Below are 57,024 nucleotides of genomic sequence, written 5' to 3'. Positions count from 1 at the left end.
CTTGGCGATCCAGTCGTAGAGGCCGCCCCAGTAGTCGCTGCCGAAGAGCACCACCGGGAACTTCGTGACCTTCTTCGTCTGCACCAGGGTCAGCGCCTCGAACAGCTCGTCGAGCGTGCCGAAGCCGCCGGGCAGGCAGATGAAGGCCTGCGAATACTTGATGAACATCGTCTTGCGGGCGAAGAAGTAGCGGAAGTTGACACCGAGGTCGACCCACGGGTTCAGGCCCTGCTCGAACGGCAGCTCGATGCCGAGCCCGACGGAGAAGCCGCCGGCCTCGGCCGCGCCGCGGTTGACCGCCTCCATCGCGCCCGGGCCGCCGCCGGTCATCACCGCGAAGCCGGCGTTGGCCAGCGCCCCGCCGATCTTGCGGCCCAGCTCGTACTCCGGGTTGTCGCGCTTGGTGCGGGCCGAGCCGAACACCGTGACCGCGCGCGGAACCTCGGCGAGCGCGCCGAAGCCCTCGACGAACTCGGCCTGGATCCGCAGCACGCGCCACGGGTCGGTGTGCACCCAGTCGGTGGGCCCCCGCGAGTCGAGCAGCCGCTGGTCGGTCGTGCTGCCCTGGTCACGGCGGTCGCCGCGCAGCACGACCGGGCCCTTCTGGCGCTCGACCGGACGCTCGGGGTACTGGCCGTCGGGGAATTCAGACTGTTCACTCACTACGCCATGCTACGGCCTCGCCGCCAGGGAAAAGCCGAGCGGCGCCGTGGAGGTGAAGCCGATGGCGGGCTCGTTACCGGGCCATGAACTCGGGTTGTCGGCGCAGCGGCTTCCCCGACCGCCGAAGGATTCATACGGACGGGTGCATTCCCGGGCGCCCGCGCCGTCGGGTCCGTTCACGACCGGTCGGTCCAGAGTGGACAGATCGGGGCCGACATCGCCGGACAGCGCGGGTTTCAGACGCCGAGAGGCGCACCAGTGGGGGCTGCGCGGCACGGCCGCCGACGCGAAGGCAGGCAGGTCGCCGATTTGTTAAGAGAGTTTCCTATTTGGCAGAGAACGCTCTCCGGGCGGCCGAAGGCGGCCATACATCCGTTTTCGCGGCTGCCGCGCCGATGACCTACCGTGGGGAGATGACCAGCGCCCCCGCCGAACCGCTCGGAGCGCGGATCCGGCGGCTGCGCACCGGCCGCGGCTGGACCCAGCGCGAGCTGGCCGAGCCGGGCTACGACCGGGGCTTCCTGGCGAAGGTCGAGACCGGCAGCCGTCCGCCGTCGGAGGAGATGCTGACCTACCTGGCGCAGCGGCTCGGGCTGACCGTCGACGAGCTGCGGTTCGGCCGGCCGCCCGGCGTCGCCGCCGAGCTGCGCGCGGCGCTGGACGAGGGGTACCGCGACCTGGAGCAGGGCCGGATCACCGCCGCGCAGGAGCGGTTCGCCGCCGTGGGCAAACAGGCGGCGGGCTACCACCTCGACGACGTCGAGTGCTACGCGCGGTTCTGCCACGCCGAGGTGCGGTGGCAGCTCTTCGACGTCGCGGGGGCGCAGCGGGCGCTGGAGCACGCGGACGAACTGGCCGGCGCGGCCCCGCCGTGGCTGCGGGCGATGATCGTGCACCGGTGGTCGGGCTGCCGGTTCCAGAGCGGCGACGCGGGCACGGCGATCGCCCGGCTCGAGGCCGAGCTGGCGACCCGGCCGGCGGACCCGGACGCCGAATTGTGCCTGCTCACGGCGTTGATCCACCCGCTGATGGAGATGGGCGGCCTGCACCGGGCCCGCCGCGCGGCCGAGGACGGACGCCGGCTGGCGCGGGCGGCGGCGCGGCCGGACTTCGTCGCGCGGTTCCACCGGCAGGCGTCGCAGGTGTGGCAGGCGACCGGCCGCGCGGACCGGGCGGACGAGGACCTCACCGAGGCGTGCCGGCTGTTCGCGTCGGTCGGGTTCGACCGCGACGCGGCCCGCTGCCGCTGGGCGCGCGGCTACCTCCTGCGGCACCTGGGCCGCCTCGACGAGGCCAGCGCGGAACTCACGACGGCCCGCGACCAGCTGGCGGCGATCGGCGCGGACGAAGGCTTCGCCGGGGCGACGCTCGAGCTGGCCGAAGTCCGCCTCCGGCAGGGCGCACCGGAGGAAGCGGCGTCGCTCGTTTCCGAGGTCCGGGAGCTGCTGTCCCGTGACGTCGAGTCACTGGGCGAGGCGACGAGCCTGCTGGGCCAGATCGCCGCAGCCCAGGGCGACCCGGAGACGGCGACCCGGCTGCTGCGCGAGGCCTTCGAGATCCAGACCGGGGCGTCCCTGCACGGCGCGGCGGTTTCGACGGCCCTGCGGCTCGGCGACACGCTCCGACAACGTGGTCATCTCGACGAAGCCGTCGAGGCCTACCGCCGCGGCCTGGACTCGGTCGCCGGCGCCGACACGTAACGGACGACACGCGTACCTGGCCGGACGACACGCGTACCCAGACGGACGACACGAGCGGGAGGGGTCGCGTCCTCGTGTCGTCCGGCGGAGTACGCGTGTCGTCCGTGCGGGTACGCGTGTCGTCCATTGCGGACCAGCGGGCTCGACGGTCCGGGCCAAAGGCACTTTCCTACTAAAGTCTGTGAATTGGTTCAGACCAGTGGTGTAAAGGCTCTCGGCCTGCGGTTTTGCGTGAGTTCCCGTGATCGTGACTGGACCGCACTGCTCCGTTCGGCCCATTGACCCGTCCGCGAGCGGAACCTTTACTCGGACGCGTCCGGCGCAATAACACCAGTTATTCCTCCGGGCACATTCCTCCCGGTCCCCGGAAAGGTTCCCCATGAGATCCCCACGCGGGCTGGCGGCGATCGCCGGCCTGGCCCTGACGTTCGCGGTGCCGGCGATCCCGGCCGCCGCCGCTCCCGCACCCCCCGCCGCCACCCCGCCCGAGGCGCTCGCCGCCCGCGCCGCCGACCAGGCCGCCCTCACCGGCGCCGATCGGCTCGCGAAGGGCGCCGGGGAGGCCTTCGTCCGCACCGGGGTCACCCCGGGTGGCGGCGGGCTCTACTTCGCCTCCTACCAGCGCACCTACCACGGCCTGCCGGTCATCGGCGGCGACGCGGTGGTCGTCGCCGACGGCGCCGGGCGGGTGCGCGGCACCGAAGCCGCGCACACCGCCCCGATCGCCGTCGGCACGCAGGCCGCCCTGAAGGCCGAGCAAGCGACGAAGATCGCCACCACGACGGTGTCCACAGTAGACATGGCCGAGACGCCGAAGCTGGTCGTGCTGGCCGGGGACGCCCCGAAGCTCGCCTACGAGGTCGTCGTCAGCGGCCGGGACCACGGCAAGCCCACCCACCTGCACGTCTTCGTCGACAGCACCACGGGAAAGATCCTCGACACGCGCGACGACGTCCACGAAGCCGGCACCGGGAACTCCTTCTACGCCGGCACCGTCTCGATCGACACGTCCGGCTCCGGCAGTTCCTACTCGATGACCGACCCGGGCCGCCGCGGGATCGCCTGCGGCCGCGAGGGCGGCTCGATCTTCACGAAGAGCAGCAACACCTGGGGCAACGGCTCGGGCACGGACCTCGAGACCGGCTGCGTCGACGTGCTCTACAGCGTCCAGACCGAGTGGAAGATGCTCGCCGACTGGCTCGGCCGCAACGGCATCGACGGGGCCGGCGGCGGGTTCCGCGCGAGCGTCGGCCTCAACGACGTCAACGCCTACTGGGACGGCTCCTCGACGCACTTCGGGCACTCGCAGGACAACCGCCGCCAGGCGACGCCGATGGACGTCGTCGGCCACGAGTTCGGCCACGCGATCTTCCAGACCACGCCCGGCGGCGCCGGCTCGGGCAACGAGAACGGCGGGCTCAACGAGTCCACCGGCGACATCTTCGGCGCGCTGACCGAGTACTACGCGAACAACCCGGTGGACCGGCCGGACTTCACCGTCGGCGAGGGCGTCAACCTCGTCGGCCAGGGCCCGATCCGCTACATGGACAACCCGTCGAAGGTCGGCGACCCGAACTGCTACTCGGCCTCGATCCCGAGCACCGAGGTGCACGCCGCCGCGGGCCCGCAGAACCACTGGTTCTACCTGCTCTCCCAGGGCAGCGGCGCCAGCCCGACGTGCAACAGCTCGACGGTGACCGGCATCGGCATCCAGAAGGCCGGCAAGATCTTCTACAACGGCCTGCTGAAGAAGACCTCGTCGTGGAACCACAAGGCCGCCCGCAAGGCCACCCTGGAAGCCGCGGTCGCCCTGTTCCCGGGCAGCTGCACGGAGTTCGCCGCCACCAAGGCCGCGTGGGACGCGGTGAGCGTCCCCGCGGTCAGCGGTGAGCCGACCTGCAGCGGCCAGCCGCCCGCGGGCAACGACTACTCGCTGACGCTGTCGCCGACGTCGGCGTCCGTCCAACCCGGACAGACGGCGACCACCACGGTGACCACCCGGGTCACCTCGGGCAGCGCCCAGACCGTGCAGCTGCTGGCCACCGGCCTGCCCGAGGGCGCGAAGGCGGCCTTCAGCCCGGCGAGCGTCCAATCCGGCGGCACGTCGACATTGACCATCACGACGTCGGCGACCACGCCGCAGGGCACCAGCCAGGTGACGGTCACCGGCGACGGCACCGACGCCGACCACACCGCGCAGTTCTCGCTCACCGTCGGCACCGGCACCCCGCCGACCGGCTGCGACGGGCTCGCCGAGTGGGACTCCGCCAAGGCGTACGTGCCCAACGACGTCGTGGGCCACAACGGTCACAAGTGGACGTCGCTGTGGTACTCGACCGGGGCCGAGCCCGGCGCGCCCGGCTCGTGGGCCGTCTGGAGCGACGCCGGGGCCTGCTGATCACGGCCGCGCGGTGGTGGGCGGCACCGCCGCGCGGCTTACCCTGGACTCCCCCGGCGGAAAGGCACCTGTGTGAGCGAGAGCGTCGGCGAACGCCTGCGTGAGCTGCGCACCGAACGCGGGCTCACGCAGCGCGAACTCGCCGGGCCGCAGTACTCCGCGGCGTACGTGTCGTCGGTCGAGACCGGCGCGCGGACGCCGTCGGGGGACGCGCTGCGGTTCTTCGCCCGGCAACTCGGCATCGACCCGGACGAACTGCTCGGCGGCCGGTCCCCGCGGGAGCTGATCGAGCTCGACCTCGAGCTGATCGAGACGGCGGACCGGTTCCTGGCCGGTGACGCCCGCCGCGCGACCCCGCGGATGCAGCGGATCCGGCGCCGCGCCGAGCGGCTGGACCGGCCGCGGCAGGCGGGGATCGCGCTGCTGTGGCTGGCCGGGTACTCGACCGGCGACGTCCGCACCAAGTACGTCGCGGACGCCGAGACGGCCTTGTCGGGTGAGCCGCCGCCGGTGCGGGCGATGGTCGTGCCGCTGCGCGCGGCGGTGCTGACCGCCTGGGGCGAGGTGCAGTATTCGGTGCACCTGCTGGAAACCTGCCACGCCGAGCTGCTGCGCGACGGCTACCCGCAGCCGTCGATGCTGCTGACGCTGCGGGCCTGCCTGGCCGAGCGGCACCTGCGCCAGGGCGACCTGGAGCGGGCGGCCGAGTACGCCGGCTCGGCGTTGCGGCTCACCCGGGGCGGCCCGGCGGTGCTCGCGGAGCTGACCCGCAGTCACGTCGAGGTGTGCCGCAGCCACCTGGCGGCGGACCGGTTCGCCGACGCGGCCGCGTCGGTCGCGGCGGCCTACGACCTGATGCAGGAGCGGGCGTTGCACCCGGCGATGGCGTACTGCCTGCTGGCCAGGGCCCGGGTCCGCGGCCGCTCGGGTGACGTCGAGGGCGCGCTGGCCGACCTCGGGGCGGCGCGGGAGACGGCCTGGCCGGACGACGTCCCGGCGATCACCGTCGAGCTCGCCGCGGAGTACCTCGCGGCGGGCCGGCTGGAGACGGCGGCCGCGTTGCTCGACCAGGTGCGCCCGGCGGTCGTGGCGGGCACGGCGCTGGCCGCGGAGCTGCGGCTGCAGCTCGGGTCGTTGGCCAGGGCCCGCGGCGACGCGCGGCGCGCGGCCGAGGACCTGCGGGCCGCCGTCGAGATCGCCACCGGCCTGGGCGCGCGGGGCGTGCTGGTGCGCGCGTTGCGGCCGTTGAGCGAGCTGCTCGGCGAGACCGGGAAGCAGGCGGAGGCGGCGGACGTGCTGCGCAACGGGCTCATCGCGCTGGGCGCGGAAGCCGACTGAAGCGATTCACCAGCGGTGGCAACGAAATCCCGGTGATCGAGATCGTCCGGCGTTCGGATGGTGTCGCGGACAATCCCTACGAAAGTCGTTCCGGGACGGAACGCGGCGAGAATCCCCTGCTGCGGCGGGGTTTGTACGAATTGATTCGATAATCCGGAACGCCGCATTGGTCCGTTCGGCGCATTGACGCCCGGATCCGCTGATCCTTTACTCGGATGCGTCCGGACGCATACCTGCTGTTGGGCCGCCGGACACGTCTCCCCTCTTCCCCTTACCGGACCTCGATTCTGCCTTCGTGGAAGGAAGACCTCGATGACCCATCGTGGGTTCAGCACGGGCTTGGCGGCTGCCGCCGGGCTCGCCATGACGCTCGCGTTACCGGTGACCCCGGCGACCGCAGCGCCTCAAGCCCAGCCCGCCGCTCCCGAAGCGGTGGCCGCCCGCGCCGCCGACCAGGCGGCCGCCAGTGGCCTTGACGCCTTGCGCCGCGGCGCGGGCGAGTCGTTCCAGCGCGTCGGCCTGACCGCCGGTGGCGGTGGCCTCTTCTACGGCGCCTACCAGCGCACCTACCAGGGCCTGCGGGTCGTGGGCGGGGACGCGGTGGTCGTCGCGGACGGCGCCGGACGCGTCCGCGGCACCAGTGCGGCCGAGACCGCGGCCATCACCGTCGGGACCCAGGCGGCCCTCGACGCGGCGAAGGCCGCCGCCACCGCGCGCGCTCAACTGCCCACTGTGGACAGTGTGAGCACACCGGAGAAGGTGGTGCTGGCCGGGACGAGCCCGAAGCTGGCCTACGAGGTCGTCGTCGCCGGGCGCACCGCCACGGCACCGAGCAACCTGCACGTGTTCGTCGACGCGGCGACCGGTGCGGTGCTCGACAAGCGGGACGACGTCAAGACGTTCGCCTCCGGGGCGAAGAGCCAGGCCCAGCCCGCCACCGTGAACGTCGCGGGTACCGGCAACAGCTACTACGTCGGCAACGTCTCGATCGACACGACGCAGTCCGGCAGCACGTACACGATGCGTGACCCGGGCCGCACCGGCATCAGCTGCGGCCGCGAAGGCGGTTCCGTCTACAGTGGACCGGACAACAACTGGGGCAACGGCACCGGCACGGACCTCGAGACCGGCTGCGTCGACGTGCTCTACAGCGTCCAGACCGAGTGGAAGATGCTCGCCGACTGGCTCGGCCGCAACGGCATCAACGGCAGCGGCACCGGCTACCCGGCGTCCGTCGGCTTGGCCGACGTCAACGCCTATTGGAACGGCTCGTCGACGCACTTCGGCCACTCGCAGGACAACCAGCGCCAGGCCACCTCGATGGACGTCGTCGGCCACGAGTTCGGCCACGGCATCTTCCAGTTCACCCCGGGCGGCGCCGGTTCCGGCAACGAAAACGGCGGCATGAACGAGTCGACCGGTGACATCTTCGGCGCACTGACCGAGGCGTACGCGAACAACGCCAAGGACACCCCGGACTACGAGGTCGGCGAGGGCGTCAACCTGGTCGGCCAGGGCCCGATCCGGTACATGTACCAGCCGTCGAAGGTCGGCGATCCGAACTGCTACTCGTCGTCGATCCCGAGCACCGAGGTGCACGCGGCCGCCGGCCCGCAGAACCACTGGTTCTACCTGCTGGCCGAGGGCTCGAACCCGGGTGGCGGCAAGCCGGCCAGCCCGACGTGCAACAGCTCGAGCGTCACCGGCATCGGCATCCAGAAGGCCGGCAAGATCTTCTACAACGGCCTGCTGAAGAAGACCTCGTCGTGGAACCACAAGGCCGCCCGCAAGGCGACCCTCGAAGCCGCGATCGCGCTCTTCCCCGGCAGCTGCACCGAGTACAACGCCACCAAGGCCGCGTGGGACGCCATCTCCGTCACCACCGTCAGCGGTGAGCCGGCGTCGTGCAGCGGCGGCGGGCCGGACTTCTCGGTCGCGCTGAACCCGGCTTCGGGGTCCGTGCAGACGGGCGCCTCGGCGACGACCACGATCAGCACCGCGATCACCTCGGGCGCGGCCCAGTCGATCACGCTGTCCGCCTCGGGCCTGCCCGCCGGCGCGACCGCGACGTTCAGCCCGGCCACCATCTCCTCCGGCGGCAGCTCGACGCTGACCATCGCGACGACGTCGTCGACCCCGACCGGCAGCTTCCCGATCACCATCACCGCCGACGGGGCCGGCACCGACCACACCGCGACCTACACCCTGACCGTCGGGACCACGTCCTCGTGCGCCCCGGTGACCAACTCGACCCGGCTGGACATCCCGGACTACCCGGGTGCCGCGGTCAGCAGCACCAGCACCGTCAGCGGCTGTGCGCGCAACGCGTCGAGCACCACCAAGGTCGAGGTGCACATCACCCACACCTACAGCGGTGACCTGGTCCTCGACCTGATCGCCCCGGACGGCACGAGCTACCGCATGAAGAACTCCAGCAGCAGCTCGACGCCGAACATCAACACCACCTACACCGTCAACGCCGCTTCGGAAGCCGCGAACGGCGCCTGGAAGCTGCAGATCAAGGACGTCGGCCCGGCCGACACCGGTTACCTGTCCTCGTGGACGTTGACCGTGTAGCACCCCCGACCCCGTGAAGGCCGCACCAGCCAGGTGCGGCCTTCACGGTCGTTGTCCCCAACCCCCACCGAAGGAATTCACCGCCATGAAGTGGAAGACACGACTCGGCGCCGGGGTCACCGCCCTGGCCGCCGTGCTGAGCGTCGTATCCGCGCCGACGGCCACCGCCGCGCCCGCCACGGCGCTCGCCGCACCGGACATCTCGCTGGCCAACATCAAGGGCCACCTCAACCAGCTGCAGACCATCGCCGACAACAACGGCGGCACCCGCTCGGCGCGCGGCGGCGGCTACGCGGCCTCGGTGTCCTATGTGGAAAACCTGCTGAAGAACGCCGGGTACACCACGACCCGGCAGACCTGCACCAGCTGCCTCGGGCAGTCGCAGAACCTCATCGCCGAGTGGCCGCAGGGCGACGCGAGCCAGGTCATCATGCTCGGCGCGCACCTCGACTCCGTCAGCGCCGGCCCCGGCATCAACGACAACGGCTCGGGCAGCGCGTCGATCCTCGAGGTCGCGCTGACGCTCGCCCGGACCAACCCGGCAATGGCCAAGCGCGTCCGGTTCGGCTGGTGGGCCGACGAGGAGTCCGGCCTGGTCGGCTCCAAGTACTACGTCAACAACCTGCCGAGCAGCGAGCGCACGAAGATCAAGACCTACCTCAACTTCGACATGATCGGCTCGAAGAACTGGGGCTACTTCGTCTACGACGACGTCGCGTCGGTCAAGGCGATCTTCGACGAGTACTTCGCCTCGATCGGCATCCAGACCGAGGGCGACAGCGAAGGCGACGGCCGATCCGACCACGCGTCCTTCAAGAGCGCGGGCATCCCGGTCGGCGGCCTGGCCACCGGCGCCGGCGACATCAAGAGCTCGGCGCAGGCGCAGAAGTGGGGCGGCACCGCGGGTTCGCCGTTCGACAACTGCTACCACCGCGCCTGCGACACGACGGCGAACATCCCGGACCCGCCGCTGGAGAAGAACTCCGACGCCATCGGGTACGCGCTGTGGAAGCTTGCCGTCGCCCCGACCCAGGGCAACGACTTCTCCGTGTCGCTGAACCCGGCGTCCGGCACTGTCCAACCCGGACAGTCGCTGCAGGTCGCCGTCAGCACCGCGACGACGTCCGGCTCGGCGCAGTCGATCTCGCTGTCCGCCTCCGGCCTGCCCGCGGGAGCGACGGCGTCCTTCAGCCCGGCGACGATCTCCTCGGGCGGCAGCTCGACACTGACCATCACGACGTCGTCGAGCACCCCGACCGGCACCTTCCCGATCACGGTGACCGCCGACGGCGCGAACGCCGACCACACGGCGGCGTTCTCGCTCGGCGTCGGCAGCTCGTCGTGCGCGCCGGTGACCACCTCGACGCGCCTCGACATCCCGGACTACCCGGGTGCCGCGGTGAACAGCACCGCGAACGTGGCGGGCTGCGCGCGCAACGCGTCCGGCACCACCAAGGTCGAGGTGCACATCACCCACACCTACCGCGGTGACCTGGTCCTCGACCTCGTCGCCCCGGACGGCACGGCGTACCGGATGAAGAACTCGAGCAGCGACTCCACGCCGAACCTCGACACCACCTACACCGTGAACGCCTCTTCCGAGGCCGCGAACGGCGCCTGGCAGCTCCGCATCAAGGACGTCGGCCCGGCCGACACCGGTTACCTGTCCTCTTGGACGCTGACCGTCTGACCGGCCGCTCGGAGGCGTCCCTCGCGGGGGCGCCTCCGAGTTGTCTAGACCACCCATTCGTAGGTAGTCAGCGCTTTCCCCCGGTCCCTATCGTGGACGGACACGCCGCGTACGCCCCTCAACGACGATGGGAGCCGGTATGTCCGGTCGCAGAACCCGCTTGTTCGGAACCCTTCTGGCTGCGGTGCTGGCCGTCCCGCTGCTCGTGCCGGCCCCCGCGCAGGGGGCGGTGCAGGCCGGCACGTGCGCGGTGAAATCGAGGCCCGCGGGCAAGGTCCTCCAGGGGTACTGGGAAAACTGGGACGGCGCCGCGAACGGCGTCCACCCCGGAATGGGCTGGGTCCCGATCACCGACAGCCGGATGGCGCAGCACGGGTACAACGTCGTCAACGCCGCCTTCCCGGTGATCCGCTCCGACGGAACCGTGCTGTGGGAGAACGGGATGGACGCCGGGGTGAAGGTGTCGACGCCCGCCGAGATGTGCGCGGCGAAGGCCGCCGGCGCGACGATCCTGCTGTCCATCGGCGGTGCCGCCGCCGGGATCGACCTCTCGTCGTCGGCGGTGGCCGACCGGTTCGTCGCCACCGTCGTGCCGATCCTCAAGCAGTACAACTTCGACGGGATCGACATCGACATCGAGACCGGGCTGACGAACAGCGGGAACATCAAGACGCTCTCGGCGTCGCAGAGCAACCTGATCCGGATCATCGACGGCGTGCTCGCGCAGATGCCGTCGAACTTCGGGCTCACGATGGCGCCGGAGACCGCATACGTGACCGGCGGCAGCGTTGCCTACGGCTCGATTTGGGGCGCGTACCTGCCGATCATCAAGAAGTACGCGGACAACGGCCGGCTGTGGTGGCTGAACATGCAGTACTACAACGGGTCCATGTACGGCTGCTCCGGCGATTCCTACCAGGCCGGGACCGTGCAGGGCTTCACCGTGCAGACGCAGTGCCTGAACCAGGGCCTGGTCGTGCAGGGCACGACGATCCGCGTCCCCTACGACAAGCAGGTCCCCGGCCTGCCCGCCCAGCCGGGCGCGGGTGGCGGGTACATGTCGCCGAGCCTGGTTTCCCAGGCGTGGCGGTCGGTTCCGGGTCTCAAGGGCCTGATGGACTGGTCGATCAACTGGGACGGCTCGAAGGGCTGGACGTTCGGCACCAACGTCAAGTCCCTGCAGGGCCGCTAGGAATCGCCGGCCGGGATCGGGTCGTCGTACTCGCCCGGCGGGCCGGCGTATTCGCGGCCGCCGGCGTCCGGGAACGGCCAGGGGTTCGGGACGCAGCCGTGCAGCCCGAGCGTCTGCTGCTCCATCACCGGCGCCGGCCGGCCCGGGCCGGGGCACAGCTCGTGGCCCTGGCCGAGCCGGTGGCCGGTTTCGTGGGTGACCATGTACTGGCGGTAGGCCTCGAGCGGGGCGCCGTAGTTCGGGACGGCGTTGGCCCAGCGGGCGACGTTGAGCACGACGTTGCTGCCGTTGCGGCAGGAGGTGTAGCTGTCCGGTGTGCCGCCGCACAGCTTGTCGCGGCTGGCCGGCGTCGCGAGGTAGAGGGTGAAGTCGGCCATGTCGGCCGGTCCGACCTGCTGCAGCCGCCACTGGCCGCCGGCGGTCCAGCCGCGCGGGTCGCCGAGGATGGTGCGGATGTCCTTGGCGAACTCGGCGGGCCCGACGCCGTCGATGTCGGTCTCGATGGCGATCCGGTAGCGCATCAGCCGGCCGGACTTCCCGGCGACCTCGTCGGAGCCGGGGGTGAACATCCACTGCCCGGAACCGGTCCGCGGGAAGGTGATGGCGGCCTCGTCGACGGGCGCGCTCTGCGTCACGGGCTCCCGCTCGGCCGGCGGCGGCGGAACCGAGGTGGCCTCCCCGATGGCGGTGCGGATCGGCCCGGCCGCCGGCGCGGCCACGGGCTGCCCTTCCCCGCAGGCGGCCGCGCCCCAGCCCACCGCCAGGGCGAGCACGGCCACCGCCGCGGCTCGTCTCGCGGATTTCGGCATGGATCCTCCCGGGGTGCGCGGTTTCAGAAGGACATACGGGCCGCGGCCGGGAAAAGTTGCGGTGACCTGCGGTGGCGGAGCGTCACCGCAGCTCAGGACCCACCCGTGTGACGACCGCCACAGCGCCCCAATGTGGCCTTGGGTGCGCCCAACGCACCGAAGGCCACATTGGGTGCGTCCAACGCACCGAAGGCCACATTGGGTGCGTCCAACGCACCGAAGGCCACATTGGGGCGCTCGGGACTCAGGCCAGGAACTTGCGGAGCACCTCGGTGACCTGGCGGATCTCCGCCGTCCGGACGTTCTCCTGCTTCGTGTGCGCCAGCGTCGGGTTGCCCGGGCCGAAGTTCACCGCCGGCATGCCGCGCGCCGCGAAGCGGGCCACGTCCGTCCAGCCCAGCTTGGCCGCCGCGCGGCCGCCCGCCGCCGTCACCAGTTCCGCCGCCGCCGGGGCCGACAGGCCCGGCAGCGCTCCCGGGGAAAGGTCCACAACGGACAGTTCGAAACCGTCGAAAACCTCGCGCAGGTGCCGCTCGGCCGCCGCCGGGTCGCGGTCCGGGGCGAAGCGGTGGTTCACCGTCAGCACCGCCGCGTCCGGGACGACGTTGCCCGCCACACCGCCGCTGATCGACGTCGCCTGGAGACCCTCGCGGTAGGTCAGCCCGTCGATGTCGACGATCCGCGGCGTGTACTCCGCCAGCCGGCGCAGCGGCTCGGCGAGCGCGTGGATCGCGTTCTCGCCCATCCACGCCCGCGCGGTGTGCGCCCGCTTCCCCGAGAGCCGCAGCTCGACGCGCATGGTGCCCTGGCAGCCGGCCTCGATCACGCCGTTCGACGGCTCGCCGACGATCGCCAGGTCGCCGGCCAGCCACTCCGGCAGCTCGCGCTCGATCCGGCCGAGGCCGTTCTTGACCGCTTCGACCTCTTCGTTGTCGTAGAAGACGAAGGTGATGTCGTGCTTGGGCGAAGGCAGCGTCGCCGCCAAGTGCAGGAAGACCGCGTCGCCACCTTTCATGTCGACCGTGCCGAGGCCGTGCAGGATCTCTTCGTCACCGGTGCCTTCGCGCCGGGAAGGCAGGTTGCCGTTCTCCGGCACGGTGTCCAGGTGCCCGGCGAGCACGACCCGCGACCCGCGGCCGAGGTCGGTCCGCGCCAGGACGGCGTCGCCGTTGCGGACGACCTCGAGGTGCGGCGCCTGCGCCTGCAGCGCCTCCTGCACCGCGGTGGCGATCTCGGCCTCGGCGCCGGACACGCTGAAGATGTCCACCAGCGCTGTGGTCAGGTCCACCGGGTCGGCGTGCAGGTCGAGGCTCATGGCCCGCACGCTACCGTGGGGGTGTGCGCAGGTTCGGAGTCGCCGTGGGCGGCGCGTTGCTGGTCCTGGTCCTGTCCGGCTGCGGGAACGAAGCCGGCCCGGCCCCCAGGCCGCAGGCCGGCGAGCCCGGGCCGGACGCGCTCCCGACCAAGCTGGACGCGCTGACCGCCGACCAGTGCTACGCGAGCCCGCGCACCCAGCTGCCGAAGGGCTGTGAGAAGTACGTCACGGAGGTCGCCAACGTGCCGGGCGCGGCCCGCAAGCGCGCCGGCGACCGCGATCCGCAGCTGGTCGCCGAGGCCGCCAAGCTGGAGCAGGCCGTCGGGTCGTTCCGGGGCGCGGGCTGCACCACGGTCCCGGCCCCGGGCGGTGACTGCTCGCAGGCGCTCGTCGACATCGCCGGCGCCCTCGCGGGCCTGAAGAAGCAGGTAGACGCCCGGCCCACGAGTGGTTGATCCGCGTCACTCCACTACGGTGAGGGCCGTGAGCGAGCAGAGCCCGAACCCCGAAACGACCGGCGCCAGCGGCGTCGGGCTGGCCACCGTCACCACCGACGGGACGGTCCTCGACACCTGGTACCCGCACCCGAAGCTGACCGAAGGCGGCACTCCCGGCACGGAGCGGCTGAGTTCGGACGAGGCGAAGGAGCTGCTCGGCGAGGCCGCCGCGGCGCTGCTCGGCCCGGACACCGACCGCGGGGTCGAGGTCGTCGCCGTGCGCACCACGATCGGCAGGCTCGCCGACGCGCCCGCGGACACCCACGACATGTACCTGCGGCTGCACCTGCTCTCGCACCGGCTGGTCCGCCCGCACGGCCAGAACCTCGACGGCATGTTCGGCCTGCTGGCCAACGTCGTGTGGACCAATCACGGCCCGTGCCCGGTCGAAGGCTTCGAGACGACCCGGCTGCGGCTGCGGGCGCGCGGCCCGGTGACCGTCTACAGCGTCGACAAGTTCCCGCGGATGGTCGACTACGTCCTGCCGTCCGGGGTCCGGATCGGCGACGCCGACCGCGTCCGCCTCGGCGCGCACCTGGCGTCCGGCACGACCGTGATGCACGAGGGCTTCGTCAACTTCAACGCCGGCACGCTCGGCGCGTCGATGGTCGAGGGCCGGATCTCGGCCGGCGTGGTCGTCGGCGACGGCTCGGACGTCGGCGGCGGCGCGTCGATCATGGGCACGCTCTCGGGCGGCGGCAAGGAGACGATCTCCCTGGGCGAGCGCTGCCTGATCGGCGCGAACGGCGGCGTGGGCATCTCGCTCGGCGACGACTCGGTCGTCGAGGCGGGGCTCTACGTCACGGCGGGCACGAAGGTGGTCGTCGAGGGCAAGGTCGTCAAGGCCCGCGAGCTCAACGGCATTTCGGGCGCGGTCTTCCGGCGCAACTCGGCGACGGGCGCGGTCGAGGTCGTGCCGCGGACCGGCGCCGGCGTCGAGCTGAACGCGGCGCTGCACGCGAACGACTAAAAACGATCGTTCACCTACTATTCACTGGGTGACCACCGAATCGTTGCCTCGAACCCCGGCCGAGCTGGGTCTGCCGGAGCTCCCGATCGCGGCGCTCCCGGCCGATCCGGCGGTCCACCACGTCCGCGCCAAGCTCGACCGGGAGATCCGCGCCCTGCTCGCGCACGAACCCGGCACGCGCTCGGGCGCGGACCCGGAAGACCTGCACCAGATGCGCGTCGCCCTGCGGCGGATGCGCAGCGTGCTGAAGCTGTCCGGCGAGCTGGTCGGCGACGGCGCCGAACCGGTGCGCGCGGAGCTGGGCTGGCTCGGCCAGTCCCTCGGTGAGGTGCGCGACTACGACGTGCTGATCGGGCACCTGCGCGAGGTCATCGCCGGCTTCGAGGTCCGGGACCAGGCGGCGGGCCGCCGCCTGGTCTCGAAGTTCGTCGCCGAGCGAGCCACGGCGAAGCGGCGCCTGACGCGGGCGCTGTCGAGTGCCCGGTACTCGACGCTGCTGCGCGAGGTGAGCCTGCTGACCCGGGCGGAGTCCACCTCGGCCGTCACCCGGCCACACGACCTGGTCAGCGGGCTGGCGAAGCCGCACCGCAAGCTCGCCAAGGCCGTCCGCGCCCTGCCCGCCGACCCGCCGGACGACGACCTGCACGCGCTGCGCATCCACGGGAAGAAGCTGCGGTACGCGGCCGAGCTGGCCCAGACGTCGGCGAAGAAGAAGCAGACGGCGAAGATCAAGCAGCTGCTCAAGGCGACGAAGGACTTCCAGACCGTGCTCGGTGAGCACCAGGACGCGGTGATCGCGGCCGAGCGGATGCGCACGATCCTGGAGTCGGTGGACGGCCCGATGGGGTTCGTCGCCGGCCGGATCGCCGAGCGCGAGCTGAGCCGCCGCGCCGAGGCCCGCGCGGTCTGGCGGAAGTCGTGGAAAGCAGTGGACTCGGCCGCCAAGGCCCTCCACGCCTGAGCAGCCGCGCCCCGGTCAGGAGATCGACCGGACGTACCCGTCCGGCCGGATGAGCACCCGCCGCCCGCCCTCGGCCTCGTACGCCGCGTACGCGTGGCCGCCCTCGTCGACCAGGTCCGTTCCGGTCGCCACGCTCCCCGCGGGCAGGATCCGGTACCCCGACGTCTCGCCCGCCCCGAACACCAGCTCCGTCGCGTGCGGGCCGCGGAACAGCTCGAACAGCCGCACCCGCTTGCCGTTCGCGTCGACCAGCGGGGCGTCCGGTGCCCGGTCGCCCGGCCGCAGCGCGCCCGTTCCGGCCGGTGACAGCGGGCCGCCGCGGTAGGTGATGTTCAGCTGGTTCGTCTCCTCGCCGCGGTGGTGGGCGTCGTCGTCCCCGTCGACGTACTTCTGCAGGATCCCGGCCGTCACCCCGAGCACCCGGGCGGCGACCGTCCGCCGCTCGATTTCGTAGCTGTCCAGCAGCTCCGGCGCCCCGTCCGCGAGCTTCCAGCCCAGGTTGTAGCCGTCCTGGACGCCCGTGTTCAGGCCCTGGCCGCCCGTCGGCGGGTGGACGTGCGCCGCGTCGCCGGCCAGGAACACCCGGCCGTCGCGGAAGCGGGCCGCCAGGCGGACGTTCGGCCGCCACACCGTCGACCAGGCCAGGTCGGTCAGCTTGACCGTGCCCCCGCTCAGCGCGTCGAGCCGGGACTGGACCGCGGGCAACGCCGTCTCGACGTCGGTCTCGCCCTCGCCGAGCGCCGCGCCGAACTGGAAGTGCGGCGTGCCCGGCAGCGGGCTGAACGACATGCCGCTCATCGGCTCGTCCGGGGTGGCGAACCAGTGGCCGTAGTTCCGGTCGAGGCCGTCGGCCCGGACGTCGCCGAGCAGCATCCGGATCGACTCGTCGGTCGTGCCCTCGAACGCGATCCCCAGCGCCTTGCGCACGAAGCTCTTGCCGCCGTCCGCGCCGGCCAGGTACTCCGCGCGGACGGTCTCCCCCGTGCTCAGCGTCGCCGTGACGCCGTCGGCGTCCTGCTCGAAGCCGGTCAGCGCGGTGTTCAGCTCGACGCGCACGCCGAACTCGGCCAGCCGGTCGCGCAGGATCCCCTCGGTCTGCGACTGGCCCAGGAACCAGCCGGTCGGGTACGGCCTCGACGGCGTCGGCTCGACCAGGTCGAACATCATCCGCTCGCCGACCACCTCGCCGCCGAGGTGGATCTTCATCGGCACCGGGGCCATGCCCGCGGCCAGCACCGCGTCGAGCACGCCCAGGTCCTCGAACACTTCCAGCGTGCGCGGCTGCAACCCGTCCCCGCGCGAGCCCACGAAGTAGGTCTCGGCCTTGTCGATGACCCGCACGGCGACGTCCCGGCGCGCCAGCTCGATGGCCAGCGTCAGCCCGGTCGGTCCCGCTCCCGCGATCAGCACCCGTGTGTCCATGTCGTCCTCCCAGTGAATTTAAGTTCAGTGAATCGGGATTCAGAATGACGCTGCTAGCGTCCGGTGTCAAGGGAGGTGGCGATGACGGCGACGAGCCGCAAGGAAAAAGCCGCGGAGACCGAGGTCGCGCTCAAGGCCGCGGCCAAGCGCGTCTTCGCCCGGAAGGGCTACCTGAACACGAAGATCACCGACATCACCGCCGAAGCGGGCCGGGCCGCGGGGTCGTTCTACAACCACTTCGCGGGCAAGGAAGAGCTCCTCGAAGCGCTCATGGCCGACATCGCGGCGTCCGGCGACGAGAGCGCCGACAGCGAAGAGCACCTGAACGACTTCAGCGACCCCGCGGCCGTGCGCTGGCACGTCAAGCAGTACTGGGACTTCTACCGGGACAACGCCGCGACCATGCTGGCCCTGCGCCAGGCGGCGATGGTCAGCGAGTCGTTCGCGCGCACGCTGGCGCGGTTCGGCGCGTCCCAGGCGGCCGACCTCGACGACCACCTCGCGCACATCACCCGGGCCGGCCTGCGGCTGCCGGCGGACCCCGGCCACAGCGGCGCGCTGATGTACCACCTCGTCGACTCGTTCGCGGCGACGTGGCTGCACGGCTCGGCCCCGGACGGGACCCCGCCGACCGACGAAGAAGCCGTCGAGCTGCTCACGCGGTTCATCTACCGCGGGCTCACCGGCCGCGACTACTGAGTCAGGCGCTCCACCGCGGCGTCGACGCGCTCATCGGTCGCGGTCAGCGCGACGCGGACGTGCTTGCCGCCCTTCGGGCCGTAGAACGTCCCCGGCGCGACCAGGATCCCGCGGCCGGCCAGCCACCGGACCGTCGCGGCGGCGTCCTCGTCGCGGGTGGCCCAGAGGTAGAGCCCCGCTTCGGAATGGTCGATGCGGAAGCCGTTGTCCAGCAACGCCTTGCGCAGGACGAGGCGGCGGCGGGCGTAGCGCTCGCGTTGCGTGCGCAGGGCCTCGTCGTCGGTCAGGGCGGCGACCATCGCCTCCTGGACCGGGCGCGGCACGATCATGCCCGCGTGCTTGCGCACTTCGAGCAGCTGCTTGATCAGGCGGGGGTCACCGGTCAGGAACCCGGCGCGGTAGCTGGCCAGGTTCGCCGACTTCGACAGCGAGTGCACCGCGATCAGCCCGTCGGCCCGGCCGTCGCAGACGTCCGGGTGCAGGATCGACAGCGGGTCGGACTCCCAGCCGAGCGCCAGGTAGCACTCGTCGGAGACCACGACGACGTCCCGCTCGCGCGCCCATTCGACGACCTTGCGCAGGTGCTCGACCGGCAGCACCTGGCCGGTCGGGTTGGACGGCGAGTTCAGCCAGATCATCGCCGGTTTCTGCGGGCCGAGCGCGGTCAGGCCGTCGGACCGCAGGATCGACGCGCCGGCCAGCAGCACCCCGACCTCGTACGTCGGATAAGCCAGCTCCGGGATGACGACGACGTCGCCGGGGCCGAAGCCGAGCAGCCGCGGCAGCCAGGCCACGGCCTCTTTGGACCCGATCGTCGGCAGCACGGCGTCCGGCTCGATGCCGTCGACGCCGTGACGCCGCGAAAGCGCCCCGCGCGCGGCTTCCCGCAGGGCGGGGATGCCATGCGTGGTCGGGTACCCGGGGATCTCCGAGACCGACGCAAGGGCCTCGCGGATGCCGTCCGGGACCGGGTCGACCGGCGTGCCGATGGAGAGGTCGACCACCCCGCCGGGATGCGCCTGGGCCGTGGCCTTGACCTCGGCGAGCGAATCCCAGGGGAAGTCGGGCAGCGCGATCCGGTTCATTCGCCCTGCGGAGGCAACGCCTTGATGAAGGCCGGGTCGTGCGCGGTCTTGCCCACCTTGGACGCCCCGCCGGGCGAGCCCAGCTCGTCGAAGAAGTCGACGTTCGCCTTGGTGTAGTCCGACCAGTTGTCCGGGACGTCGTCCTCGTAGTAGATCGCCTCGACGGGGCAGACCGGCTCGCAGGCGCCGCAGTCGACGCACTCGTCCGGGTGGATGTACAGCATCCGCTCGCCCTCGTAGATGCAGTCCACGGGGCACTCGTCGATACACGCCTTGTCGAGCACGTCGACGCAGGGCTCGGCGATCACGTAGGTCACTGCGCACTCCCGCATATCTCTGCAAAGACAGTCTCTGCAAACAGCCAGTCGGTGCCGACATTACGCGGCGTCGGCACCCGTTCGATTGGTGAGGCAAGCCTTAGCCATACTCCGGGTATGGGGCTCACCTCTGCCGCCGGCGCGGGGGCGGGGTGGCCCGGGCGTCGCCGGTGATGACGAAGCGCGGCCTGGGCGCCTCGTCGGTGTCACTTTCGGGCTTCTTCTCCCCCACGGCTCGGTTGAACCCTTCGGCGATCTCGTCGACGAGCTTCTCGTTGTGCCGCTCGTCCTTGCGCTGGATACCCACGGTCACCTCCTGCCGAAATCCGCTCCGCGACTTTCACCGCCTCCGTCACAATCTAGCGGTGAACGCCCGAGAGAAGCTCGAAATCACGTGCAGCAAAGCATGGCCGCCCCTGGTCGAGGATCCCCTGGGTGAGTGGCGCCTGCGCTGGGCGGCCGGGTTCACCGGGCGCGCCAACAGCGCACTCGCCGTCGGCGACCCCGGCCGGCCGCTCGCCGAGGCCCTGCGCGCGGTGTGTGATTTCGCCCACGATCGGGGGATCACCCCGATGGTGCAGGTGGTCCGGGACAGCCCGAACGAAGGCGCGATCGCCGCGGCCGGGTGGGTGCCGGCCACCGGGCACGGCGCGGGTCACGAGGTCGAGGTGCTCACCGCGCCGTCGGTCCCCGCGCCCGCCGTCCGGGGTGTCACGGTGGGCGACGAGCCCGCGCCCGGCTGGTGGGAGCTCACGCTGCGCCCGGACGAGGACTCCCCCGCCGCGCGGCAGGTCCTGACCGGCGGGAAGGTCGGCTACGGCGTCGCGGTGGCCGGCGGCAGCGTCGCCGGCGCCGTCCGCGCCGCCCTGGTCGACGACTGGCTGCACGTCGGGCGGCTGGCGGTGTCCCCCGCCTTCCGCCGCCGCGGGCTGGCGTCGGCGCTGATGGGCGCCGTGCAGACTTGGGGTGCGGAACACGGAGCGCACCGCACGGTGTTGCAGGTCGCGGAGGGGAATTCGGGCGCGCTCGCGCTCTACGCGGGGCTCGGCTACGCCCCGCACCACAGATACCGGTACTGGGTGCCCGCACCCGGCTCGTGCGAGGATTCGACGTCGTGAAGATCGTGGTAATGGTCGGCGGAGTGGGCGGGGCCCGGTTCCTGCTGGGTGTCAAGGCGGCATTGGGCATGGCACCGGAAGGTGCGTCCGAGTCCGAGCACGAGGTGACGGCGCTGGTCAACACCGGCGACGACGTCTGGATGCACGGGCTGCGGATCTGTCCCGACCTGGACACCTGCATGTACACCCTGGGCGGCGGGATCGACTCCGAACGCGGCTGGGGGCACTCGGGCGAGACCTGGGTCGTCAAGGAGGAGCTGGCCGCCTACGGCGCCGAGCCGAGCTGGTTCGGCCTCGGCGACAAGGACATCGCCACCCACCTGATCCGGTCGCGGATGCTGCGCGCGGGCTACCCGCTCTCGGCGGTCACCGAGGCCCTGTGCGACCGCTGGCAGCCCGGCGTCCGGCTGCTGCCGATGTCGGACGACCGGGTCGAGACGCACGTCGTGATCGACGACCCGGAGCAGGACGGGCAGCAGAAGGCCGTCCACTTCCAGGAGTGGTGGGTGCGCTACCGCGCCGAGCCGAAGGCGCACTCGATCGTCGCGGTGGGCGCCGACGAGGCCAAGCCGGCGCCGGGCGTGCTGGAGGCCATCTCCGGGGCCGACGCCGTGCTGTTCGCGCCGTCGAACCCGGTCGTCTCGGTGGGCACCGTGCTGGGCGTGCCGGGCGTGCGGGACGCGCTGCGCAAGACTTCGGCCGGGGTAGTCGGGGTGTCGCCGATCATCGGCGGCAAGGCGCTGCGCGGGATGGCCGACGCGTGCCTGACCGCGATCGGCGTCGAGACCTCGGCCGAGGCGGTGGGCCGCCACTACGGCTCGCGCCAGGCTGATGGCGTGCTCGACGGCTGGTTGATCGCCGAAGGCGAGACGGCGGACGTGCCGGGTGTGACCGTCCGCGACGTCCCGCTGCTGATGTCCGATGTGGACGCGACCGCGGCGATGGCCCGCGCCGCCCTGGAACTGGCTGGAGCCCCCGTTGCCTGACACCACCGACCACGCCGCCCCGAAACTGGAGATCCTGCCCGTCACCGGGCTGCCGGAGTTCCGCCCGGGCGACGACCTGACCGGCGCGATCGTGACGGCCGCGCCCTGGCTGCGCTCCGGTGACGTCCTGGTCGTGACCAGCAAGATCGTCTCCAAGGCCGAGGGCAGGCTCGTGCGCGTGCCGTCCGACCCGGAAGCCCGTGACGCCGAACGCCGGAAGCTCGTCGAGCAGGAAGCCGTGCGGATCGTCGCCCGGATCGCGCGCACGGTGATCACCCAGAACCACCTGGGGATCGTGCAGGCCGCGTCCGGGATCGACGCGTCCAATGTGGCCGGTGACGAGGTCGCGCTGCTGCCGGCCGACCCGGACGCGTCGGCGCTGGCGCTGCGCAACGGGCTGCGGGAGCGGCTCGGCGTCGAGGTCGCCGTCGTCGTCACGGACACGATGGGCCGCGCGTGGCGGGTCGGGCAGACCGACGCCGCCATCGGCTCGTCCGGACTGCGCGTGCTGCACGCCTACCAGGGACAGATCGACGGGCAGGGCAACGAGCTGGCCGTCACCGAGGTCGCCGTCGCCGACGAGCTCGCCGCGGCCGCCGACCTCGTGAAGGGCAAGCTGGGCGGGACGCCGGTCGCGGTCGTGCGCGGGTTCTTCCCCGAGGACGACGGCTCGACCGCGCGGAACCTGATCCGCCCGCTGGAGGAGGACCTCTTCCGGCTGGGCGTCAACGAGGCCGTCGCGCAGGGCCGGCGCGAGGCGGTCCCGGCCCGGCGCTCGGTGCGGCACTTCGCGGACGAGCCGGTCTCCCCCACCTCGATCCGGCGGGCGGTGGGGTCCGCGTTGACCGCCCCCGCGCCGCACCACACGCACCCGGTGCGGTTCGTCTGGCTGCGTGACTCCGGCGTCCGGAAGAAGCTGCTCGACGCGATGCGCGAGTCGTGGCAGGCCGACCTGTCCGGGGACGAGTTCACGCCGGAGCAGATCGCGAAGCGGCTCAGCCGCGGCGACATCCTGTACCGGGCCCCGGAAGTCGTCATCCCGTTCCTGGTCCCGGACGGCGCGCACACCTACCGCGACGACCGGCGCAACGACTGCGAGAAGACGATGTTCACCGTCGCCGGCGGCGCCGCGGTGCAGGGCCTGCTGGTCGCCCTGGCGGCCGAGGGCCTGGGTTCGTGCTGGATCGGGTCGACGATCTTCGCCGCCGACGTCGTCCGCGACGTCCTCGGCCTGGACGAGCGCTGGCAGCCGCTGGGCTCGGTCGCCATCGGCGTACCGCTCACCGAGCCGGACCCGCGCGGCCCGGCCCTGGCCGGCGAAGGGCTGCTGGAGCTGTGAGCCTGCACGCGGACGCCGTCGCGACGCTGTCGTCGTGGCGGCCTGCTGTCGCTTCCCAGGAGTCGCTGCGCCAGGCGTTCCTCGGCTTCCTCGCCGCTCGTTCGGACAGTTGTCAGCGGTCGTGCGAGGCCGGGCACCTGACGGCGTCGGCGGTGGTGCTGGACCACACCGGCACGCAGGTGCTGCTGACGCTGCACCCGCGGGTCGGGCGGTGGCTGCAGCTGGGCGGCCACTGCGAGCCGTCGGACGCGTCGCTGGCCGGGGCGGCGCTGCGGGAGGCCACCGAGGAGTCGGGGATGTCCGGGCTGCGGATCGCGGCCGAGCCGGTGCACCTGGACGTCCACGCGATCACGTGCTCGCTGGGCGTGCCGACCCGGCACTTCGACGTCCGGTTCGCGGTGCACGCCCCACCGGGCGCGTCGCCGGTGCGCAGCGACGAGTCCGACGACCTGCGGTGGTGGCCGGCGGACGCGCTCCCGGCCGGGTCGGAGGATCTCGCCGATCTGGTGAAAGCGGCCGTTCCTGTCGGTGCCGGGCGATAGCCTGGTTCGCGGACAGGGAGGGACCACATGGCTGCACAGTTCCCGGAGCGGGTGCACTACCACTCCGGCGGTGGCGGTGACACCGGCGTGTTCGGGTACATCGTGCTCGGGCTGATCGTCCTGGGTGTCATCGTGTTCGTCATCGCGGTGGTGGTGCGGGTGACGAAGATGCGCCGCGAAGAGGCGATGAAGAACGGCGGGCAGTTCCCGCCGAACCCGGGCTTGCCGCCGCAGCAGGGGTTTGCTCAGCCGGGGTTCGGGCCGGCGCCGGGTTCGCCGCCGTCGTCGCAGGGGTTTGCGCAGCCGGGTTCGCCAACGTCGCAGGGATTTGCGCAGCCGGGCTTCGCGCCGGGAACCCCGCCGCCTTCACCGCAGCAGGGATTCCCGCAGCAGCCGGGATATCCGCCGGCGCCGCAGCAGTACGCGCCGCAGGGGCCGTCGTTCCCGCCGCAGCAGCAGCTGCCGGGGCCGGGAGCGGGTCCACAGAGCTGGTGATCATTCCCTTCGACAGCAGCTCGCCGGTCCCGCCGTTCGAGCAGGTCCGGTCCGGGCTCGCGACGCGGATCAACGACCGGAGCCTGGCCGTCGGCACGAAGCTGCCCACGGTCCGGCAGCTCGCGGCCGACCTGGGAATCGCCCCGAACACGGTGGCGCGGGCGTACCGCGAGCTGGAGGAAGCGGGCCTGATCGAAACCCGCGGCCGAGCAGGCAGCTTCGTCGCGGCGGCGGGCGACCAGAGCCGCCGCCGGGCCCAGCAGGCGGCGGCGGAGTACGCGAAGACCACCCGCAGGCTCGGCCTCGACGACGCCGAGGCACTGTCGATCGTCCGCGCGGCACTCGACGAGGGGAAGAGCTGATGGTGAGCGTGCTGATGCTGCTGATCATCCTGGTGGTGATCGCCGGCATCGCCGGAGTGGTGCTGCTCATCGTCAACGCGAGCAAGCCGAAGCCGCCGCCGTACCCGCCGCAGTATCCGGGATACCCGCCGCAGCAGGGCTTTCCGGTGCAGCAGCCGCCGGGGTACCCGGGGCCGCAGCAGGGTTATCCCGGCCAGCAGCCACCGCCCGGTTTCCCGGGACAGCAGCCGCCATACCCGCCACCGCCGCCTGGTCATCCCACGCAGTAGTAGCGCGCTGCCTTCAAGGGGCCGCCATCATGGCAGTCCTGCCACGATGGCGGCCTTTCGGCTTTCGAGGGCGGCGGCCACGCCACCTGCGACCACCGCTCGCCGCGGCGTCGGCCTACATCGCGCGGTAGTCGCGCAGCTCGATCCGCGGCCCGAACCGTGGCCGCGTGTGCCCGGCCGCCTCCAGATACCGGACCGCTCGCTGCCGCTGCGGCGCGTACGGTGCCAGCACCTCGGCCATCCCCGCGTCGTCGATTTTGTTCCCCAGCACCGCATTCCCCACCATCGAGGGGATGTTGTAGTCGCCGAAGCTCACCGCGTCCGGGTCGCCCCAAGCGCGCTGGGCGATCTCCGCCGCCGTCCAGACTCCGATGCCCGGGACCTGGCGCAACCAGTGACGGCCCTCGAGCCCGCGCAGCTCCACCGCCCTCTCCAGGTGACCCGCGACGCGCGCCGCGTTCAGCAAAGCCGTCCGGCGCTTGATGTCGACCCCCGCGCGGTGCCAGTGCCAGTCCGGCAGTGCCCTCAGCGCCGCGGGTGTCGGCGGCACGCGCAGCCGCTCGGGCGCCGGGCCGGGTGGGCGCGTGCCGAAGCGGCGGCACAGCTCGGCCCACGACCGGATCGCCTCCTTGCCCGCCACCTTCTGCTCCAGCACGGCGAGCACCAGCCAGTCCCACACCACCCCGGTCGACCCGAGCCGCAGGCCGGGGTTCGCCCGCCGGGCCCGCGCGACGACGTCGTGGTGCGCGACGAACCCCGCATCGTCGTCGTCGGCCCCCAGCAACGCCGGCACGCCGCTCAAGAGCCGGTCCTTCGCGTCGCCCCAGGCCGCGGCCTCGATGCGGCCGTCCGGATGGGGGCGCAGCGCCAGCGTTCCGGGGCCGTCCGGGGTGTTCGACGCGAGCCAGGTGATGCCGCGCTCGTCGGTGAGGATGTTGAGCGACCCGCGGCCGCGCTTCAGCGGACCCAGGACCCGGCCCAGGTCGACCTCGAACGCGGGACGCCAGAACACCGGGCTACGCGTCGCTCGAAAAGCGGACGGATCCGTCGGGCAGGACGACGTCCGGCCAGACGCGGGCGCCGTCGAGGAGCTCGCAGCCGGCCCCGACGGACACGCCGTCGCCCAGCACCACGCCGCGCAGCACCGCGCCGGCGCCGACGCGGGCGCCGTGCCCGAGCACCGAACGCTCGACGATCGCGCCCTCGGAGACCGCCGCGCCGTCGAACAGGACCGAGCCGTCGATCTTCGCGCCCGGGCCCACCACCGCGGCGACGCCGATCGTCGACCCGCCGGACAGCTGGGCGTCCTCGGCCACCGACGCGCCGTCGAGCACCAGGAAGTCGCCGGGGCGGCCGGGCAGCGCCGACGTCGGCGCCAGGCCGCGCACGAGGTCGGCCGAGCCGCGCACGAACGCTTCCGGCGTGCCGACGTCCAGCCAGTAGGACTCGTCGACGAAGCCCTGGATGTGCGCACCCTGCTCCAGCAGCTGCGGGAACGTCTCGCGCTCGACCGACACCCGCCGCCCGGTCGGGATGGCCTCGATCACCGGACGGCGGAAGACGTAGCAGCCGGCGTTGATCTGGTCGGTCGGCGGATCCGGCGTCTTCTCGAGGAACGCCTGGACCCGCCCGGTTTCGTCGGTCGGCACCGACCCGAACCGGCTGGGGTCCGGCACGCGCTGCAGGTGCAGGGTGACGTCGGCCTCGGATTCGCGGTGGACGCGCAGCTGCTCGCCGAGATCCGAGCCGGAGATGATGTCGCCGTTGAAGACGATCACGTGGTCGGCCCGGAGCCGGTCGTACACGTTCCGGATCGCGCCCGCGGTGTCGAGCGGCTCCTCCTCGACGACGTACTCCAGGTCGAGGCCGATGGACTTGCCGTCGCCGAAGTACTCCTCGAACACCTCCGCCCGGTAGCTCGTGCCCAGCACGACGTGCCGGATGCCGGCCTCGCGGATGCGGGAGAACAGGTGGCTCAGGTAGGGCGTCCCGGCGGTGGGGAGCATCGGCTTCGGCGCCGACAGGGTCAATGGCCGGAGGCGCGTGCCCTTGCCCCCGACCAGCACGACGGCGTCGACAGCGTCGGTTCGGACCTCGGACGTCACGGAAATCTCCTCTTTTATCACGCACCGCTGAGCGACAAGCCGCGGGAAACCCTCACGGAGGTCGCCCGGAGGGCCTACCCTAGACAGGAAACAGGCGGGCCTTTCCCCAGAGGGCCCCGGGTCAGTCGGGAGGCCGAGGGGATGGACCCCCGCGATCGGGCGGACGCCCTGCTCGCACGAGCCCAAGCGCGCGGTGTGTTCGTCGTGACACCCGACAGCGCGACGTCACCGATGGACTCGTCGAACACCCAGCAGATCCCGCGGGCACAGATCGACGGGCTCGACCGCAGCCAGGACCCCGACACGACCACGCAGCTGCCGGCGTCGCTGATCGAGGAGAACGACCACCCGCTGGCCGGCTCGGCGCCGACGCGGCGGATGGAGGTCCAGGGCGGCCGCCGCCCGCAGCAGACGACCCCGCTGAGCACGCCGTCGCCGACGACGCCGCTGCCCATGCCGAAGCCCACCCCGCTGTCCCGCCGGCCCCAGGCCGAGCAGATCACGAGCCCGCTGAAGGAGCCCGATCCGGAGGACACCGGCCTGGTACCGACGGTGACGCAGAACATCGGCAAGTCCGACCTTTCGCGCCGGCTCGACGGGATCTAGCGGGTTTCCAGCTTCAGCCGCAGCGCGAGGCCGAGCTTCACGGCGGCCAGCACCGGCTTCCAGGCGAGCCCCTGGTGGCGGTCGGCGAGGTAGCGGTAGGCGCTGGCGTGGTGCGCCGCGAGCATCTTCTGCGACGCCTGCGACGTCGAGTGGCCGCCTTCGTGCGTCACCCGCGAGGACGGCGCGTAGACGTTCAGCCAGCCCGCCTTCGCCAGCCGGTCGCCGAGGTCGACGTCCTCGAAGTACATGAAGTAGCGCGTGTCGAAGCCGCCGACGGAGTCGAACGCCTCCCGGCGGAACAGCTGGCACGAGCCGGACAGCCAGCCCGAGATGCGCTCGACCGGCGTGCCGCTCTCCTGCCGGTACTGCTTGGTCCAGGGGTTGCCGGGCCAGACCTTCGCGAAGGCGGCGTGCCCGATCCCGCGCCCGAAGGAGGGCAGGAGCCGCGCCGACGGGTAGACGGTGCCGTCGAGGTCGTGGATCAGCGGCCCGAAGGCACCCCCGCGCGGCCACCGCCCGGCGACCTCGAGGAGCGCGTCGAGCGACCCGGGCTCCCACTCGAGGTCCGGGTTGACGACGACGACCCAGCCGTAGCGGTCGTCGAGCTCGGCGACACCGCGGTTGGCGGCGGTCCCGTAGCCGACGTTCTCCCCGATGCTGAGCAGCTGGACGTTCTTGCGGTGGGCGGTGGCCCGCTCGAGGGCACCCTCGAGGGACGCGTTGTCCGCGACGACCACCTTGACCTCGCGTTCGGTGGCCTTCTCGAGGGTGTCGAGGAACCGCTCGATGGTGTCCTCGGAGAAGTAGGTCACGGTCACGACGCCGACATCGTCGCCATAGCGGGATTGCTCAGTCACCCGGCCATTGTCCACGCGTCACCGAGGGTGAACCGGGTGCCCCGGCCCAGCGGCACGCCGGCCGCAATCACCGGGTGCGCAGGTGCCGCGACCAGGCTTTCGCATACGCCGCCCGATGGCGTTCCGCGGTCGTGGCCCACGAGAACTCCTTCGCGCGCTGCTGCGCCGCCGTCGCCAGCTCGGCCCGCCGCCCCGGGTCCGCCAGCAGCTCACCGAGCGCCGCCGCGACGTCGCCGGCGCCCACCCCGCAGTACGCCACCGCGTCGCCGCCCACCTCCGGCAGCGACAACCGGCGCGTGGTCAGGACGCACGCGCCGCACGCCATCGCCTCCAGCACCGGCAGCCCGAACCCCTCGCCCAGTGACGGGTACGCCACCAGCTCCGCGCCGCCGAGGAAGCCCGCCAGCGTGCCGAACGGCAGGTAGCCCGCCCGGATCACGCGCAGCCGGTGCGGGACCGCGTCCAGCGCCCGCTCCACCTGGGTGTCCCAGCCCGGCTGGCCGGCCAGCACCAGCGCCGGTGCGTCCCGGCGGCCGGCGACCGCGCGCGCGAACCCGCGGATCAGCGCGGGCACGTTCTTCCGCGGCTCCAGCGCGCCCAGGAAGGCCACGTACGGTGTCCGCCCCAGTCCGACGGCCGCGCGCGCCGCCGCGACCTCCGCCGGGGACGGCGGGTGGAAGCGCTCGCTGTCGACGCCGTGGTGAATCACTTCCAGCAAGGCGTGCCGCACCGGGCCGACGCGGGCCAGCTCCGTGGCCGTCGCCGTCGAGGGCACCACGCACAGTGTCGCGCGGCGAAGCGCCGTCGCCGTCCACGCGCGGAAGAACCGGGCCTTCACCGACGAGTGCAGCACGGCGTCGGTGAAGAACGTCGCGTCGTGCAGCGTGACCACCGACGCGGCCGACGTCGCGAGCGGCATCGTGTAGTGCGGCGAGTGGACGACGTCCGCGCCGAGCCGGCGGGCCAGCCGCGGGAGGGTGGCTTGTTCCCAGGTCAGGCGGGCCGTGCGGGTGGTCGTGGCCGGCGACGCGGGTACGACGCGCGAGCTCGGCGCCAGCTGGTCGTAGAGCTGCAGGTCGCGGGGCTGGCAGACGACGGTGATCCGCGCCCCGTCCGCGTCGAGGGCGGTGACGAGCGAATCGACGTACCGGCCGACACCGCCGCGGTCCGCGGGAACCGCGGTCGCGTCGATCAGCACCCGGGGATCGTCGCTCACCCCTGCAGGGTACGGCGGTACCCCAGGGTGATGGTGAGGAACTGGCAAACCGGGCAGGGGCCCGGCTCAGCCGAGGGGCCGCCGGTGGATCGCCCAGACGGCCTCGGCCGCGCGACGCCAGGTGAACGCCTTGGCCCGCTCCCGCCCCGCCCGGGTCAGCTCCGCCGCCCTCGCCGGCGAACCGAGCACTTCCCGCAGCGCGGAAGCCAGCGCCGCGGCGTCCCCGCGGGGCACCATGACGCCGGCCCCGCCCGCCACCTCGGCCAGCGCCGGGACGTCGGTGTGCACCACCGGGATCCCCGCCGCCATCGCCTCCAGCAGCCCCAGCCCGAACCCCTCGGCGAGGCTCGGCACGGCCAGCACGTCGGCCCGGCGCAGCACGGTCGCCAGCTCGGCGTCGGTCACCTTCCCCAGCACCCGCAGCCGGTCGGCGGGCAGGCCGCGCTCGGCCGCCAGCGCCGCCGGGTCGATGGCGCCCCAGCCGGGCTGCCCGGCCAGCACGAGCACCGTGCCCTCCAGCGCCGCGACCGCGTCGACCAGCACGTCGATGCCCTTGCGCGGCTCGATCGTGCCGACGGCCAGCACGTACCGGGCCGGGAGGTCGAGTTCGGCCGAGCCGGACGGCACCCGCACGCCGTGCGGCACCACGCGCACCGGGACGTCGACGTCGATGAGCACCGCGAGCTCGTCGGCGACCGCCCGCGTCGGCACCACCAGCCCGGACGCCCGCCGCGCCGCCCGCGCGATCATCGACCGGTGCCAGCTCACCCCGCGCGCGGTGAGCGTCTCGGGGTGGGTCCACGGCACGGTGTCGTGCACGGTCACGCTCAGCGTCTTCCCGGCCGGGGCGCGCGGCGGCGCGAACGGCGTCGGTGCGTGCACCGCGTCGCCGCCCGGCCACCAGCGCAAGCCCGCTTGCCAGGCGGCGACCAGCGCCCGCGGCGGGATCCGCAGCACGCGCGGGCCCTCGACACCGTCCAGCCGGGCCGCGCCGACATCGGCGTGCCGCGCGACCGCGCTGGACACCGTCCAGCCCGGCGGCGCGGTCTTCGCCAGCGCGGGGAGCAGCTCGGCCGTGTAGCGCCCGGTGCCACCGGGCACGGGCGCGAGGAGCTGCTCGGCGAGCACGACCAGTTCGGGCACGCGGCTATTGTGCGGGACGTGACCGCGAATCCCGCCACCACGGTGGTAGTCGTGACCTGGCGGGGTGCCGGGCACATCACGGCCTGCCTCGACGCGCTCTCCGCGCAGACGCGTCCACATCGGACGCTCGTGGTCGACAACGCCTCCGCCGACGGCACCGCCGCCCTGCTCGCGGCCCACCCTTCGCGCCCGGAAGTGCTCCGCCTCCCGCGCAACACCGGCTACGCGGGCGCGCTCGCCGTCGCCGCCGGGAAGGTCGGGACGCCGTTCACGGCGTGGCTGAACGACGACGCCGAACCGGCGCCGGACTGGCTCGCGACACTGGAGGACACCCTCGAGAAGGCGCCGCTGGCCGCCGCGGCGACGTCCCGGCTCGTGCGTCCCGACGGCACCACGCAGTCGGCCGGCGTCCGGTTGACCGCCGACGGCCACGGCGCCGACGTCCCCGAGCCCGCCGGCGAGGTGTTCGGCTTCTGCGGCGGCGCGGCGCTGCTGCGCACCGACGCGCTGAAGAGCGTGCACGGCGTCCCGGCCGGATTCTTCTGTTATTACGAGGACACCGACACGGCGTGGCGGCTGCGGCTGGCCGGGTGGGACGTCGTCGCGGCGCCGGACGCCCGCGTCCGGCACGCCCACGGCGTCAGCAGCGAGCTGGGGTCGCCGCTGTTCCACCGCTGGAACGAGCGCAACCGGCTGCTCATGCTGCTGCGTTGCGCGCCCCGCGGTGTCGCGGTGAACCAGCTGCTCCGGTTCGCCGTGTTGACAGCGGTGCTGCCACTGCGGCCCGGGCGGCCGGCGGCGGCGAACTTCCGCTTCGGCCTGCGCTGCCGGGTCCTCGCCGAAGTGGCCTTGCGGCTACCTGCGACGTTGCGGGCCCGGCGCAAGATCACCCGCCGCGCGGCGCTCGGCCGAGGCGCGGTCTGGGAGGCATGGGCAGGCCTTTAAGCTTGCGCCAGGATCGACGACGAGGAGCTGGCTTTGGCGCAGGGGGATCCGCAACCGCTCGTCTCGGTGATCGTGGTGAACTACCACGGCTCCGCCGACACGATCACCTGCCTGCGCGCGCTCGCCGAGCACGACTACCCCGAGCTCGAGCTGATCTGCGTCGACAACTCCGCCGACGGAGCCGAGGCCGCCCGCATCCGCGAGGCCGTCCCCCGGGTCCAGGTCGTCGAGGCCGGCCGCAACACCGGCTTCGCGGGCGGCTGCAACCTCGGCGCGAAGCACGCGAAGGGCACGGTCCTCGCCTTCCTCAACAACGACGCCCGCCCGGCACCCGGCTGGGTCTCCGCCGCCGTCGCCGAGCTGCGCGCCCAGCCCCGCGTCGCCGCCGTGGCCAGCAAGGTCCTCGACTGGGACGGCACCGGCACCGACTTCGTCGACGGCGGCCTGACCTGGTTCGGCATGGGCTACAAGCGCCACGCCGGTTCGCCGCTGGCCGACGTCCCGGCCGCCGAGCACGAGGTCGCGAAGGACGTCCTGTTCGGCACCGGCTCGGCGATGTTCGTCCGGGCGAGCGTGTTCGCCGAGCTCGGCGGCTTCGACGAGCGGTTCTTCATGTTCTACGAGGACGTCGACCTCGGCTGGCGGCTCAACCTGCGCGGCTGGCGCGTCCGGTACGTCCCGGAGTCGCTGACCTATCACCGCCACCACGGCACGATGGCGTCGGTCGACGCACCCGAGACCGGTCGCGAGACGTTCCTGCTGGAGCGCAACGCCCTGGCCGCGCTGTACAAGAACCTCTCCGACGAGACCCTGGCCCGCGCGCTGCCCGCGGCGCTCGCCCTGGCCGTGCGCCGGGCCACCGCACGCGGCGAGCTCGACGCCACCCAGCTCGACCTCGAACAGGGTGTCGGCCCGATCGAGTCCGGCGACGTCGCCATCCCCCGCACCACGCTCGCCGGGCTGCTGGCCATCGACCAGTTCGTCGAGCAACTGCCCGCGCTGGCCGCGTCCCGCGCGGTCGAACAGGCGGCCCGCGTCCGCACCGACGCCGACCTGCTTCCGTTGCTGCGCAAGGCTTTGGAGCCGGCGTATCCGCTCCCGCGCTACCTGGCCGCGCACGACATCCTCGTCGAGGCGTTCGGCATCGAGAAGGCCTTCGGGCAGCGCCGGAAGGTCCTGGTGCTCACCGGCGACGCGCTCACCGAGCGGATGGCGGGCCCGGCGATCCGCGCCTGGAACATCGCCCTCGCGCTCGCCGCCGAACACGACGTCCACCTCGTCACCACCAACCCCCTCGCGACGCCGCCGCCGGCGCCGTTCCGGGTGAGCGCGGGCAAGCACCGCGAGCTGGACGCGCCGATCGCCTGGGCCGACGTCGTCGTCCTGCAGGGGCACGTGCTGGAGCTGGCGCCGTCGCTGAAGAAGCAGCACAGCGGCAAGATCGTCGTCGCCGACCTGTACGACCCGATGCACCTGGAGCTGCTGGAACAGGGCAAGGGCGTGGCCGACGACCAGCGCGCGGCCGACCTCGCCGGCGTGACCCGCGTCCTCGACGCCCAGCTCGAACGCGGTGACTTCTTCCTCTGCGCGTCCGAGCGGCAGCGGCACTTCTGGCTGGGGCACCTCGCCGCGATGGGCCGGCTTTCACCGCGGCTCTACGACGCCGACCCGACGACGCAGTCGCTGCTCGCGGTCGTGCCCTTCGGCCTGCCGCCGGAGCCGCCGGTGCGCACCGGGCCGGGGCTGCGTTCGTCGCTGGGCATCGGCGGCACCGACCACGTCGTGCTGTGGGCGGGCGGGGTGTACAGCTGGTTCGACCCGCTGACGCTGGTGCGCGCGATCGAGCAGCTGCGCCGCCGCCGCGGCGACGTCCGGCTGGTGTTCCTCGGCATGAAGCACCCGAACCCCGAGGTCGCCGAGATGGACATCGGCACACGGACGATGCGGCTGGCCGATGCGCTGGGGCTGACCGGCAAGCACGTCTACTTCAACGAGCAGTGGGTGCCCTACCACGAGCGCCAGAACTGGCTGCTCGACGCGAACTGCGGCGTCACCACGCACTACGAGCACGTCGAGACGACGTTCGCGTTCCGCACCCGCGTGCTGGACTACCTGTGGGCGGGGCTGCCGATCGTCACCACCGACGGCGACGCGTTCGCCGACCTGGTCCGGGCGGAGAAGCTCGGCGTAGTCGTCCCGGCCGAAGACGACGCCGCGTTGGCCGACGCGCTCGAAAAGGCGTTGTACGACGAGGAATTCGCCGCGGGCTGCGTCGAGCGGCTCGCCGTCGTCGCGCAGCGGTTCGCGTGGCCCGAGGCGCTGAAGCCGCTGGTGGAGTTCTGCCGCGACCCGCGGCCGGCCGCCGACCGGCTGCCCGGATCGGCGGACCTGGTGACGACGCCGCCGGTCCGCGGCCGGGCCATGCTGCGGCGGGACGTGGACCTGATCCGCGAGTACCTCGACGCGGGCGGGCCTGCCGAACTGGCGCGGCGCGCCGGCGGCCGGGCGCTCAAGCTCGTGAAGCAGCGGCTCCGCCGTGGCTAGGTCACTGAGCGTTCTCCTCGACGGCACCCCGCTGCTCGGCTCGCGCACCGGGATCGGCCGGTACACGTCCGCGCTGATCGAAGAGCTGGTGTCGATCCCGGAGGTCGACACGCGCGCGGTGGCGTTCACGCTGCGCGGCTGGCGGCGGCTGCGGCACGTGCTCCCGTACGGCGCCCGCGCCCGCGGGATGCCGGTGGCGGCGCGGCTGCTGCGGATGGCGTGGCAGCGTTCGGACTTCCCGCCGGTGGAGGTGTTCGCGGGGCCGACGGACGTGGTGCACGGCACGAACTTCGTGCTGCCGGGCCGTTTCCGCGCGGCGGGCGTGGTGACGATCCACGACCTGGCCTTCTTCGACAACCCGGCGGAGCTGGCCCCGAGCGATCACGGCCTGCCGGAGCTGGTCCGCCGCGGCGCGCGGCGGGCGAACGTCATCTGCACCCCGACCGCCGCGGTCGCGGACGCGGTGGCGGAACGCCTCGACGTCGCCCGCGACAAGATCGTGGTGACGCCGCTGGGCGTGAACCCCGCGTGGTTCACGGCGCGCCCGCCGGACGACGAGCGCCGGGCGCGGCTCGGGCTCCCGGCCCGGTACCTGCTCTTCGCCGGCGCCGCGGGGCCGCGCAAGGGCCTGGACTGGCTGGCCAGGGCCCACGACTCGGCGCCGGACCTGCCGGACCTGGTGTTCGCGGGCCCGGGTCCGTTCCCCCGCGGCCCGCGGAGGTGCCAGACCGGCTATCTGTCCGATGTGGACCTGCGGACGGTGGTGGCGGGCGCGTCGGCGCTGGTGCTGCCCTCCCGCGACGAGGGGTTCGGGCTGCCGGTGCTGGAGGCGATGGCCTCCGACGTCCCGGTGGTCTGCACGGACATCCCGGCGTTGCGCGAGGTGGCGGGCGAATGCGCCAGCCTGGTCCCGTACGGCGATGTGGACGGCCTCGCGGAGGCGTTGCGGACCGCGGTGACGGACCCGCACGCGGTGGCGACCTCGGCGTCACGGCGGGCGCACGCGGCGAACTTCACGTGGCGCACGTGCGCGGAGCTGACGGTGGGCGCCTACCGGCTGGCCTCAGGGCGTCACTGACCCGGCCGCGAAGTAGGCGTCCAGCGCCTCTTCCCACGACCGCATCGGGGTCAACCCCGCTTCCAGCCACGAGGCCGGGGACAGCACCGAGTACGCCGGCCGGGTCGCCGCCTGCGGGTACTCCGCCGACGTGCACGGACGGACCCGCGACGGGTCCGCGCCCAGGTGCTTGAAGATCGCCTGCGCGAACCCGCACCAGCTCACCTCCCCCGCGTTGGTGCAGTGCAGGATCCGCTGCGACGGCCCCTCGCCGGCCGCCACCCGGGACGCCAGCTCGAGCAGTCCCGCCGCCAGGTCGGCCGTCCACGTGGGACCGCCGACCTGATCGTCCACAACGGACAAGGTGTCCCGGGAAGACTCCAGCCGCGCCATGGTCTTCACGAAGTTCGAGCCGGAACGCCCGTAGAGCCACCCGGTCCGCACCACCCACGACGACGCCCCCGACCCGAGCACCGCGTCCTCGCCCGCCGCCTTCGTGCGGCCGTAAGCACTGCGCGGGCCCAGCTTGTCCGAAGGCTCGTACGGCGCGGAAGCCTCACCCGGGAACACGTAATCCGTCGACACGTGGATCAGCGGCACCCGCCGGGACGCGCACGCCGCCGCGAGCACCCGCGGCCCGTCCGCGTTCACCGCGAACGCGCGCTCCTCGTCGGTTTCCGCCGCGTCGACCGCCGTGTACGCCGCCGCGTTGACGACCACCGGCGCCGAACCCGCTTCCCGCGCCCGCTCGGCCAGCGCCCCCACCGCGGCCAGCACCTGGCTCGTCACCGTCACGTCCAGCTCGGCCGAACCCGGGGCCACGACGTCCACCGAAGGGGACGCCAGCGCGGCGAGATCCCGGCCGAGCTGCCCGGAACCCCCGGGCACCAGCACCGTCAGCGGCACGAACACTTCCTCTATTTCTTCAGCGCGGCCCGTCCGGCCAGCGGCTCCCACCACGCGCGATTGTCCCGGTACCACGCCACTGTCGCGGCCAGACCGTCCTCGAAGGAGACGCGCGGAGCGTACCCCAGCTCCCGGCTGATCTTCGTGATGTCCACCGAGTATCGGCGGTCGTGGCCCTTGCGGTCTTCGACCGGCTCGACGCTGTCCCAGCTCGCGCCGACCGCCTCCAGCAGCTTCTCCGTCAGCGACCGGTTGGTCAGCTCGGTGCCGCCGCCGATGTTGTAGATCTCGCCCGGCCGGCCGCCGTCGGCGACCAGCTGGATGCCGTGGCAGTGGTCGTCCACGTGCAGCCAGTCACGGACGTTGAGCCCGTCACCGTAGAGCGGCACCTTCCCCCCGTCGAGCAGGCTGGTGACGAACAGCGGGATGACCTTCTCCGGGAACTGGTACGGACCGTAGTTGTTGGAACACCGGGTGATGCACACCGGCAGCCCGTGGGTGCGGAAGAACGACCGCGCCACCAGATCGGAGGACGCCTTCGACGCCGAATAGGGCGAATTCGGCTCCAGCAGGTGGTCTTCGGTCCACGAACCGTGCTCGATCGAGCCGTACACCTCGTCGGTGGACACGTGCACGAACTTGCCGACGCCGGCTTCCAGGGCCGCCTGCAGCAGGTTCTGCGTGCCGAGCACGTTCGTCAGCACGAAGTCGGCCGCGCCGAGGATCGAGCGGTCCACATGGGACTCCGCCGCGAAGTGCACGACGAGGTCCACACCGGTCATCACCTCGGTGACCAGCGCCGTGTCGCAGATGTCGCCGCGGACGAACTTCAGCCGCGGGTCGGCGGCGACCGGGGCCAGGTTGGCTTCGTTACCCGCGTAGGTGAGTTTGTCCAGCACGACCACCTCGGCGTCGCGCAGCGTCGGGTAGGCGCCGGTCAGCACCTGCCGGACGTAGTGCGACCCGATGAAGCCGGCACCACCGGTGACCAGGACCCGCATCTTCCCGCCTTTCCTCACACCCCGGACGGGGCAATCCGCCCCCAGCCTACGGAGGTCCCACAACGGCCTCAGTAGAGTCTTCTTGGAGACACACCGGTGTCCTGGGGGAAGCACGGGGTCGCAGGGGGAGGAAGCGCGTGACCGAACAGGCTGCGCCGGCCATCCCGGCGCGCCGGCGGCCGGACACCGGCCGCGGTGCCGCGGTCTTCGCCCGCCGCGGCGGCAAGGTCGTGGTTTCCCTGCTGTCGGTGGTCGTGCTGGCCCTGACCTGGTACGGCTGGCAGTACATCGGCGATCCCACCACCGGCCTGACCACCACGAACGTCTTCGCCGACACCGAGGCGCACGCGAAGCCGCTCGACGGCGCGATCGACATCCTCCTGGTCGGGCAGGACAGCCGCACCGACGCGCAGGGCAACCCGCTGCCGCGCGAGGTGCTGGACATGCTGCACGCCGGCGTCTCCGACGGCGAACTGAACACCGACACGATGATCCTCGTGCACATCCCCCAGAACGGGAAGCACGCGATCGCGGTCTCGTTCCCCCGCGACTCGTGGGTGGAACTGGCCGGCGGCTTCGGCAAGCACAAGCTCAACAGCGCGTTCGTCTACGCGTACACGGACACTTACCGGGCGTTGCAGCGCCAGGGCATGACCGACCTCAAGGAAGCCGACGCGCAGGCGAAGGTCGCCGGGCGCAAGAACCTCATCGCCACGCTCGAGAAGTTCATCGGCAAGCCGGGCATGATCGACCGCTACGCCGAGGTGAACCTGGCGAGCTTCTACGAGATCACCAAGTCCATCGGCGGCGTCGAAGTCTGCCTCAAGGGCCCGGTCAAGGAAACGAAGTCCGGCGTCGACCTGCCGGGCGGCCGCCAGACGATCGAAGGCGTGCAGGCGCTCGCCTTCGTCCGCCAGCGCTACGGCCTGCCCAACTACGACCTCGACCGGATCGCCCGCCAGCAGGCGTTCCTCTCCGGCCTGGCCCGGAAGGTGATCTCGAGCGACGTGCTGACCAGCCCGGTGAAGATCGCCGACCTGGTGACGGCCGTGAAGAAGTCCGTCGTGGTGTCGCAGGGCTGGGACCTGACCGAGTTCGCCGCGCAGATGCGCGGCCTGACCGGCGGCAACATCGAGTTCCACACCATCCCCACCCTGGGCAACGCGACCATCGGCGGCGCCGACGTGCTGCGCGTCGACCCGGCCCAGGTGGCGGCGGAGGTGGCGCGGCTGACCTCGGACGGCGGCACTTCGGCGGTTCCGGCGTCGACGCAGCTGCCCGGGGCGAAGGCCGTCACGGTCGAGCTGTTCGACGGCTCGGGCACGCCGTCGCTGGCCGGCCAGACGCACACGATGCTGCAGGACAAGGGCTTCACGCTCGCCGCCGACCAGCGGCTGGGCGTCCGCACCACGACGGTCGTCCGGTACAACCCGGCCGACGACACCGCGCTGGGCCTGGTCAAGCAGGCGCTGGGCACCGCGGTGCAGGCCGAGCCGGACCGGGACGTCCCGGCCGGGCACGTGCGCGTGCTGCTGGGCAAGGACTTCCGGAGCCCGGCCGCCGCGCCGACGTCGACGGCCGCCAAGCCGCCGGCCGCCACGTCGGCGGCGCCCACCCCCGCCGCGCCGCCGATCACGGCGGGCGACGTTCCCTGCGTCAACTAGACTGCGTACGCAGGGTGTTCGGGGGAGGTAAGCCAGCGTGGCAGGCGACCAGGAAGAACCGGAGGCGACGGCCGATCCGGTGACGCACAGCGACGACCACCGTTTGCGGGGGTCCGGGTGGCGAAGCCCCCGGCCCGGGGCGAAGCCCCGGACGACACAGAAGCCGTCGCCGGTTCCGCGGCAGGCTGCCGCTGCACCGCCGTCGCGGATGCGTCGGGTGGGCCGGGTGAGCCGCCGGGTCGTGGTCGGCTTGGTGTCGCTGCTCGCGCTCGGGGCCAGCGGCTACGTCTACGTCACCAAGGACCAGCTGCAGAACACGGTCCCGACGACCGACGCGCTCACCCCGCGGGCCGGCGAGCCCGCGCCGCCGCCCGCGGACGACGGCGCGGAGGACATCCTGCTCGTCGGCAGCGACGCGCGCACGGACGCCCAGGGCAACGCGCTGCCGGTGCGGGTGCTCCGGCAGCTGCGCACCGAATCCAACGACGGCGCGGTGAACACCGACACGGTGATCGTGCTGCGGGTGCCGAAGAACGGCGGCAAGCCGTCGGCGGTCTCGATCCCGCGCGACACGTGGACAGCGATCCCGGGCCGCGGCGAGGCGAAGATCAACTCGGCGTACGGCGTCGCGAAGGCGCACTTCGCGCAGGTGCTGCGCGGGCAGGGCGAGCGCGACCAGGCGAAGATCGAGCGCGACTCCGACACCGAGGGCCGCCGGGTGCTGGTGCAGGCGGTGCAGGACCTGACGCAGGTGCGGATCGACCACTACGCGGAGATCAACCTGCTGGGCTTCTACCTGCTGACCGAGGCGCTCGGCGGCGTCAAGGTGTGCCTGAACCACGCGACCGAGGACAAGGATTCGGGCGCGAACTTCCGCCGCGGCGAGCAGACGGTCTCGGGCGGCGAGGCGCTGTCGTTCGTCCGGCAGCGGAAGAACCTGCCGCGCGGCGACCTGGACCGGATCGTCCGGCAGCAGGCGTTCCTGTCGTCGGCGCTGCACCAGCTGCTTTCGGCGGGCACCCTGACCAGCCCCGGCACGCTGAACGACCTGATGGACGCGGTGCACCGGTCGTTGACCCTGGACCCGGGCCTCGACCTGCTGCAGTTCGCCCAGCAGGCCAGGGGGATCGCCTCGGGCGAGCTGACGTTCGCGACGATCCCGGTGGTCACGGCGAACGGCCGCAGCGCCGACGGGCAGAGCATCGTGCAGATCGACCTGACGGCGGTCCGCGAGTTCGTGGCGAGCCTGGCGGGCCGCCCGGCCCCGGCCGCGGCCCAGGCACCCGGAGGGCCCCCGGTCGGCGGCAGCTCGACGGCGGTCCCCACCTCCGCGGCCGGCGGCGGCTCGGGCAGCGGCGCCGCCCCCGCCGCGGCGCCGCTGCTCCGAGACTCGCCCGGAGTCCCCTGCGTCAACTGAAGTCGGCGCGGTGGTCCTCCGCCCACTGCCGGAACGTCCGCGGCGCGTGACCGGTCACCTCGCGCACCACATCCGTCACCAGCGACGGCTCCCGTGTCGTCCGCTCCCAGGCCCCGAGGACCGACACCGGCACGTCCGCCGGCCAGCCCAGCGCCAGCATGCGCTCGATCGCCTGGTCCTTCGTCAGTTCTTCGACCGGCAACGGCCGGCCGAGGACGTCCGCGAGCACCGCGGCCTGCTCGCGGAACGAGATCGGCTCCGGGCCCGTCAGCGCGAGCGACGCCCCGTCGTGTGAGCCGTCGATCAGGATCCGGGCCGCGACGTCGGCGATGTCCCGCTCGTGGATCGCCCCCGTCCGCGAGTCCGGGTACGCCGTGCGGACGACGCCCTCCGCGATGTCCGCGCGCCAGCCCAGGGTGTTCGTCGCGAAGGCGCCCGGGTTCAACGCCGTGGAAGCGAACGCCCCCGCGGCCAAGGCCTGCTCGACCGCGCGGTGCAGCCCGGCGATCCGGCTCTGCGCGGCATCAGGTTCGAGCGTCGCGGCCGACGACAGCAGGACGACGTGCCGCACCCCGGCCGCTTCGGCCGCCTTCACGAACCCTTCGATGCCTTGTGGCCGCGTGTACAGGAACACCGCGGAGACGCCGTCGAGCGCGGGGTCCAGCGTCGAGGCGTCCTCCAGGTCCGCGCTCACCTTCGCGACGCCGTCCGGCACGTCGAGCTTCGCGGCGTCACGGCTCGCCGCTCGGACGTCCTGACCTGCGGCGACGAGCGCGTCGACCACCGCGCGCCCGATGTGTCCGGTGGCCCCGGTGACGAGAATGGTCATGATGCTCCCCAGCTTCCGAGATAACGTTTGCTTTCAAAGCAAACGTACTGAGGTCGATCATCCGGTGTCAACCGGCGCCGCGCGTGGTCCGCGCTTTAGCCTTGTCCCCATGAGCCTGACCGACGAGCTGCTGCGCCCGCTGCCGGCCGCCCAACCGTTGATCACCCACTACGACGACCAGCTGGGCAGCCGCGTCGAGCTGTCCGTCGCGACCACCGCCAACTGGGCGGCGAAGACGGCCAACTGGCTGACCGAAGAGTTCGACGTCGAGCCGGGCGACGCGGTGGCGGTGCAGCTCCCGGCGCACTGGCAGACCGTCGGCGTGCTGCTCGGGGCGTGGTGGTGCGGGGCGCGCGTCGTGTCCGAAGGCGTGGGCGCGCGGGTGGCGTTCGTCGGGCCGGACGACCCGGAACCGACCGGCGCGGCGGCCACCGCCGTCGTGACGCTGGACCCGATGGGCCGCGGTCTCGCCGAGCCGCCGGGCGGCGGCGCGTTCGACTACCTCACCGAGTCACGGCTGGCGGCCGACCAGTACCGCCCGCTCTTCCCGATCCCGGGCACCACGGCCGCGCTCTTCGAGTCCACTGTGGACGAGGTACTGACCGAAGCCAGGGCCCGCGCCGCGAAACTCGGCCTCACCGCGGCCGACCGCGTGCTGTCGACCCGGGACTGGGACGGCCCGGAGGGCATCCTCGACGGCCTGCTCGTCCCCCTGGCCGCGGGCGCTCACCTGGTCCACGTCAGCAACGCGGACCCGGCGAAACTCGCCTCACGCCGGGACGCGGAACGCACCACGGCGGACCTCCCGGAGTAACAGCGTGAAGGCCACCTCGGGCGAGGTGGCCTTCACACCTGCTACGGGGTTCAGGCGTTCTGCAGTTCGCCGACCTCGGCGTCGCGGCGGGCGCGCTTGCGGCCCCACAGCAGGTGGTCGAGCGAAAGCCGGCCGCCGTTGAAGCCGAGGGCCAGCCCGGCGAGCGCCAGCACCAGGACCAGCTCGTAGCCACCCTGGCCGGTCAGGCCGTTGTCGATGTGCACCGAAAGCAGCGCGCCGACCGAGATGATGACGTAGCCGATGCCGACGAGCGGCAGCAGGAAGCCGGCGATGAAGGCGACCGAGCCGAGGATCTCGACGGCCATCGCGAAGACCGCGGCGGCCGTGGGCAGCGGGATGCCCGACATCTCGAAGAACTTCGCCGTGCCGTCGATGCCGTTGTTCCACTTCTGCAGCCCGTGCGCGAGGAAGACGACCGCGACGCCGATCCTCCCCAGCAACAGGGCCACGTCCTTGAATCGTCCGAACATCGGTTTCAGCTCCCGGGTAGGTGAATATTCAACTGACCCGACCCAAAGTAGGGCACCGGGCACCGCACCCGAAGCTCCGGAGCGTGATCGACAGGAAACCGACAGGCACCGCTCAGCGCTTGTGCGTCCAGGCGGCCGGGAAGCAGTAGACGCCGAACGCGGCGAGCCCGAGGGCCACCACGGTCAGCAGCGCGGTACCGAAGGGCTGGGCGGCGAGCGTCTTGAGCGCGGCGTCCAGGCCGCCCGCCTTGTGCGCGTCGGAGTCGAACCCGGCGATGGCCAGCAGGACCGCGACGACGGCGAGGACGACACCCTTGGCGAGGTAGCCGGTGGTGCCGAGCCAGGCGACCCAGCGGCGCGACTTGGCCGGCAGTTCGGACGTGTTGAGGTCCACGAGGAACTTCTGCTTCGCGCCCTTGATCCCGGCGGCGATCGCCACTCCGAGGACCGCCACCGCGACGAGGACCACCAAGACGGGCCCGGCCGGCAGCGACAGCAGCTTGCCGGTGAACTCCTGCTGCTTCTGGCTGCTCGACCCACCGCTGCTGCTGCCGGTGGCGAGCCGGAAGGCGGTGAAACCCAGCACGAGGACGACGACGCCACGGGCGGCGGCACCGATCCGCTTGCGCGTCCGCTGCCCGCCGCTGACCCACTCGTAGCCGGTGGCGGCCATCAGGAACTGCCACAGCCCGAAGAGGACCAGTCCGATGGCGACGACCCAGAGCAGGACCTGGCCGAACGCCGTCGAGCCGATCTGCTCGAGTGCGCCCTTCTGGTCGGCCTGCTCACTGCTGCCGAAGGCGACTTGCAGGGCGAGGTAGGCGAGCACGAGGTGCACGACTCCGTAGCACGCCATGCCGGCGCGGCCGAGCAGTTGCGCGGTGTTGCTCTTCTCGCCTCGTTCGGCGGTGGCCTCTGTCCGGTTCATGCCTTCTGAGTACCCATTCCGCTTCATGATCGGCTGGGCCGAGTGGGGCAACGTCGTTGCGACGTTGGACGGATCCGGGCTCGTGAGCGCGACCGGCCCGCTACAGGCCGTCGCATGTGGACTCCCCGCGCCGTCAGGCGGGGCGGCGCCGCACCTCGTCGAGGCCGGCCCAGCCGCCGTTGACGGCGAGCAGCGTCAGCACCTGTTCCGCCTGCTCGGCGAACCGGGTGAGGTCTTCGTGCAGCAGCGCCGCGCGCTCGCCGTCGAGCTGGTCGAAGTCGTCGAACCACAGCGAGATGGCCGAGCCCGCCGTGACGGCGAGCCCCTGCGTCAGGCTCAGGAACCCGGGCGACGGTGCGTCGGCGGCCGCGCGGTAGGCGGTCTCGATCTCGTCGCACGCGGCGAGCAGGTCACGCAGCTGGCGGACGGCACCGGCCGGGGTCCCGTCCCAGGCGGCGGTCGGCCAAGCGCGATCGGACAGCTCGAGCCACAGCCGCCAGCCGGCGACCAGCTCGGCTTCGTCGTGGGGCGTCCAAGACGCCGGAACCGGCCAATACATGCTTCGAGCGTGACACCGCCGGAGCGGAAATCCGCCCCGGCGGTGGGTTATGTCTCATGTGGCGAAACTCAGCCGATGACGGGCGGCACGAACACGCAGGGCGGCGTCTTCGCGTGCGCGGGATCGAGCGCGTTGAGCACCAGCCCCTCGGCGACCGGGTCGTAGGTGATGCCGAGGTGGTCGGTGAAGTCGAGCCCGCAGACGTTCTGGAGCAGGACGTTCTTCACGTTGGGAGCGGCTTCGAGGAAGGCGCTGGTGTACGGCGTCACGACGTCGTCGAAGCGGGTCTGGATGACGGTGTACTGGATGCCGGGCACGGTTTCCCCACCGGCGTTGAGGTCGGTGAGGAAGTCCGAGCCGACGGCCTGCTCGTTGCAGGCCTGGCAGGCGGTCCCGAGCGCGACCGGCACGCCGGGGATCCGCTCGAGGGTGCTCAGCAGGCCGAAGAGATCGGTCCCGTGGTTGGACGGCGACAGCCCGACCAGCCGGCTGATCTTGCCGGCGCCCCCGAGGTACTTGATCCAGTACCGGACGTTCATCCCACCCTGCGAGTGCCCGACGACGTCGAGCTTCGCCGCCCCGGTGGCCGCGAGGACCTTGTCCCCGAAGGCGGCAAGCGCTTTCGTGGTGTCGGCGATCGGCCCGACGGTCTGCAGGAAGGAGCCGGGCGCCCCGCCGAAGTTCCCGGCGAAGACGCAGTACCCGGCGTCGGCGAGCTTCCGCGAGAGGTTGGCCCAGTTCTCGTAGGCGTTGGCGGTGGTCCCGTTGGAGAGCAGGACGGGGTTCGGGTGCCGGTCGGAGGGCTTGCAGTTCCAGTCATTGGCCCCGGGCGGGGCGATGGTGGGCGCCCCGAGCGAGTACAGCGCGGCGGTGAGGATGGTGGGCTGGACGGGCCCGGTGGGTTCTCGTTCAGCCGCTCGGCCGGTCCCCGCCCCCAGTACGAGTGCCGCCACCGCAGCCGCGGCGGCCGTGAGCCACCTGCGCGTCGTTGCGCCCATCCGCTTCACCTCTCTGTGAACCGATGGTGACCCGCGTCACCGAGGGTTTAACGCGCGAGTAACTTGTCCGGACCTCCCCCTGGTGAGTGAATTTCCTCCGCCGCGTCAGAGAGCCGCACCGAAGTACGCGGCGAGCTTCTCGACGGCGGGGTCGATGAATTCCTTCTGGTCGTAGAGGTCGACGTGGCTCGCGCCCTCGATCCAGTGGAGCTCCTTGGGGCCGGTGGCGCGCTGGTGGACCTCGACGGCCATCCAGGACGTGACGGCGCGGGTGCCGACGATCTGGAGCAGCGGACGCGGGGCGATGAGCGGAACGGCGTGGAAGGCGTCGAAGGAGGCCAGCTTGTCGACGCTCGGCCAGGCGAGGAACTTCGCGGAGCGTTCGTGCTCGCTCCGAGGGGTGCAGTAGTACTCGAAGCCTTCGACGCCGTGTTGCCCGCCGAGCGCACCGGCCTCCGCGGCGGTCTCGGGGAACACGGTCAGCACACCGGGGTCTTCCCCTCGTGCGGCGGCGGTCCGGGCCTGGGCGGCGAGCCCGAGCAGCCCCTGGAAGACGGCGGGGTCCTGGGTCCCGTCGGCGCCGTAGCGGAACTGCCGGGCCACATCGGCCCCGGAGACGGTGGCCACGGCCTTGACGCGGTGGTCACCTCCGGTGGCCGCGAGCGAATAGCCACCGGAGGCGCAGATGCCGAGCAGGCCGATGCGGCCGGCCACGGGGCCCACACCCCCGCAACCCCGATCCGAAGCCAAAACACGGCCGCCCGTAGTCACAATTCAGGCTTCGGGTGGCGGAGAACAATCAGCCCTTGAGCAAAGCCCGAGCCATGACCACCTTCTGAATCTGGTTCGTCCCCTCGTAAATCTGGGTGATCTTCGCGTCCCGCATCATCCGTTCAACCGGGAAGTCCCGCGTGTACCCAGCCCCACCGAAGAGCTGAACGGCATCCGTGGTCACTTCCATGGCGATATCGGACGCGTACGTCTTCGCCGCGGAAGCCATGAAACCGGCCCGCTTGTCACCACGCTCCGAAGCCGCAGCCGAGGCGTAGACCAGATGCCGGGCAGCCTCGATCTTCGTCCCCATCTCGGCCAGCATGAACTGGACACCCTGGAACTCGGCGATCGACTTGCCGAACTGCTTGCGGTCCTTCACGTAAGCAACAGCGGCATCGAGAGCACCCTGCGCAATACCCAGCGCCTGCGCGCCGATCGTGGGCCGGGTGTGATCGAGCGTCCGCAGCGCGGTCTTGAGACCGGTCCCGGGCTCACCGATGATCCGGTCCTCCGGAATGGTGCAGTTCTCGAAGTAGATCTCCCGAGTGGGCGATCCCTTGATCCCGAGCTTCTTCTCCTTCGGCCCCAGGGAAAAACCGGGATCGTCCTTGTGCACGACAAAGGCCGAAATCCCGTTGGCCTTCTTCTCGGCGTCCGGATCGGTGACCGCCATCACGGTGTACCAGGACGATTCACCCGCATTGGTGATCCAGCACTTGGTGCCGTTCAGCACCCAGTGGTCACCGTCGAGCCGCGCCCGCGCCCGCATCGACGCCGTGTCCGAGCCGGCCTCGCGCTCCGAGAGCGCGTACGAAGCCGACGCCTCCCCAGACGCGATGGAGGGCAGCACCAGCTTCTTCAGGCCCTCCGAAGCCGACAGGATGATCGGCTGGGTCCCCAGCTTGTTGACCGCCGGGATCAGCGACGCGGAAGCGTCGACCCGCGCGACCTCTTCGATCACGATGCAGGCGCCGACGGCGTCGGCACCCTGGCCGTCGTACTCCTCACCGATGTGCACGGCGTTGAAGCCCGACTTGACCAGCGCGTTGTACGCCTCGATCGGGTACCGCTCGTTCTCGTCGACCTCCGCCGCGTACGGCGCGATCTCCTTCTCGGCCAGAGCCCGGACCGCGGCCCGCAGCTCCTCGTGCTCCTCGGCAAGCTGGTACAGGCCGTCGGTCACTTCCGGTCACCTTCTCTGGAACGTCGGGAGGGGTTCCGTCGATGTTAGCGCTCGTTCACCTGCGTCGTCCTTGTGGCGTTGACCGCAGAATTCGTATGGTCGGGTGATGCCGATCACCGCGTCGACGACGCCGCCCGGTCTGCCCGCCTCCCTCGACTACCCCGAAGTCCCCGTCGGGTCGATCCTGGCGGCCGGTGCCGCGCGCTGGGGCGACCGGACCGCCTTCGCCCACGACGGCCGCAGTCTCACCTACGCCGAGACCCACCGGGCCGCCTGCCGGTTCGCCAACGCCCTGCGCGAACGCGGCATCGGCCGCGGCGACGTCGTAGCGCTGCACCTGCCGAACTGCCTGGCCTTCCCGGTCGCCTACTACGGCACGCTGCTGGCCGGGGCCACCTTCAGCCCGGCGAACCCGCTGCTCCCGCCGGACGACCTCGCCTTCCAGCTCGCCGACTGCGAGGCGGCCGCCGTGGTGACGTTCGGCCCGGTCGCCGGGGCACTGGCGAGCGTCGCCGACCGGATCCCGGCGCGGTTCACCGTCGTCGTCCAGCCGGTCGCCGACCTGCCCGACGGCGCCGTCGAGTTCGAGGCGTTCCACGCTTCGCAGCCCGAGATTCCCCCGTCCGTGGATCTCGACCTCTCCGAAGACCTGGCCCACCTGGCCTACACGGGTGGCACCACCGGCCGGTCCAAGGGCGTGCGGCTGTCGCACCGCAACGTCGTGGTCAACACGCTGCAGCACGCCTGCTGGGGCACCGGCTCGGTCCCGGCGCTCGACGAGCGCGGCGACGTCACGATCGACCAGATCGGCGGCGAGGACGAGTGGCCGACGCGCCTGGGCACCGGCGTCGCGATCAATCTGACGCCGTGGTTCCACGCGATGGGCATCATCGGCGGCCTCAACGCGGCGGTGGTCGCCGGGACGTCGATGGTCCTGCACACGCGTTTCGACCCGGCGGCGTACGTCGCCGACGCCGAGCGGCTCCGCGTCACCGGCATCGGCGGCGCGCCGGCGCTGTTCGCGGCCTTGCTCGCGACGCCGTCGTTCCACACCGCCGACCTCTCGTCGGTCCGCGCGATCGGTTCGGGTGCGGCGCCGATGAACCACGCGATGATCAACGCGCTCCGCACGCGCTTCCCCGACGTGGTGGTCACCGAGGGCTACGGCCTGACCGAGGCGACGATGGGCGCGGTGATCTCGCCGACGTACCGGTCGGGCACGCGCAAGGTCGGCTCGGTGGGCCTGCCGATCTTCGACACGGAGGTCAAGATCGTCCCCGCCGAGGGCGGCGAGGACCCGCTGCCGCCGGGCGAGCGGGGCGAGGTCTGCCTGCGCGGGCCGCAGATCATGCTCGGCTACCGCAACCGCCCGGAGGAGACGGCGGCGGCCTTGGTGGACGGCTGGCTGCACACCGGCGACATCGGCATCCTCGACCCGGACGGCTACCTGTCCATAGTGGACCGCAAGAAGGACATGCTGCTGTACAAGGGTTACAACGTCTTCCCGCGCGAGCTCGAGGAGCTGCTCATCACGATGCCGGGCGTCGCGGCGGCCGCGGTCGTCGGCCGCCCCGACGCCGAGGTCGGCGAGCTGCCGGTGGCGTTCGTGGTGCCCCGCGGGTCGCTGGACGCCGACGGGCTGATGGCCGCGGTCAACGAGAAGGTGCTGCCGTACAAGCGGTTGCGGGAGGTGCACGTGGTCGAGCAGATCCCGGTGTCCGCGGCGGGGAAGGTGCTGAAGCGCGAACTGCGGCAGCAGCTGATCGGCGAGCTCGGCTAGGACGTGGGCTTGAACCGGCAGGTCTCGGGCTGGGCCACGCAGTCGTACCGCTGAGCGCCTTCGATGCGCATGTTGTACTCGACTTTGTGCGGTCCCCACGCGGTGGTCGCGAAGGCGGGTTGCCCGGCGGGCGGCACGACGAGGGTGTGCTTGCCGCCGCGGTAGGAGTACTCGATGCGGACGCGCCAGAGGCAGAAGCAATGTTCGGTCTTCGCGCGGATCACCAGGTGCTCCGGCTTGCCCTGCTCGACGAACCGGATCTTGCCGTCGGAGAGGTAGGGCCGCGCACCGGCGCCGTCCCCCGGAACCAGGGCGGGGATTTCGGCGCCGGCTCCGGAATCGAGCCGGAACTCGACGAGGGCGGTCTCCTCACTGCCTTGAGGATCGGCCACGAAGGCGGTCCCGCCCAGTGGATCGTGCCGCTCCTCGACGACGGCGGTGATGCTCTCGAGGTCGATCCGCCCGGCGCGGTGGCTTTCCAGGGTGACTTGCTGCCCGGAGGTCCCCAGCTGGGCGTGGGTGTGCTGCCGCACCTCATCGAGAACCCGGCTGGAGGCAAGCTCCCCGAGCACGGCATCGGTGGCCCAGTACTGCCCGGCGACCAGCTCCGGGTAGCTCTCCCCGCGGGCGGAGAGGACATCATCGGAGAAGAGGTCCCGAGCCCGGTCGGCAACAAGCGGAGCAACCCCGGGCACGGCGACGGCCAGCACCAGCGGAGTCACGGTGGCAAGAAGCCATTTCGGCGCGCGCCCCAGCCCCCGCCACCAGGCGAGTCCCCGGTTCGGCCGCCGAGCGGGCGGCCGGAGCGAAGTCCCCCGCCCGGCAACGGCCGGTTTCCGCTTCCGGTTCACGCCTCGGCGCCTTCCTGTTTCGGCCCGGTCTCGCGCTCGAGCTCCGCCGGCTTCGCGGCGGGCAGCGGCCCAGCCTGCGCCTCGGCCGCCGGGCCCGCACCGGGCGCCGACTCAGTCCGGGGCTCGGTCGCCATCTCTATGCCCAGCTTCGACTTCGCTCCCGGCTCCAGTTCCGCCCGCGAATCCGGCCCGGCCTGCCCCTCGGCCGCCAGCTCTTCGCCAGGCTCCGGGTCGACCGCCGGCTCGGTGTCCGGTTCCTGTGTGATGCGCGGCCCCACCACCACCGCCAGCAGCGGTACTGCCACCAGTGCCGCGAAGTAGCCCATGCCCAGCGCCAGCTCGTCGCGCTGGGCGCTGACGCGGTTGGCGATGCCGGTCGGGTCCCACAGCAACCACGCGTTGATCAACAACACCCCGTACAAGCCGCCACATACGTACAGGGCCGTTGTGCGCAGGGTGGCTCGGCGCCAGCCCGTGGTCAGGGCCGTTGCCACCAGCAACACCAACGTGGCGATCAGCCCCACCCGGTAAATCGCGGGCCAGCCGGTGACGACCGCCGGGAGGTCGCCCTCCGTGTTGTCGATCTCGAACCACGGGAGGGCCTGGGACAGCACCACCAGCGGGACCGCCAGGACCAGCGCCGTCAGCCGCACCGCGGGGGTTCGGCGCGCTGGTGGCGGGGCGGTGGCCGGGGCCATCGGGATGCGCGTTGCCGCCGGGACGCCCGCGATGGCCACGCCCAGGCCGAGGAACAGCAGACCTCCCGTGTAGAACACCAGCCCCTGGGCGGGCGTCACCAAGAGGTCCGGCCGGGCCGGGTCCAGCCCCGCGGACGGCAGGCTCGAACCCAGGTCGGCCGCATTGGCCCGCAACCCGACGAACAGCGCCGACAGGGCCGGCACCGGCGCGCACACCACGACCAGCAGCCACCGGATCCCCGTCCGCCTGCGCGCGGCCGCGAAGGCGACCGCCGCGCCCACCCCGGTGAGCACCAGGAGCACCGCGAACGTCGGGCCCTGGCGCTCGATGCTCGTCACCGCCAGCGTGAACGACGAGGTCCGCGGGCCGGTCCGGACCGAAATCCAGGGGAACGTCAGCGCGACGACGGCCAGCCCCGCACCGATGCCCGCCAGGACCACCCCGGCGAGCCAGGGCACCGCGACACCGTCGTCCGGCCGGGAAGCCGCCATCTCACGCCCTCTCGAAGAACCCGAAGACTCCGAAAACCGGAGTCCGGACCTTAGCGGGTTCTTCCGGACGCCGGAGGGGAATCCGGACAGGAGGTCGCGAATGGACCGATCAGTGGCCCGTCTTCTCGCGCAGCGCCGCGTCCTTGTCCAGGACCAGCTTCTCCAGGTCCTCCTGGAACTTCGCCATCTTCGCGCGCAGGCCCTCGTCGGACGCCGCCAGGATGCGGACCGCCAGGAGACCCGCGTTGCGGGCGCCGCCCACCGAGACCGTGGCCACCGGGACGCCCGCCGGCATCTGGACGATCGACAGCAGGGAATCCAGGCCGTCCAGGTACTTCAGCGGGACCGGGACGCCGATCACCGGCAGCACCGTCGCCGACGCCACCATGCCGGGCAGGTGGGCCGCGCCGCCCGCCCCCGCGATGATCACGCGAAGGCCGCGCGACGCCGCCGACGTCGCGTAGTCGAGCATGCGCTGCGGGGTGCGGTGCGCCGAGTAGACGCCGACCTCGTACTCGACGCCGAACTCGTCCAGGGCCGCGCCCGCCGCCTCCAGCGTCGGCCAGTCCGAGTCGCTGCCCATGATCACGCCCACCTGCGGCGCCATACCTGATCTCCTAGTGGATTTCGTAGCCGTCGAGCCAGACGGCGTGGGACAGCCAGTGCGCCGAGAGCAGCGCGCGGTGGCGCAGGTCCTCCATGCGCTCGCCGGTGAAGTTGACGTGCCCGAGCTTGCGGCCCGGCCGCTCCTGCTTGCCGTACAGGTGCACCCGGGCCTCCGGGTACCGCGCGAACAGGTGGTGCAGCCGCTCGTCCGGGCCCATCGCCGGCAGCTCCGGCGCGCCCAGCACGTTCGCCGACACGCACGCGGGCGCGACCAGGTCGGTCCGGCCCAGCGGGTAGTCGAGCACCGCCCGCAGGTGCTGCTCGAACTGCGACGTGCGCGCGCCGTCCATGGTCCAGTGGCCGGAGTTGTGCGGGCGCATCGCCAGCTCGTTCACCAGCAGCCCGGTGTCGGTCTCGAACAGCTCGACCGCGAGCAGCCCGGTGACGTCCAGCGTCGCCGCGATCCGCAGCGCCAGGTCCTGGGCCTCGTGCACCCGCGAGTCGTTCAGCCCCGGCGCCGGGGCGAGGACCTCGGTGTTGATGCCGCCGGTCTGCACCGTCTCGACCACCGGGTACGCCGCGCCCTGGCCGAAGGGCGAGCGGGCGACGAGCGCGGACAGTTCCCGCCGCATCGCCACCTTCGCCTCCACCAGCAGCGCCGTGTCCGCGGCCAGCAGCTCCGGCACGGTCTCGCGGGCGTGCTGGGCGGTGTCGAGCATCCAGACGCCGCGGCCGTCGTACCCGCCGGTCGACGCCTTGAGCACCACCGGCCAGCCGTGCTCACCGCCGAAGGCCACCACGTCGTCCACAGTGGACACCTCGGCGAACGCCGGGCCCGGCACGCCGAGGCCCGCCATCATCTCGCGCATCACGAGCTTGTTCTGCGCGAAGCCCAGCGCGGCCGGCGCGGGCCGGATGACGAAGCCCTCCATCGCGAGGGTCAGCAGGTGCTCACCGGGGACGTGCTCGTGGTCGAAGGTGAGCACGTCGACCGAGGCCGCGAACTTCCGCAGCGCGTCGAGGTCCGTGTGGTGTCCCAGCGTGACGTCGCCGGCGACGAGCCCGGCGGCTTCGTTCTCGCCCGCGGCGAGCACGCGCAGGGACTGGCCGAGGGAAATCGCCGCCTGGTGGGTCATCCGGGCCAGCTGGCCGCCGCCCACCATGCCCACGACGGGCAGACCGGTGTGTTTGTCCATAACGCCGATCAGCCTAAACGGTGACGACCTGGGGTGACCGCCGGACCAGCCGTAGCTCACGCGCCGCGAGGCCGAGGATCCCCGCGGCCGCCGCGAGCACGTAGAGGTTGCCGAGGACCGACCAGCCCAGGCCCCAGCCGAACTCCCGGTCACCGCCGTTCGGCACCAGCATCACGATCTGGGAGACGAACAGCAGCGCGACCGCCGCCGCGGCCCACCACCGCGCCTTCACCACCAGCAGCGTGAGCAAGGGCACGCACCAGACCCAGTGGTGCGACCACGACACGGGCGACAGCAGCAGCCCGTAGAACGCCGTCACCAGCAACGCCGCCGCCTCCTCGCCCCGCCGGTGCAGCCGCACGACCAGCCACACCGACGGCACGGCGAGCACCGCCGCCACCCCGACCGCCACCGCCAGCGACCAGGGAGCCAGCGCGGAGGCCCGGTTGACCAGCCCGTTGAGCGACTGGTTGAAGATCCAGTGCACCGACCCGACCCGGGTCGGGTCGGTCGCCGAATCCCGCCAGAACCGCACCGCGTCGACCGGGATGACCGCGAACATCGCCGCTTCGAGCGCCGCGAACGTGCCCAGGGCCCGCAGCCCGTCCTTCCACCGGCCCGTGAAGAACAGGTGCGGCACGAAGATCAGCGGGGTCAGCTTGATCGCCGCTGCCACGCCGATCAGCACGCCCGCCCACCGCGACTCGCGCTGGGACAGCACCAGGACGTCCAGCACCACGAACGCCATCAGTATCAAGTTGATCTGGCCCAGGAACAGCGTCTTCCACACCGGTTCCAGCCCCAGCGCGATGGCCGTTCCCGCCGGCAGCGCCCACCGGCTTCTTCCCAGAAGCGGTGCACCCCCCGGCGACGACGAAACCACCGTGATGACGACCATAAGACCGACCACCGACAAAAACGCGATCACGCCCCAGACCAGGCCGGACGGAACCAAAGCCAGCGGCAGGAAGAGCGGCGCGGCGGCCGGGGTGTAGGTGAACGGCAGGCGCACCCAGTCCGGCAGCGCCGTCAGCACGTCCCGCGTGTAGAGCGGGTCGCCGTGCAGCAGCGTCAAAGCGCCCGCGCGGTACACGGCGCTGTCCGCGCCGAGGTGCCACCCGGCCAGCCAGCCGACCACGCCGAAAGCCAGCACGAGCAGCGCGAGACCCCCGGCGAGAAAGCGGCCGGTGCGCGCCTCAGACGGCGGCTTCGACGTCGACATGCTCGTCCGCAGCGGCCCTCTTCCGCGCTCGCCGCATCAGGCCCCACCGCAGGATGAGCGCGAAGGCCAGCACGACCGGCATCAGGATGTAGGCGTCCCCCAGGACGTTCTGCCACACCTTCCAGTGCAGCTCGACGTTGCGGCCGTTCGGCAGGATCAGCAGCACGCAGCTGACGAACACGAACGCGACCAGGCCGGTCCCGACCCAGCGCCGCCACGCCGTCTTCGGGGTGGTCTTCGGCAGCCGGGAGACCAGCAGCACGATCAGCGGGATCACCCACACCCAGTGGTGGGTCCAGGAGATCGGCGACATCAGCAGCGTCCAGAACGCGGTGACGAGCAGCGCGGCCAGCGCCTGGCCCTTGCGGTGGAAGCGCATCAGCAGCCACAGCGCCGGGATCGCGAGCAGGAACCCGATGCCCATCGCCGCCTTCGACGCCCACGGCGCGAGGTCGGTGGCCCGGTTCATCAGCGCGTTCAGCGACTGGTTGCCCGCCCAGTGCACCGGCCCGATCCGGCCGGTGTCCGGCAGCGTGACGGTCCAGTACTTGGCCGCGTCGTGCGCGTTGATCAGGAACATCAGGCCCTGGAGCAGCACGAACGTCGCGAACCCGCGGATCGCGTCCGTGCGCCGCCCGGTGATGAACAGGTGCCCGAGGAACACCAGGGGCGTCAGCTTGATCGCCGCCGCGACCCCGACCAGCACCCCGCCCCAGCGGCTCCCCCTGGACCCGATGACCAGCATGTCCAGCAGGATCATGGCCATCAGGATCAGGTTGATCTGGCCGAGGAAGATCGTCCGCCACACCGGCTCGAGGGCGAGGAAGACCAGGAAGAACACGATGGTCGAGCGGGCCGGGGAGGCCCACCAGCGCGGCCCGTCGGCGGACGGCCGCGGCAGCGCGCCGATCGCGATGCGGATCGACAGCGCCATCGCCCCCAGCGAGACGGCGGTGATCAGGCCCCAGGAGATCTGCGTCGGGAACGCGGCGAGCGGGACGAAGATGAGCGCCGCCGTCGGGGGGTAGGTGAACGGCAGCAGCGCCCACCACGGCTCGTCGGGCAGGGTGTTGGCGTCGTAGAGCGAGTCGCCGTGCAGCAGCGACAACGCGCCCGCCCGGTAGACCGCGCTGTCGACGCCGAGCACCCAGTCGTGCTGCCAGCCCCAGATGCCGTACCCGATCGCGACCAGCGGAATCACCGACAGGATCAGGATCGACCGCGGGCGGACGGACAGGCGGGCGAGTGACTTCCGCAGGGCCAGCCGGTGCTGGGATCTGGCCGCGACTTCGCCGTCGACGTCGGTGGATACGGTCCGGGTCACCGCACCAGGAAATCATGACCGGCCCGGTCCCGGTCGGAAGGGTCCTGGCGGAACCGGACTCTTCCGGTGTTCTACGCGCGCGCCAAGTGGGCCAGCAGGTCGCAGGCGAGCTCGTGGGTGGCGGGCAACCGCACCGCCGAAACGCGCGGTCTGCCCATGTCGGCCAGCTGGGTGTCGACCGACAGCCGCTCGTGCAACGCCCTGCGCAGCGCGACGCCGTGCGAAGCGAGCCGCTCGTCCTTCGGGACCAGGGCCGCGACGACGGACGGCCCCAGCGAAGCGACGCTCTGCCCGCTGTCGAACACCGTCCGCAGCGCGTCCGCCACCAGGATCATCCCGGTCAGCCGCGGGAAGCCGGCGACGGCGGTGAGGTCGAGCGAGACGACGAGCAGCACGTGGTCCTCGGCGGCCGGCCGCTCGCGCGCGACGGCGGCGCGGTAGACCTCCGCGAGCCGGGTGCGCAGGTAGGCGGCCGTGGGCAGGCCGGTCAGCGAGTCGGTGACCTCGGTGTGCACGAGCTGGTCGGTGGCGACGTCCGCCCAGGCCAGCGCGGTGGTCCGCAGCAGCCGCGCCGGCGTGGCGTCGACGTCCGGCGCGACGAACCCGTCGCCGCCGTGGCCGAGCACGGCGTGCAGCGCGGCGAGGTCGGCGAGGGTCTCCGCGAGCCCCGCACCGGCCGCCGCCCGGGCCCTGGCCAGCCCGGCCAGCGCGGTTTCGGCGGCTTCGACGCGGCCCTTCGCCATCACCGCCGCGCAGACGGCGTCGACCTCGGGCAGGGCCCAGTCGCTGGGGAACCGCCAGCCCGCGGCGAGGCTGGCCGTGCGCCAACGGGCCCGCAGCGCGCGCAGGGAGGCGTCCCGCTCGGCCGGCGTCGGCGGGGTGTCACCGGAGCCGGGTCGCGCAGCCGGAACATCCACTGGCCACCCGCCCCTTTCGTCCGGTTCGCAACGATCTTGTCCTTTGCTTCACGATGAGGACGTACCCCGAAGGGCACCGTGACGCGTACTGCGCGGTTTTTGTCGTGAAGCTTTTCCCCGGCCGGACCCGGGGGTGGGTGATTTTGCTCCGCCGTCGGAGTCATCACGCCCACCACGACGTGACCGCCGGGGGTGGGTCAGTCACACTGGTCTCGCGTCCGGGATCGGCCAGTAATGGCAGGTCCTGGCCTTAGCCGACCGAGGAGTGCCGTGTCCACCGTTCCCGCCGATCTCAGCGGAAAGAGTGACTCCGAGCTGATTGCGGAAGTCCGCTCCGGGAAGATCGCGTCGTACGGAACGCTCTACGAACGACACACCGGCGCGGCCCGCAATCTGGCCCGCCAGCTGGCCCGCTCCAGCTCCGAAGCCGACGATCTCGTGTCCGAGGCGTTCGCCAAGGTGCTCGACACGCTCCGTGGCGGCAAGGGCCCGGACACAGCCTTCCGGGCGTACCTGCTGACCGCGCTGCGTCACACCGCGTACGACCGGACCCGCAAGGAGCGCCGGGTCGACCTCAACGAGGACATGACCGAGGTCGGCGGCGCCGCGGCCGAGGCGCTGACCGTGCCGTTCTCCGACACCGCGGTCGCCGGGCTCGAGCGGACGATGGCCGCCAAGGCGTTCGCGCGGCTGCCCGAACGCTGGCAGGCGGTGCTCTGGCACACCGAGATCGAGCAGCAGAGCCCGGCCGAGGTCGCGCCGCTGCTGGGCCTGACCGCGAACGGAGTCTCCGCGCTCGCCTACCGCGCCCGCGAGGGGCTCCGCCAGGCCTATCTGCAGGTCCACCTGCAGGAGAACGCCGGGGAACGCTGCCGCGCCTGCGCCGAGCGGCTCGGCGCGTGGACCCGCGACGGGCTGTCCAAACGGGAACGCGCCCAGGTCGAGAGCCACCTCGACGAGTGCGACCGGTGCCGGGCGCTGGCCGCGGAGCTGGCCGACGTGAACGGCGGGCTGCGCGCGATCATCGCCCCGATCGTCCTCGGCGGCGCCGCGCTGGGCTACCTCGCCACCATCGGCGCCGCGAAGGCGAGCGCGGCCACCGCGGCCACCGCGGGCGCGGCCGCCGCCGGTGCCGCGGCGGCCGGCGGCAAGGCCGG

At 72.2% G+C, this 57,024-nt stretch carries 54 protein-coding genes (1 of these 54 running past the window's edge); 26 read left to right on the top strand and 28 right to left on the bottom strand.

The window, feature by feature from the left end; translation table 11 throughout:
* Positions 1-663 carry the 5' portion of an LOG family protein gene (locus ISP_RS05270; protein ID WP_013222950.1) on the bottom strand. 123 nt of this gene lie to the left of the window's left edge, so the window shows 663 of its 786 coding nt (coding positions 1-663); the start codon lies at positions 661-663; the stop codon falls past the left edge of the window.
* Positions 664-1,076: 413 nt separating this feature from the next.
* Here ISP_RS05270 and ISP_RS05265 point away from each other — a divergent pair, with 413 nt between their 5' ends.
* The 6 genes from ISP_RS05265 to ISP_RS05240 all read left to right on the top strand — a co-directional run bounded on the left by ISP_RS05265 (position 1,077) and on the right by ISP_RS05240 (position 11,558).
* The gene (locus tag ISP_RS05265; RefSeq protein ID WP_014466619.1) at positions 1,077-2,363 is read left to right on the top strand and encodes a helix-turn-helix domain-containing protein; all 1,287 of its coding nucleotides are present in this window, start codon (positions 1,077-1,079) and stop codon (positions 2,361-2,363) included.
* A 379-nt stretch (positions 2,364-2,742) separates the two neighbouring features.
* A complete protein-coding gene (locus ISP_RS05260) occupies positions 2,743-4,761 on the top strand; it encodes a M4 family metallopeptidase (RefSeq protein WP_013222948.1) in 2,019 nt (672 codons plus the stop codon).
* 72 nt (positions 4,762-4,833) lie between these two features.
* Complete coding sequence (locus tag ISP_RS05255; protein ID WP_013222947.1) at positions 4,834-6,099, top strand: helix-turn-helix domain-containing protein; 1,266 nt, start codon at positions 4,834-4,836, stop codon at positions 6,097-6,099.
* A 312-nt stretch (positions 6,100-6,411) separates the two neighbouring features.
* Complete coding sequence (locus tag ISP_RS05250; protein ID WP_230468716.1) at positions 6,412-8,676, top strand: M4 family metallopeptidase; 2,265 nt, start codon at positions 6,412-6,414, stop codon at positions 8,674-8,676.
* An 85-nt stretch (positions 8,677-8,761) separates the two neighbouring features.
* Positions 8,762-10,366 carry a M28 family peptidase gene (locus tag ISP_RS05245; protein ID WP_013222945.1) on the top strand — a complete coding sequence of 535 codons (1,605 nt, stop codon included), beginning with the start codon at positions 8,762-8,764 and terminating at the stop codon, positions 10,364-10,366.
* A 139-nt stretch (positions 10,367-10,505) separates the two neighbouring features.
* On the top strand, positions 10,506-11,558 hold the full coding sequence (locus ISP_RS05240; RefSeq protein ID WP_176742158.1) for a chitinase: 1,053 nt from the start codon (positions 10,506-10,508) through the stop codon (positions 11,556-11,558).
* Here the strand turns inward: ISP_RS05240 and ISP_RS05235 are convergent.
* The gene (locus ISP_RS05235; protein WP_176742157.1) at positions 11,555-12,367 is read right to left on the bottom strand and encodes a DUF3152 domain-containing protein; all 813 of its coding nucleotides are present in this window, start codon (positions 12,365-12,367) and stop codon (positions 11,555-11,557) included. The two genes, ISP_RS05240 and ISP_RS05235, sit on opposite strands and share 4 nt — an antisense overlap.
* A 244-nt stretch (positions 12,368-12,611) precedes the next feature.
* A complete protein-coding gene (gene dapE / locus ISP_RS05230) occupies positions 12,612-13,682 on the bottom strand; it encodes a succinyl-diaminopimelate desuccinylase (protein WP_013222942.1) in 1,071 nt (356 codons plus the stop codon).
* A gap of 23 nt (positions 13,683-13,705) precedes the next feature.
* On the opposite strand from dapE, the gene ISP_RS05225 reads away from it, so the two are divergent.
* Genes ISP_RS05225 through ISP_RS05215 form a run of 3 tightly spaced genes read left to right on the top strand, consistent with a single transcriptional unit; the run spans position 13,706 to position 16,110 of the window.
* Entirely contained in the window at positions 13,706-14,137 is a 432-nt protein-coding gene (locus ISP_RS05225) for a hypothetical protein (protein ID WP_230468715.1), read from the top strand.
* A 28-nt stretch (positions 14,138-14,165) separates the two neighbouring features.
* Positions 14,166-15,149, top strand: a complete 984-nt coding sequence (gene dapD, locus ISP_RS05220; protein WP_013222940.1) for a 2,3,4,5-tetrahydropyridine-2,6-dicarboxylate N-succinyltransferase — start codon at positions 14,166-14,168, stop codon at positions 15,147-15,149.
* A gap of 28 nt (positions 15,150-15,177) precedes the next feature.
* Complete coding sequence (locus ISP_RS05215) at positions 15,178-16,110, top strand: CHAD domain-containing protein (RefSeq protein ID WP_013222939.1); 933 nt, start codon at positions 15,178-15,180, stop codon at positions 16,108-16,110.
* Between the two features lie 15 nt (positions 16,111-16,125).
* On the opposite strand, the gene ISP_RS05210 is transcribed toward ISP_RS05215, so the two are convergent.
* A complete protein-coding gene (locus tag ISP_RS05210) occupies positions 16,126-17,532 on the bottom strand; it encodes an FAD-dependent monooxygenase (RefSeq protein ID WP_013222938.1) in 1,407 nt (468 codons plus the stop codon).
* 81 nt (positions 17,533-17,613) lie between these two features.
* Between ISP_RS05210 and ISP_RS05205 the strand changes: the two genes are divergently transcribed.
* Entirely contained in the window at positions 17,614-18,231 is a 618-nt protein-coding gene (locus ISP_RS05205) for a TetR/AcrR family transcriptional regulator (protein ID WP_013222937.1), read from the top strand.
* On the opposite strand, the gene dapC is transcribed toward ISP_RS05205, so the two are convergent.
* The 3 genes from dapC to ISP_RS05190 all read right to left on the bottom strand — a co-directional run bounded on the left by dapC (position 18,225) and on the right by ISP_RS05190 (position 19,940).
* Positions 18,225-19,316, bottom strand: coding sequence for a succinyldiaminopimelate transaminase (gene dapC, locus ISP_RS05200; RefSeq protein ID WP_013222936.1), 1,092 nt, complete (start codon positions 19,314-19,316; stop codon positions 18,225-18,227). The genes ISP_RS05205 and dapC overlap by 7 nt on opposite strands.
* Positions 19,313-19,633 (bottom strand): ferredoxin, encoded by a 321-nt coding sequence (gene fdxA, locus ISP_RS05195; RefSeq protein WP_003083029.1) that lies wholly within the window; start codon positions 19,631-19,633, stop codon positions 19,313-19,315. Before fdxA ends, dapC begins: the two co-directional genes overlap by 4 nt.
* 124 nt (positions 19,634-19,757) lie before the next feature.
* A complete protein-coding gene (locus ISP_RS05190) occupies positions 19,758-19,940 on the bottom strand; it encodes a hypothetical protein (RefSeq protein WP_013222935.1) in 183 nt (60 codons plus the stop codon).
* A 58-nt stretch (positions 19,941-19,998) separates the two neighbouring features.
* Between ISP_RS05190 and ISP_RS05185 the strand changes: the two genes are divergently transcribed.
* From ISP_RS05185 to ISP_RS05155, 7 genes are read left to right on the top strand one after another with little or no spacing between them, the layout of a single operon-like run.
* Positions 19,999-20,751 carry a GNAT family N-acetyltransferase gene (locus tag ISP_RS05185; RefSeq protein ID WP_013222934.1) on the top strand — a complete coding sequence of 251 codons (753 nt, stop codon included), beginning with the start codon at positions 19,999-20,001 and terminating at the stop codon, positions 20,749-20,751.
* Positions 20,748-21,737: a 2-phospho-L-lactate transferase gene (gene cofD / locus ISP_RS05180; RefSeq protein WP_037374073.1), complete on the top strand. Its 990-nt coding sequence runs from the start codon at positions 20,748-20,750 to the stop codon at positions 21,735-21,737. The genes ISP_RS05185 and cofD overlap by 4 nt, the downstream gene beginning before the upstream one ends.
* The gene (locus ISP_RS05175) at positions 21,673-23,076 is read left to right on the top strand and encodes a coenzyme F420-0:L-glutamate ligase (protein ID WP_378251324.1); all 1,404 of its coding nucleotides are present in this window, start codon (positions 21,673-21,675) and stop codon (positions 23,074-23,076) included. The genes cofD and ISP_RS05175 overlap by 65 nt, the downstream gene beginning before the upstream one ends.
* A complete protein-coding gene (locus ISP_RS05170) occupies positions 23,073-23,618 on the top strand; it encodes an NUDIX hydrolase (protein ID WP_013222931.1) in 546 nt (181 codons plus the stop codon). Before ISP_RS05175 ends, ISP_RS05170 begins: the two co-directional genes overlap by 4 nt.
* 27 nt (positions 23,619-23,645) lie before the next feature.
* The gene (locus ISP_RS05165; RefSeq protein WP_013222930.1) at positions 23,646-24,113 is read left to right on the top strand and encodes a hypothetical protein; all 468 of its coding nucleotides are present in this window, start codon (positions 23,646-23,648) and stop codon (positions 24,111-24,113) included.
* Positions 24,110-24,475: a GntR family transcriptional regulator gene (locus ISP_RS05160; RefSeq protein ID WP_013222929.1), complete on the top strand. Its 366-nt coding sequence runs from the start codon at positions 24,110-24,112 to the stop codon at positions 24,473-24,475. Before ISP_RS05165 ends, ISP_RS05160 begins: the two co-directional genes overlap by 4 nt.
* Complete coding sequence (locus ISP_RS05155) at positions 24,475-24,744, top strand: hypothetical protein (RefSeq protein WP_013222928.1); 270 nt, start codon at positions 24,475-24,477, stop codon at positions 24,742-24,744. Before ISP_RS05160 ends, ISP_RS05155 begins: the two co-directional genes overlap by 1 nt.
* A gap of 115 nt (positions 24,745-24,859) precedes the next feature.
* Here ISP_RS05155 and ISP_RS05150 read toward each other — a convergent pair whose 3' ends face one another.
* Positions 24,860-25,756 (bottom strand): DNA-3-methyladenine glycosylase family protein, encoded by an 897-nt coding sequence (locus ISP_RS05150; protein ID WP_013222927.1) that lies wholly within the window; start codon positions 25,754-25,756, stop codon positions 24,860-24,862.
* A gap of 4 nt (positions 25,757-25,760) precedes the next feature.
* The gene (gene manB / locus ISP_RS05145; protein WP_013222926.1) at positions 25,761-26,849 is read right to left on the bottom strand and encodes a mannose-1-phosphate guanylyltransferase; all 1,089 of its coding nucleotides are present in this window, start codon (positions 26,847-26,849) and stop codon (positions 25,761-25,763) included.
* Positions 26,850-26,990: 141 nt separating this feature from the next.
* Here manB and ISP_RS05140 point away from each other — a divergent pair, with 141 nt between their 5' ends.
* Entirely contained in the window at positions 26,991-27,455 is a 465-nt protein-coding gene (locus ISP_RS05140) for a hypothetical protein (protein ID WP_013222925.1), read from the top strand.
* On the opposite strand, the gene ISP_RS05135 is transcribed toward ISP_RS05140, so the two are convergent.
* The 3 genes from ISP_RS05135 to ISP_RS05125 form a co-directional block, all read right to left on the bottom strand.
* Complete coding sequence (locus ISP_RS05135) at positions 27,452-28,312, bottom strand: glycosyltransferase family 2 protein (RefSeq protein ID WP_176742156.1); 861 nt, start codon at positions 28,310-28,312, stop codon at positions 27,452-27,454. The two genes, ISP_RS05140 and ISP_RS05135, sit on opposite strands and share 4 nt — an antisense overlap.
* Positions 28,313-28,379: 67 nt before the next feature.
* Entirely contained in the window at positions 28,380-29,510 is a 1,131-nt protein-coding gene (locus ISP_RS05130; protein ID WP_013222923.1) for a glycosyltransferase family 4 protein, read from the bottom strand.
* Positions 29,511-29,594: 84 nt separating this feature from the next.
* Positions 29,595-30,671: a glycosyltransferase family 4 protein gene (locus ISP_RS05125; protein ID WP_013222922.1), complete on the bottom strand. Its 1,077-nt coding sequence runs from the start codon at positions 30,669-30,671 to the stop codon at positions 29,595-29,597.
* A gap of 9 nt (positions 30,672-30,680) precedes the next feature.
* Here ISP_RS05125 and ISP_RS05120 point away from each other — a divergent pair, with 9 nt between their 5' ends.
* The 3 genes from ISP_RS05120 to ISP_RS05110 are packed head-to-tail and all read left to right on the top strand — an operon-like array spanning position 30,681 to position 35,238.
* On the top strand, positions 30,681-31,616 hold the full coding sequence (locus ISP_RS05120; RefSeq protein ID WP_176742155.1) for a glycosyltransferase family 2 protein: 936 nt from the start codon (positions 30,681-30,683) through the stop codon (positions 31,614-31,616).
* A gap of 33 nt (positions 31,617-31,649) precedes the next feature.
* Positions 31,650-34,160 carry a glycosyltransferase gene (locus tag ISP_RS05115; RefSeq protein ID WP_013222920.1) on the top strand — a complete coding sequence of 837 codons (2,511 nt, stop codon included), beginning with the start codon at positions 31,650-31,652 and terminating at the stop codon, positions 34,158-34,160.
* Positions 34,153-35,238, top strand: coding sequence for a glycosyltransferase family 4 protein (locus tag ISP_RS05110; protein WP_013222919.1), 1,086 nt, complete (start codon positions 34,153-34,155; stop codon positions 35,236-35,238). The genes ISP_RS05115 and ISP_RS05110 overlap by 8 nt, the downstream gene beginning before the upstream one ends.
* On the opposite strand, the gene rfbD is transcribed toward ISP_RS05110, so the two are convergent.
* Both rfbD and rfbB read right to left on the bottom strand, forming a co-directional pair.
* Complete coding sequence (rfbD, locus tag ISP_RS05105) at positions 35,224-36,129, bottom strand: dTDP-4-dehydrorhamnose reductase (protein ID WP_013222918.1); 906 nt, start codon at positions 36,127-36,129, stop codon at positions 35,224-35,226. The genes ISP_RS05110 and rfbD overlap by 15 nt on opposite strands.
* A gap of 5 nt (positions 36,130-36,134) precedes the next feature.
* A complete protein-coding gene (gene rfbB / locus ISP_RS05100; protein ID WP_013222917.1) occupies positions 36,135-37,124 on the bottom strand; it encodes a dTDP-glucose 4,6-dehydratase in 990 nt (329 codons plus the stop codon).
* 137 nt (positions 37,125-37,261) lie between these two features.
* Between rfbB and ISP_RS05095 the strand changes: the two genes are divergently transcribed.
* A complete protein-coding gene (locus ISP_RS05095; protein WP_013222916.1) occupies positions 37,262-38,788 on the top strand; it encodes an LCP family protein in 1,527 nt (508 codons plus the stop codon).
* A gap of 217 nt (positions 38,789-39,005) precedes the next feature.
* The gene (locus ISP_RS05090; RefSeq protein ID WP_013222915.1) at positions 39,006-40,205 is read left to right on the top strand and encodes an LCP family glycopolymer transferase; all 1,200 of its coding nucleotides are present in this window, start codon (positions 39,006-39,008) and stop codon (positions 40,203-40,205) included.
* Here ISP_RS05090 and ISP_RS05085 read toward each other — a convergent pair.
* Positions 40,198-41,034, bottom strand: coding sequence for an NAD(P)H-binding protein (locus ISP_RS05085; RefSeq protein ID WP_013222914.1), 837 nt, complete (start codon positions 41,032-41,034; stop codon positions 40,198-40,200). The two genes, ISP_RS05090 and ISP_RS05085, sit on opposite strands and share 8 nt — an antisense overlap.
* A 109-nt stretch (positions 41,035-41,143) precedes the next feature.
* Between ISP_RS05085 and ISP_RS05080 the strand changes: the two genes are divergently transcribed.
* Positions 41,144-41,848 (top strand): TIGR03089 family protein, encoded by a 705-nt coding sequence (locus tag ISP_RS05080; protein ID WP_013222913.1) that lies wholly within the window; start codon positions 41,144-41,146, stop codon positions 41,846-41,848.
* 50 nt (positions 41,849-41,898) lie between these two features.
* Here the strand turns inward: ISP_RS05080 and ISP_RS05075 are convergent, their stop codons facing one another.
* The 6 genes from ISP_RS05075 to ISP_RS05050 form a co-directional block, all read right to left on the bottom strand.
* A complete protein-coding gene (locus ISP_RS05075) occupies positions 41,899-42,339 on the bottom strand; it encodes a DoxX family protein (RefSeq protein WP_013222912.1) in 441 nt (146 codons plus the stop codon).
* A 112-nt stretch (positions 42,340-42,451) separates the two neighbouring features.
* Positions 42,452-43,267: a DUF1206 domain-containing protein gene (locus tag ISP_RS05070; protein ID WP_013222911.1), complete on the bottom strand. Its 816-nt coding sequence runs from the start codon at positions 43,265-43,267 to the stop codon at positions 42,452-42,454.
* A 133-nt stretch (positions 43,268-43,400) separates the two neighbouring features.
* Positions 43,401-43,826: a hypothetical protein gene (locus tag ISP_RS05065; protein WP_013222910.1), complete on the bottom strand. Its 426-nt coding sequence runs from the start codon at positions 43,824-43,826 to the stop codon at positions 43,401-43,403.
* Positions 43,827-43,894: 68 nt separating this feature from the next.
* Entirely contained in the window at positions 43,895-44,824 is a 930-nt protein-coding gene (locus ISP_RS05060; RefSeq protein WP_013222909.1) for an esterase/lipase family protein, read from the bottom strand.
* Positions 44,825-44,929: 105 nt separating this feature from the next.
* On the bottom strand, positions 44,930-45,538 hold the full coding sequence (locus tag ISP_RS05055) for an alpha/beta hydrolase (protein WP_014466617.1): 609 nt from the start codon (positions 45,536-45,538) through the stop codon (positions 44,930-44,932).
* An 85-nt stretch (positions 45,539-45,623) separates the two neighbouring features.
* On the bottom strand, positions 45,624-46,781 hold the full coding sequence (locus ISP_RS05050; protein ID WP_013222907.1) for an acyl-CoA dehydrogenase family protein: 1,158 nt from the start codon (positions 46,779-46,781) through the stop codon (positions 45,624-45,626).
* A gap of 106 nt (positions 46,782-46,887) precedes the next feature.
* Between ISP_RS05050 and ISP_RS05045 the strand changes: the two genes are divergently transcribed.
* Positions 46,888-48,561: a class I adenylate-forming enzyme family protein gene (locus ISP_RS05045; RefSeq protein ID WP_014466616.1), complete on the top strand. Its 1,674-nt coding sequence runs from the start codon at positions 46,888-46,890 to the stop codon at positions 48,559-48,561.
* Here ISP_RS05045 and ISP_RS05040 read toward each other — a convergent pair.
* From ISP_RS05040 to ISP_RS05010, 7 genes are all read right to left on the bottom strand, one after another.
* Positions 48,558-49,283, bottom strand: a complete 726-nt coding sequence (locus ISP_RS05040; RefSeq protein ID WP_013222905.1) for a hypothetical protein — start codon at positions 49,281-49,283, stop codon at positions 48,558-48,560. The genes ISP_RS05045 and ISP_RS05040 overlap by 4 nt on opposite strands.
* A gap of 125 nt (positions 49,284-49,408) precedes the next feature.
* A complete protein-coding gene (locus ISP_RS05035; protein ID WP_013222904.1) occupies positions 49,409-50,602 on the bottom strand; it encodes a hypothetical protein in 1,194 nt (397 codons plus the stop codon).
* Positions 50,603-50,711: 109 nt separating this feature from the next.
* Complete coding sequence (gene purE / locus ISP_RS05030; RefSeq protein WP_013222903.1) at positions 50,712-51,209, bottom strand: 5-(carboxyamino)imidazole ribonucleotide mutase; 498 nt, start codon at positions 51,207-51,209, stop codon at positions 50,712-50,714.
* A 10-nt stretch (positions 51,210-51,219) separates the two neighbouring features.
* A complete protein-coding gene (locus tag ISP_RS05025; RefSeq protein ID WP_013222902.1) occupies positions 51,220-52,404 on the bottom strand; it encodes a 5-(carboxyamino)imidazole ribonucleotide synthase in 1,185 nt (394 codons plus the stop codon).
* A gap of 13 nt (positions 52,405-52,417) precedes the next feature.
* Complete coding sequence (locus tag ISP_RS05020; protein WP_013222901.1) at positions 52,418-53,626, bottom strand: glycosyltransferase 87 family protein; 1,209 nt, start codon at positions 53,624-53,626, stop codon at positions 52,418-52,420.
* Positions 53,601-54,950, bottom strand: a complete 1,350-nt coding sequence (locus tag ISP_RS05015) for a glycosyltransferase 87 family protein (RefSeq protein ID WP_013222900.1) — start codon at positions 54,948-54,950, stop codon at positions 53,601-53,603. Before ISP_RS05015 ends, ISP_RS05020 begins: the two co-directional genes overlap by 26 nt.
* Before the next feature lie 71 nt (positions 54,951-55,021).
* Positions 55,022-55,867 carry a hypothetical protein gene (locus ISP_RS05010; RefSeq protein ID WP_013222899.1) on the bottom strand — a complete coding sequence of 282 codons (846 nt, stop codon included), beginning with the start codon at positions 55,865-55,867 and terminating at the stop codon, positions 55,022-55,024.
* 270 nt (positions 55,868-56,137) lie between these two features.
* Between ISP_RS05010 and ISP_RS05005 the strand changes: the two genes are divergently transcribed.
* On the top strand, positions 56,138-57,024 hold an 887-nt coding region (locus ISP_RS05005), incomplete at its 3' end, for a sigma-70 family RNA polymerase sigma factor (protein ID WP_265049898.1).

This window comes from Amycolatopsis mediterranei, from assembly GCF_026017845.1.
GTDB lineage: Bacteria > Actinomycetota > Actinomycetes > Mycobacteriales > Pseudonocardiaceae > Amycolatopsis > Amycolatopsis mediterranei.
Note: the sequence above shows the minus strand (reverse complement) of the source record. Positions and strands in the feature narration are given on the sequence as shown.

Excerpts from the sequence above, each read along its gene's own strand:
- ISP_RS05175 (WP_378251324.1), top strand. The coding sequence starts at position 21,673 with ATGTGGACGCGACCGCGGCGATGGCCCGCGCCGCCCTGGAACTGGCTG.
- ISP_RS05265 (WP_014466619.1), top strand. The coding sequence starts at position 1,077 with ATGACCAGCGCCCCCGCCGAACCGCTCGGAGCGCGGATCCGGCGGCTG.
- ISP_RS05020 (WP_013222901.1), bottom strand. The coding sequence starts at position 53,626 with ATGTCGACGTCGAAGCCGCCGTCTGAGGCGCGCACCGGCCGCTTTCTC.
- ISP_RS05060 (WP_013222909.1), bottom strand. The coding sequence starts at position 44,824 with ATGGGCGCAACGACGCGCAGGTGGCTCACGGCCGCCGCGGCTGCGGTG.
- ISP_RS05155 (WP_013222928.1), top strand. The coding sequence starts at position 24,475 with ATGGTGAGCGTGCTGATGCTGCTGATCATCCTGGTGGTGATCGCCGGC.
- ISP_RS05080 (WP_013222913.1), top strand. The coding sequence starts at position 41,144 with ATGAGCCTGACCGACGAGCTGCTGCGCCCGCTGCCGGCCGCCCAACCG.
- ISP_RS05235 (WP_176742157.1), bottom strand. The coding sequence starts at position 12,367 with ATGCCGAAATCCGCGAGACGAGCCGCGGCGGTGGCCGTGCTCGCCCTG.
- ISP_RS05045 (WP_014466616.1), top strand. The coding sequence starts at position 46,888 with ATGCCGATCACCGCGTCGACGACGCCGCCCGGTCTGCCCGCCTCCCTC.
- ISP_RS05250 (WP_230468716.1), top strand. The coding sequence starts at position 6,412 with ATGACCCATCGTGGGTTCAGCACGGGCTTGGCGGCTGCCGCCGGGCTC.
- ISP_RS05035 (WP_013222904.1), bottom strand. The coding sequence starts at position 50,602 with ATGGCGGCTTCCCGGCCGGACGACGGTGTCGCGGTGCCCTGGCTCGCC.
- ISP_RS05025 (WP_013222902.1), bottom strand. The coding sequence starts at position 52,404 with ATGGACAAACACACCGGTCTGCCCGTCGTGGGCATGGTGGGCGGCGGC.
- ISP_RS05065 (WP_013222910.1), bottom strand. The coding sequence starts at position 43,826 with ATGTATTGGCCGGTTCCGGCGTCTTGGACGCCCCACGACGAAGCCGAG.
- purE (WP_013222903.1), bottom strand. The coding sequence starts at position 51,209 with ATGGCGCCGCAGGTGGGCGTGATCATGGGCAGCGACTCGGACTGGCCG.
- ISP_RS05165 (WP_013222930.1), top strand. The coding sequence starts at position 23,646 with ATGGCTGCACAGTTCCCGGAGCGGGTGCACTACCACTCCGGCGGTGGC.
- dapC (WP_013222936.1), bottom strand. The coding sequence starts at position 19,316 with ATGAACCGGATCGCGCTGCCCGACTTCCCCTGGGATTCGCTCGCCGAG.
- ISP_RS05140 (WP_013222925.1), top strand. The coding sequence starts at position 26,991 with ATGGACCCCCGCGATCGGGCGGACGCCCTGCTCGCACGAGCCCAAGCG.
- ISP_RS05245 (WP_013222945.1), top strand. The coding sequence starts at position 8,762 with ATGAAGTGGAAGACACGACTCGGCGCCGGGGTCACCGCCCTGGCCGCC.
- ISP_RS05085 (WP_013222914.1), bottom strand. The coding sequence starts at position 41,034 with ATGACCATTCTCGTCACCGGGGCCACCGGACACATCGGGCGCGCGGTG.
- ISP_RS05210 (WP_013222938.1), bottom strand. The coding sequence starts at position 17,532 with ATGGACACACGGGTGCTGATCGCGGGAGCGGGACCGACCGGGCTGACG.
- ISP_RS05240 (WP_176742158.1), top strand. The coding sequence starts at position 10,506 with ATGTCCGGTCGCAGAACCCGCTTGTTCGGAACCCTTCTGGCTGCGGTG.
- ISP_RS05075 (WP_013222912.1), bottom strand. The coding sequence starts at position 42,339 with ATGTTCGGACGATTCAAGGACGTGGCCCTGTTGCTGGGGAGGATCGGC.
- ISP_RS05205 (WP_013222937.1), top strand. The coding sequence starts at position 17,614 with ATGACGGCGACGAGCCGCAAGGAAAAAGCCGCGGAGACCGAGGTCGCG.
- ISP_RS05070 (WP_013222911.1), bottom strand. The coding sequence starts at position 43,267 with ATGAACCGGACAGAGGCCACCGCCGAACGAGGCGAGAAGAGCAACACC.
- rfbB (WP_013222917.1), bottom strand. The coding sequence starts at position 37,124 with ATGCGGGTCCTGGTCACCGGTGGTGCCGGCTTCATCGGGTCGCACTAC.
- ISP_RS05260 (WP_013222948.1), top strand. The coding sequence starts at position 2,743 with ATGAGATCCCCACGCGGGCTGGCGGCGATCGCCGGCCTGGCCCTGACG.
- dapE (WP_013222942.1), bottom strand. The coding sequence starts at position 13,682 with ATGAGCCTCGACCTGCACGCCGACCCGGTGGACCTGACCACAGCGCTG.